The following is a 57,671-nucleotide window of genomic DNA, read 5'->3' on the forward strand; positions in this document are numbered from 1 at the left end:
GGTGACATTACTCGCCCGATGTTTAGGGTCTGATTGTATAGGACGGAGAAAAGACGGGTGGCATTGATACCCACAATCCAATCGGCTTTTGCCCTGCACAGGGCAGCTTCGTAAAGGTTATCGTATTCTTTACCGTCCTTTAGATTTTCAAAACCCTTTTGAATGGCGGTATCCTCAAGAGAGGAAATCCAAAGCCTTTTGATAGGCTTTTTACACTTTGCTTTTTCATAGACAAGACGGAAGATAAGCTCGCCCTCACGCCCTGCATCGGTGGCACATATCACGGTGTCCACTCGGCTGTCGTTTAACAGCTTTTTCAGCACATCAAACTGCTTTTTGGTACTGCTCGAAACTTGATATTGCCAAAGGGCAGGAAGTATGGGTAAATCCCCATACCTCCACTTGGCATATTTTTCATCGTAGCTGTCGGCAGGGGCAAGCTCCACCAAATGCCCTACACACCACGAAACAATGTAATTGTTGCCCTCGGTATAGCCGTCCTTGCGGCTTGTCGCTCCTAAAATCTTTGCAATGCTCTGTGCAACGCTTGGTTTTTCTGCTATGACTAATTGCATATCGTTATCCCTCCTTATGCGGTTTTGGGGTTTCGGTTTTTTCATGTACAATGATGAGCTTACGGATTTTCTGCTCCTTTTTCGGCGGTCTGTCTGTAACAGGTGGCAGCGAACACTGTGGCTTTTGCATCATCATTCTTTCATAGGCACTGTCGGTAAAATATTTCACTGGGTATCGTCCTCACTTTCTTCGGGAGTGTCCTCCTGTTCCTCAGAGGTCGGCGCATATTCGTCCTCGTCATCATCATCGCTGTAATCATATTCGTTCATATTGGGGTTGCTCTGCGGCTTTGCCTTGTTTTTTACCACCTTGAAATAGTAGAAAGCACCGCCGCCGATTAAGCCGAACACAATAAGAAGTGCCACAATCCCCATCGGGTTGCCTTTTTCGGGCTGTGGCTCGGCAGGCTCGGTCAACTCGGGGGCTTTGCCTGTGCAATCGGCTCTGCTATTGCTACACAGGGTACAATCTGCATTTACTGCACCCGTTTCGCATTTTTCCTTGCAAGGGCAAACTTTAGGCTCGGTTGGAGCATCTTCCATGAGGGCAAGCAAATCGGCTTCATCTACCATGTTCAAAAGGTAAACATTGTCCTCGTTGCCTGCACGGTCGATGACGAGATAAAAATAGTTGACGTTTTTGGATACAGCGGTAATAAACTGCTTATCAATCTCGTCTGTTCGCTCCACATCGTCCACAAGGGTTAAATTGCCCTCGGGGGTAAGAGGAACAGAGGGGGTGGGTGTTTCGGTCACTTCGGGTGTAGGCTCGGTAGTATGCTCACCACCGCTTGCAAAGGCAGTGGTGGAAAAGGCGGTCATGCAAAGCACCGTCATGAGCATAACGGCAATAATACGGATTTTAGTTTTCTTCATTCTTTATTTTCCTCCTGTTTTTCAGATGAAAAAGGCACACCGCTTTTACTGCGGTATGCCGTGACAACATCGGTTAAATTTTCTGTGCTGATTTTTGCACCTCGGATAAGTCCGATAATTTCAAGGTTTTCAAACTCGGTTTTTTGCTTGTTCAGTTCTTCCCATTTCCCTTGCAAAAGCTCGATTTTATCCTCGATTTTCTTCATATCGGAAAGTACCTTTTTTAGTTTTGCGTTCAAATAGTTTCCTCCTTAATTCATAAGCCCGTAGCCCATAATCACACTGCTGTTAAGGTCATAATCTCTGATTTTGCAGGCATCGCCGCTATTGCCCTCAACGGTGTAAACACGGTTTCCGTCTGTGCCGATAACAATACCCACATGGTCGGAGCTGCCATCGCTCTCCCAATCGAAAAAGATAACATCGCCGGGGGCAATGTCTTTGTATCCTCTGTTTGCCCATCGCCCTTTGGACGAGAAGTAAGGGATACCTTGACTTTGGCAGGCGGCAAACTTAGGCTCGGAATATCCTGCTTGATTAAGCACCCATGACACAAAGCAGGCACACCATTCCACACGGCTGTTAAAGCCGTACCATGACCAATAGGGCTGACCGCCCACGTTGCCTACCTGTGATTTTGCAATGTCTACGCTATTTTGATTGCCCTGTCTTTCGCCATTGACAAAATCAACACCGCTTAAATCAGTGGAGGGGCTACCGTCAATAGAGCCGCCGCCGAAGAGTAGCGGTTTATTTCCCTTTGTTTGCAGATAAACATTGTACATTTCAAGCTGTTTTGCAGTAAGCAGGCTGTTTGCAACGGTGTTTATGGACTTGTTTGTGAGCTTCACATTTAAAATGTAATAGTCATAAGGTACTTCCACCTCATAGGTGTCAGTGTGGGTGTTACCGTCCGCATCTGTCCATGTGTCCGTCCTCGTTTCGGTGCGATAGCGTACCTCTACGGTTTCGGTCAGCGTGAGCTTGTATTGCTTTTCAAACACCCTCTGTAATTCGCCCTGCACCTCGCTTGCATTGAAATATTGCAGTAAGGCGGTAAGGTAAGATGTAAGCTGATGAGGGTCGTGTGCTATGGTGTCTAAGTCATAGCGGTACTCATCATAATCGGGATAATCCCTTTCGGTGTTGTTAATCTGTGCCTGCAACGCTGTTTCAAGTGCTGTGTAGTTGTTGTTGGCAGCAATAAGTTCCTCGTTTTCGGAAGTGTAAGAGGTTGATACCACATTGGTTATTGCCCCTTGAAACATGACCGAGCAGGAGGAAACCGCCCCGGCAATTAAGGCAATCATCAAAAATAGGGCAAGTAGAATGAGCAATACTTTTGGGTTTTTAGCAACTGCCGATACTGCCTTTGGTGCCGTGTCTGCCCCTTTTTTGACCGCCAATTTTGTGGTCTTGGCGGTGGTCTGTGCCGCCTTTGTACCTTTCCTGTATCGTTTGGCAATGTACTCTTTTTTAATAGCTCTTTTTTGTTGAAAGCGAGAAATAGGGTTACTTGCCGCCTGTGGGTTATCCAGAATACTTTTCTTGTAAAGGACATTCACATCGGATTGTATGCTCTTTTTCTCTGCCTTTGCCAGTGTGCGGTAGGGCTTCAGCTTGTGGGAGTGATAGGCACTTTGAACACGGTGTATAGCAAATTCACCTGCCTTTTCGGTGCCGTGTGCGGCTTCAAGCCCCACATTGTCCTGCTCATCTTCGCTGATTTTCTTATGCACAGCAGACAGGATAGCCCTCTCGGGAGCTTTTTTAATGCCATGAGAAAGTTTAGAGGGTGGCTTTGGCTTATCCACTTCCTCGAAATGCAAACGCACCTTTGTTTTGCCAGTGTCGGCATCAAAGGTGCGTTCTTTGGTTTTTACTGTTTTCTTCGGTATATTGGTCTGTGCCTTTTCCAGTTTATTAGCCGCTTTTTCTGATTTTGCTATGGGCTTTTCTAAGGTCGGGTCGGCTCGTTCTTCTTCTGTAAATTGAAGTCTTGATTGTTTTTTCATAGAACCTCCTTTCTTGATTTTGGGCATAAGAAAACCCACCGCCAAGGATGGGTTAAATTTGTTATTTAGCTGATTTTGCTTTGTTCCATTCGATTTTCAAATAAGTTCTGATAATATTCCTTAAGAATATCAAATCATTTTGCAGATTAGTTATTTCATTTACCCTATCTTTCTTTTTTTCTTCTAATCGCTTCACATTAAGAATATCTCCTGTTTGATAGTACGGCTCTTCCATATCCATCATTTCCTCAGCTTCCTCGTGGTAATATTCTCCGACTTTAACCATTTCAACATTATGGTACATCTCTTGCTGAGCTTTATTGATAGATTTTTGAAGTTCGCTTAATCCTCCATCTTGGATAAAAACATTGTATTTATTGAATTTTTGAGATAATGATATTGCAAAACGCACAATCAATTCGTTTTTACCGATATTGCTTTCTTTATTAAGAAGAATATCTAAATCCTCGTTTTTTGCTTTATCATCTTCATGCCCAAAATACAAAACCAGTAATTCCGTCTTTTCTATTGAATGGTTAAAAGCTGTTTGGATTTTCTCAGTATCTTTTGAATTAAGCATTGAGAAATATAACGATAATAACTCGGCTGAAAGATTTCGCACTTTTTGTATCCATTCAATTCTTGCACTTGCAATCAAATTAGCATCAATATTGGCTTTATTTATCTTCTCTTGAAATTGTAGTGTTTCACTATTCCATTTTTCTTGCAAAGCAATGTTTTCATCATTTATTTTCTTTTGAATTTCATTGTTGCTTTTGCTTATTTCTCGAGAATTTTTCTCGCTTCTCCACGCAACAAATATTGACCCTAAAATAGAAATTAGGGCAACAACAATTGCAATAATATTACCACTTGTCCAAAAGCCTTCTGCTGAATTAGAAATAAGTTCAATCGTTCCTTCTATATTCATTGCAACACCCTCCATTTATATCATTATACCACCTCCTTTCGCCAAAATATAGCAATATCTATGGATTTACTCCTGTTTGGTTTCGTCCAACTTTGTAGTCATAATGCTGTAAAGCTCAGTGTTTCTCGGGAATTTATCCACGAAAGGCAAAATGACATTACCATAGAACAACAAGCCCTCGCCAACACCGCTGCCTGTCACATAAGAGAGCTGATGAGGGGAGATATTAAGCTGCTTGGCAAGTATCTGTCTATCGCCTGCCGCTTGGTTGAGCATATACACAAAGTCTGAGTTTTCAAAGATGTTCTCCACTTCTCGAGAGGATAACAGGTCTTTGATGTTCTGCGTAATCGCTGTGGGAATACCGCCCCATTTACGAAAGCGTTTCCAAATCTCCACCGAGTAGGCGGCGGTTTGTTCCTCTTTGAGCAGCAAATGAAACTCGTCCATATAGTAGCGAGTGGAGCGTTTCTCCGCACGGTTTATGGTTACTCTGTTCCACACTTGGTCTTGCACGATGAGCATACCGAGCTTTTTAAGCTGTTTACCCAATTCCTTAATATCGTAGCAGACAGTACGGTTTGTAATATCCACATTTGTCCTGTGGTTGAACACGCTAAGACTACCTGTGACATAGATTTCAAGAGCAGAACGGATATGCTTTGCTTCTTTTTCCTCCTGTCTGCCTAAAGCATCGTAAAGGTCACCCAAAATCGGCATTTTGGCAGGGGCGGGGTCGGCAAGGTATTCTGCATAAACGAGAGTAACACAGCGGTCAATAATGGATTTTTCCACAGGGGTCAATCCCTCTTTACCGCCGACAATCAGCTCACACAAGGAGAGGATAAAATCGCTCTTTAGTGCAAGAGGGCTATCGTCCTCAGAGTAGTTGAGGTTGATGTCCATAGGATTGATATACTGGCTGCTTGTGGGAGATATCTTGATAACCTGTCCTTTGAGCCTTTGCACAAGGGAAAAATATTCGCCCTCAGGGTCGCACACGATGATGTCATCGGTGGTAATCAGAAATACATTGGTGATTTCTCGCTTTGCGGCAAAGGATTTACCACTGCCGGGTGTACCGAGGATAAGCCCGTTGGGGTTTTTGAGCTGCTTGCGGTCTACCATGATGAGGTTGCTTGACAGGGCATTTAAGCCATAATACAAGGCTTCGCCGCCTGATTGGAAAAGCTCCTGTGTGGTAAAAGGCACAAAAATAGCGGTGCTTGAGGTAGTCAAGCTCCGCTGTATGGGTACAAGATTTTTGCCGAGGGGCAGTGATGCCATAAAGCCCTGCTCCTGCTGATAATCAAGCCTTATGAGGGTGCAGTTGTGCTTGTTGGCAATACCGCTTGCTTGGAGCAGGATATTGTCCAATTCCTTTTTGCTGTCGGCGGTATTTAGCACAAGAAATGTAATTAAAAACATTCGCTCATTGCGGCTTTGCAGGTCGGCAAGGAGCTTCGTTGCTTCACCGCCATAGGTAGCAAGGTCTGACGGAATGATGTCCATGTCATACCCTGCACGGACAGCCTTTTTCTGTTCCTCAATCTTCATTTTATCGAGGTCGGTAATCTTACGCTTGATAGTTTTGATTGCTTTCATTTGGTCTACCGACTGAATGTGCATGGTGACAATGAGGTTGCTCTCCATTTCCAAAAAGTCGGACAGTACACGGTCATTCAGCTCGGGGGCGAGTATCTGCAAAAAGGATACCGCACCGTATTTATCGCCTGTTCTGAATGTGCCTTTCTCCTTAAACTCAAAAGAGGACGGGGCGATAAAGTCCTTTGTACTAAGCCCCGAGGGAGCAAGCCAGTTCCACTCAAAGGCAAAGGGGGCATTGCCACTCATACGAAGAATATTGTGCATGAGCTTTAATCGCTGTTTACCGTCAAGAGAGGTAAGCTGCACACCCAATCGCTTAAATGCGTTCCACAGGTCATTTTCAATGCGTTCAAGACGGGGCTTGGCGATTTTGATATTCTCGGCTTCAATGCCAAAGGTAAGGTATTTTGTTTTCACAAGTCCGTTGTTGCCCCTTGCAAGCTGATTGTGCAGCATCTCACTGTACTCTGTTCGGATACTGTCGAAATCATCTGCCTGCGGAGCGATGAACACGCTTTTTTCAAAGTCCTTTGTATTCGCTGTGGTGTTTAAGAATGTGAGCTGAAATTTGATTGTGCTGTCAAAGTAATTGAGGAAGTCGCACCAACTTTCAAAGATGGCGGTCTTGTCCTCGTTCTGTGCAATCTGATAATTGATGTCATCAAATTGCAGGGTTTTGGTGTAGAGCTTATCACCCACATGACAGATACCATCGGGGAAGATATGACGGTAAGGGATACTGTCCTGTGCAGACTTTACACCTTTGGGTTTATTGTTCGCCCTTTGCACCGCACTTGCGATGCTTTGCTTTTCCACTCGGGTGAGCTTTATGGGCTTCTTTTCGATTTTTGACAATTTGATTTACCTCCATGTCTAAGTAATATTGCCTTTCCAATAACGGATAGAAATTGTCCGTCCTGTAAGGTCTTTGTTTTGGGTTGAGAAAACGCACCGCCGCATAGTTTTTGAGGATTACCTCAAGGGGCTGACCGTGCTTTTCATACATGGCAAACATGAACAGCGGCAGCATGAGAAACATCATTACAAGCACCGCCGGGCTTGTGCCGATATAGTCTTTGAGAATGAAAAAAGGCGGTAATCCTACCGCCAGTGCCGCCGAAAAGCAGATAATTTGCCGCTTCGTAAGGTTTAGAGCAACCTTTGTTTTTACATTGCTTAAATCTTTGGGGATTGGTACATAAGCCATAAAATCCTCCTTTCTGCCTTGCTGTGCAAGGTCTTTAGTGTGCAAGCCCATTTATCAATGGGCTGAGAATATGCTCTTTGCCAATGTACCCGTCTTAAAGAGGGAGAAGCAGAGCAGTACCGTGTACATCATGCAAGTCCAAATCGCTTTTATGGGGTCATCACCTGTTGCAATGGACTGAATAAGCACCGCATAAATGCCAACGCACACCATAATGAGGAAACCTTGAAATGCGAGGGCAAGCAGAGCTTTGAGGTAGTTGTTTCCCATGTTCCACTCCTTGCTTGACATTGTAGCAATGGGAATTGCTCCAAGAGAGGTCATGAGATAGATTTCAAGCATTCTTCCGTACACGATAATGAAAATGCAAACGGATAATGCCCACATGATAATGCCCATCATAATGGGAAATGTGTTTGTCACAAGCACCACAGCAATAAAGGTTTTCATCATCCACTTGAAAATATCCGAGGGTGGGAAGTCGTGCATATTGTTTCTGTCAATGACCATTTGTATCAGCTCGTAGCACATCACAAAGGTCAAAATTATTCCGGCTATGGGCATGATAACGGTGTCCGATAAGTTCTCAATCATGGAGAAAACACCGCCATTCCATTGTGACGGTGTTTTTCCCACATCTCCGGCAATCCTTGATACTTCTGAATTGATGTTATCGAACAAGCCCGTTAGATTACCCATAATGCCGTCAACGAGCAGTTTGGTTATCCACTCGTTGATTGCATCAAGGATAAAATCCATCGGCTGTTATCTTAAAACAATCCGCTGAGAAGTGGTACAAGAGTCATGCCAATCAGTGCTACGCCACCGCCTGCCATGAGCTGCTTCATACCCTGTGATTTAGCACCGGGGTTATCGTTGCCGTACCCCTCAAGGAGATTGATAACTCCCCAAATGCCAAGTCCTGCTCCAAGAGCGATAACGAGTGTCTGCAATGCTGTTACTGCCTGATTAAAAAATTCCATAGTTTTTTTCTCCTTTAATTTTGGTTTTGTTGGTTTGTGTTTTGGCAATAAAAAACGCTGTTCACTGACAGCGTTAAAAGACCACAATCATAGGCAACACCTCCTTTCTATGTGGCTTGTATATATAAAAAACACCACCTTGAACGGTAGTGTTTATTGCCCGTCTGAGGGCGGTGGCTCGGTTGTTTCTTCCTCTTTGCTTAAATCGTAAACCTCGTACACATCACTCCCTTTGAGCTTTAGTTTGGTGGATAAGAATTTCTCAATGTCAAAGGCATTTTTCTTATCAAAGTCCGAGAGGTACTTGTATTTCGGGTGCTTAGTAATATCGTACTTATCGCTGAAAAAGGGGCGAACACCTCTAAGCTGTAAAATACATTTTCCACCATCCATGACAGACAGCTCGTCCATGCTCATCAGCTCTTTTCCAAGCCGCTGATAGTTGATACCATAACTGCGTTGGCTACCTCGGGTGTCGGAAGTATTAAACATATCAATGGTTTCTTTGCCGAGGGTTTCAGTTAAGTCCTTGAGGGTGGTTTTTTCCTTGCCACCGAGGAAAATCATGCTGTCACAGTTGCCGATTATGGTGTCGGAGTTGTCTTTGTAGAGTGCTTTTAACTGGCTCTGTGCCTGCAAAACAAGGCAAGCGGAGATTTCACGGCTGCGAATGGTTGCCATGAGCTTTTCAAGGTTGGGTATCTGCCCGATATTGGCACACTCATCAATTAAGCACCGCACATGAACAGGTAAGCGACCGCCATACACATCATCGGCTTTGTCACAAAGCAAGTTAAAAAGCTGTGTGTAGCACATGGATACAAGAAAATTGAATGTGGCATCGGTATCGCTAATGATGATAAAGAGTGCTGTTTTCCTATCTCCAAGGATATCAAGCTCCAGTTCATCATAGGCGGTCAGCTCTCTAAGCTCTTTAATATCAAAGGGAGCAAGCCTTGCACCACAGCTAATTAAAATCGACTTCGCTGTTTTGCCTGCGGCTAATTTGTACTTCTTATATTGCCGCACTGCAAAGTGCTGAGGGTCTTTTTCCTCCAGCCTGTCAAACATCAAATCTACATTGTTCTTAAATTCCTCATCGTCCTCACGGACTTCACTGGCATTGATAAACTCAATCAGCGTTGTGAAGTTCTGCTCATCTTCAGGGGCTTCATAGTAGATATAGGCGATAAGGGCGGTATAGAGCAGGGTTTCCGCTTTCACCCAAAAATCATCGCCTGCCTTGCCCTCGCCTTTGGTATTGGCAATGAGGGTAGTAACGAGCTTTAAAATGTCTTTTTCACTTCTGATATAGGCGAAAGGGTTGTAGTGCATGGATTTCTTGAAATTGATAGTGTTAAGGATTTTCACCTTGTAGCCCTCACGGAGCAGCAGTTTTCCGCACTCAATGACGATACTGCCTTTTGGGTCAGTTACTACATAGGAACTGTGGCACTGCATGAGGTTTGGTTTGAGCCAAAATCTCGTTTTACCACTGCCCGAGCCGCCCACAATCAGCACATTTTTATTTCGTGCTGTCTTTGGGTCTTTGGGGCGGTTGTTCATGGTCAGTCGTTCAGTTTGAGTAAGCAGTACATTGTTTTGGAATGTGGGGTCTACATACGGCTCAATGTCTTTTGCGTTGCCCCACCGGGCAGAGCCATACTCCACACCCTTACGGTACTTTTTTGCGTTTTTACTGCGGACATAGATTATCAGCCTTAGTAATGCACCGATGACAAGCCCAATGAGCAAATCGGCAGGGTAAAAGGACGGAAATGGTACTGCAAAGGCTCTCGATAATCCCTCGCCCAAATTCAGTATCTTTTGCCCTAAATCAGCACCGCTTGTGTACAGCCATGCTTCGGGCAGCTTTGTAAACAGCAGCCCCAACACAAGGTAGGGAATGTTAAGGATAAGGAGCTTTTTCATCTTTTTACTCATAGGCTCTGCTCCTTATTTTTATGCTTCACCTTGTCTACAACGGTGTTTTTCACAATCTGAGCCAATTTTCTAAGCTCTGCAAGCACAGACGGTCGAGCCGCCTTTTTCACCATATCTGCGGTATATTCCTTAAAGGCATTGGTGATGGCATCGGCATCTTTACCTTTGAAAAAAACTACATATTTCGGCGGTACTTCGTGCTTATCTTTCATAACAGCAAAGTCCACACCATACTTTTTTGCCACTCGCTCAAAATCTTTGATGTTTTGGTCAGTGATTTCAATACTGGTCATGCCTTGACCTTGCTTTGCAAGCTGTTTTACCGACTGTTTCCCCTGTGGGATATTGGGGTGATTTTTCTTATCTTTCAAATGTGCAAGTAGCTTTAGCATTGCCTTTTTCAGCTCTCTGCCTGTGAGCTTGCCTGCACTGATGACAAGAGCAACGGTTTTTTGTTCCACTTCTTCTTGCATGAAAAATCCCTCCTTTCACGGTTTTTTCTATGGCCATTGTTCCTCTCTGCCTTGCCCATTGACGGTTAAAATACCCTCAAGGGTAGTGGCGGTGATATTCAGCCTTTGGGCGATGGCAATATCGTTTTTCACATTTTCATCTACGATACTGCCGCATACCACAAGCACTCTCGCACGGCGTAACATATCTCTCGCCATATCAATTCCGTCCTTATGCTCCTGCGGTACTTTGTCGCACAGGAACAGGGGAAGATACAGCGGTGGGCAAACAGGTGTGTAGCCTGCTTCATAGAGTTTTCTGCAATAGTTAGCCGCTGTTTCGGTTACTTCAAACTCGTTGTTGCTCCAAGCGGCGGTAATATAAGCCATTGGTTTTCTCATATTCAAAATCTCCTTTCATTTTCTTGCATGAAAAAAGGCACTCTGCAAATTTCTTTACAAAGTGCCTTAACGGTTAGGACTGTATAAATCGTGATTGACTAAAGCGGAGTAGTAGTTGTCTATGGTAGACGGGGCATTAAAAAGGGTTGCAAGCAAATATCGCTTGATATTTCGCACATAGGTGGTGTTTTTATTTAAGCAGTCAAACACATACTCAATGTGCGACGAGGTAATTCTCAGCATCTTGTCTTTCACAAGCCTTGCAGGGTAATCATCACCGGCAATGTTTATGGTGTCCTTTGTGGAACACAGGGTTTCGATGATAATGTCGGCTATTTCGTCTAAACGCTCACGCATACCGATACCGCCGTGCTGCTTAAAATGCCTGTATTCAATGTTTTCATAGACCAATTCTTTTACTTCTTCGTAAGTTTCACATCCTATCTCATCATATCCCGTTTTCTTGCCACTGTAAGGATTTGATTGATAAGGATTTGATTGATAAGGATTTGATGTTTCTGTATTAAATAAATCTTTTTTTGATTTATCAATAGTTTGTAGATAAGTATTTAATTGGTGGGGTTCTTCCTGTATAGGCATAGCCTGTGTTGGATTTCCCAGTATAGGGCTTTCCTGTGCAGGCAAGACCTCGGCAGGGAATGTGTCACCGCCCATGTTTTGCGGATACTCACGGATTGCATATTCCGTAGTTGTGAGCTGTCCTCGGTCATTTCTGACACGCTGACGGTGCATATATCCTATGGTTTCCAGTTCTTTTATCGCTCCGTTAATGCTGTCTATACCATCTTTGCAGATATAGGCAAGCCCCTTTACGGTGTAGTCCCAATCTTCGGGAAGAGACAGCATAAGGGATAACAAGCCTTTTGCTTTGAGCGACAGGGCTTTATTGCGTAAATGGTGGTTTGCCATAACGGTGTAGTCTTTTGTTTTTTCTATTCTGCACACAGCCATTTTCTCACTTCCTTTTGGTGCTGTTTTTACCTTATCGTTCTTGGCTTTGAGTGCGTTTCTTGTGCCATGTCTCCAGTAGTTTAAGTATGGTTTCTTCCATTTTCTGCGGTGTATAGGACTTGGGAAAATACTTTCTGAGCTTATCACTTGTAAGAGTTACCTTGTCGAGTTCCCCTTTCTTTTCCTCGCTCATAATGGCACACATGGCTTCAAGGGTACATTTTCCCTCTGCACTAAACTTTTTAAGCCGCTGTGCCTGTGAAAGAGAGGGGGTTGCCTGTTCCATATCCATAGCTTCAAGCAAGTTGGTTTGTTCCTCGGGCTTTAGGTAGGACAGCTCTACAGCAGGGTTAAAGGCGATTTTCTTATCATCTACCATGTCTAAAAGCTCGGGGATAAGCTCGGTAAGACGGATATAGCGGTGTATTTGCCGCTGACTGTCGGGAGCATTTTTTGCAAGTTCTTCCACACTCCACAACTTCTCGCCAACTTGGCGAGAAGTTAAATCAGAACGCTCACCCTGCCTTTTAATTGCATCTAATTTCAGCTTATATGCAAAGGCTCGCTCACTCGGCAAGATGTTTTCCCTTTGCAGATTGCTGTCCACCATAATGATAGTGGCGGCATCATCGTCAAGATTACGGACAAGGACGGGCATGGTTTCAAGCCCTGCAAGTTCGCTTGCTCTGTACCTGCGGTGTCCTGCAACAAGCTCATAACCGCCCTCATCACGAGGTCGGGCGATAGCAGGAACAAGCACACCATATTCCTTTATGCTCTCGGCGGTTTCTGCCATTGCTTCATCGTCTTTTACCTTAAATGGATGGTCTTTGAACGGAAACAGCTCTGCTAAAGCTATTTCCATAACCTTTTCTCTGCCTGCATCGGCTCGGCTTTCCTCGGTGGAGAATAAATCATCTACCGATGTCAGATTTATGTTTTTGGCGGAGCTTTTCAATTTTCAACACCTCCTTTGTGAGTTCTCTGTAAGCGTCTGCAACCTTGCCTTTGGGGTCATGTGCGAAAATGCTTTTGCCCTCGGCACTAATCTCGGCTGCTCTTACCGAATGGGGAATGTCCGTGCCGAATACCTTGACTTTACTGCCATAGGTATCACGAAGTGCAGGGTACTGATGTCCTTTGCAAAGTTCGTGCGGTTATCCACCATTGTCAGCAAGATACCGTCTATTTGCAGTTTGGGATTAATCTGCTTGCGTACCTTGTTAATGGTTTGGAAAAGCTGTTCTAAGCCCTTTGCAGGGAGATACTGAGCCTGCACAGGGATAATTACGCTGTCTGCCGCTGCCAGTGCATTGACGGTCAGCATACCAAGTGAAGGCTGTGTATCAAGCAGGATATATTGATAGTCTTTTTTCACCGTGTCAAGATACTGCTTCAAAATGGTTTCTCTGCTCATAGCGTTGATGAGGGATGCCTCCATACCCGATAGCTCAATATTGGCAGGGAGCAAATCCACACCCTCGGGGTGAGAAATAATGCCTTCCTTGTGTTCTAATGGGCTGTCGGTGATTACCTTGCCCATAACCGTTGCAAGGGTAGTAGGGATATTGTCGGGCTGTGCGTGTCCTAAACTGATAGACAATGAGCCTTGTGGGTCACTGTCTACGATTAAAATCTTTTTGCCCTCCTGTGCAAGCCCTATGCCTAAGTTGGCACAGGTTGTTGTTTTGCCGACACCGCCTTTTTGCATGGCAATGGCGATTACTTTTGCGTTCAACTTTTGTTCCTCCTTTCGATTTTGGGCATGAAAAATTGCCCTCTACAAAATGTAAAGAGCAATTCCCATATCTGTATTTAGTTTTCTATATTACTTGAAAATAAGTAAGAGCATCTTTAATAGCATCTACTTGAATAGGAGTGGGGTGTTTTCTCGGCTGTTTTAATGTTTCTACTGCATTAGGGGCATCGTACATGGGTAAACCCAAATCTCTCTTGACCTCGGCAATGTATGCTGTGTGTACTTTAAAGCTGTATTTTTCAAGGATATATTCCTTTATCAGCTTGTAAGTAGTTCTCTGTTTTGGCTTGTATGCCTCTGCTTTTTCAACTATACTATTAAGTGGTATCATACCTACGCTGTTTCCAAAGTCCACAGATACGTTGATATAGCTGTCTGGAGCTTTGTGGGTCTTTGGTAATACCGTTGAGACGGTTGTATTGATGTCAAGGGTGGAAAAGTAGAAACTTGAAAAGTGTAGAAATATGGAGTTCTTCGAGTTTTGATGATTTGCAGAATGGCAGAACCTCTCGTAAAATAGCTACTATACGGAAATTTATCTACTGTGAAAAAACCGCATAGTTGAGTAGACAGAATTGCGCTTTTGGGTAGGTTGTGTAGATAGAAATGTTGTAGAAATAGGCTAATTAACATTGCTGAAATGAAACCCAATGATGATTAGTCTGGCAACAATTATAGCCTGTGTGCCAGTGAATGTTATATGTTTTATCGCCTGTTTTTAATGGAGTAAATGATAACTAGCAACAAATTCTCTGTTTTGGTATTTAGATTTTTCTCATATAATCGGTTTATGGTGAAATCTGACAACACTTTTCTAAGCACCTTTTTTATTTGTAAACCATATTGACAATAAATGGAAATGTGTAATATTGGTTTGTTGTTATTCATGACGATACCTCCTTTGGTAGTATCATATATTAACTCTAAAGATCGATATTATCAAGTTGTAAGTTGAACAATAAATAAGAATTTGAAAGGTGGTTGAAAGGGATATGTTAATAATCGAAGCAACTATTTTATGTGCTTTATTTTTGGGAATATGCTATTTTAATACAGGTACCGACGAGAAAAATATGAAAAGCTTTTCCTCTTATCCTGATGAGGTACAATGCATCATAAAAGAAAATCCTATGCTAAAATCAAAAATCAAGTCTACCGCAGCCCTCACATCTTTTGTGGTTAATATTTTGATTTTCAGTGTTGTCCTTTTTATTTTCGGCTTATTCACCAGGCAGGAAAGTTTTGTGGCTAATTTCTTAAACACTTTGATTTTAGGTCAATTCTTAAATGCCTTTGATTTTTTTATCATAGATATGTTATGGTGGAGAAATTCTAAGCGAATAAGATTTACAGGGACAGAGAACAATCAAAGCATATATCGAAATCCCAAAAAACATTTTATTTCATTTTTAAAAGGAATTTTTGTTTTTTTGATTGTTGCTATGATTGATGGATTGCTATTATCATGCTTTTAACAAATTTCAATTTGTCAATGAACATGAAATTATGGAGTTTTTGTCATGGCTGAAAATTTAAGAATACATTTCATATCAGCTGCACCAAAGCGGGAGAAAAGAGTAGCTGCTTACGCTCGGGTAAGTACAAACGATGCAGAACAATTAAAAAGCCTGGCTGCACAAGTATCAGCATTTACAAGATTAGTAGCATCTACACCAGGGTGACTATTGGCTGATGTTTACATGGATACAGCGTCTGGTAAAGCTGGCACAGCAAGAAAAGAATTTAGTCGTATGCTTGAAGACTGTAAGGCCCATAAAATGTTGGCAGGCAGTTATAAAAAAGAATACCTTATAGCGAACTCTTGAGGGTGTGCGCTGTAAGGTGTTTTTTATGCTTTTAGGTGTGCAAACAGTGGTATTTAGAAAGTTTAGAAAGTATACAGAGAATTGTTGTAGATTACTGTTGAAAACGATCTAATAAAAGGATATACTAAATATGGATAATTATGCCTGTAAATCAAAGAAAAATCATTGAATATTCTTGTTTTCCAGAGCAATGAGTCCGGTTGATTGTGAGACAGTCTACCGGTTAGCATATGCCACCTTACTTTTGCTTAAATACCATTTACTTATTCGGATTGCATTCGTCAAGGGCTTGCTGCGTCAGCAGCGCTTGCATCTTTGATAAATTCAATTTGATTAAGTATTCTATCTAGGGCAAAAGAATAAGAAATAATGTATGGCTCACCTTTGCCGATATAGTGGCTCATTTTAACTGGACAGGATAAAGAGGATTTTGCGAGAGCGTTATCGTTTATGTATGCCTTCTTAGAGGAAATCAGCAACGCACTAGGAATCGAGCGAAATGAAATTGATGGTATTTTGGAACTTAACCTAGAACAGCACAGCTATGATATTTTGATTTATGATAATGTGCCAGGTGGGGGCAGGTCATGTTAAGCGATTGGTATATCGACAGGCAATTATTAATGCATTAAGAGCTGCTCACAATAAGGCTTCTCAGCAATGCTGTGATGAGAATGCATCATGTTATAGCTGCTTGAGAAATTATTACAATCAGTCTCACCATAGTAAGCTGCAGCGTAAATATGCAAGAGATTTTATAGAATTATTACTTCGGGAGATTGGAGTATGAAGATATGTTGAAGGAAGCTTGTGGGATAGAATAGTTCTTATATTAAAACAATTTGATAGAAAGAGTATCTCAATATACACTTCTTCTTTCTAAGGTATGATTGATGTAAAACGTGTAATAGGCGAGATGCTGGATGATTGCAATTGGTAATGGGGGTTCAATAATAAAGGAAATAAAAAGTACTTATGACGAGGAGTGAGTAACATTTTGGAATTTTTTGAATTGTTTTTTAAATACAGATAGATATATTGCAAAAAGTGAGTATTGCAATAAAATTTCACAATATGAATCTATTGTTTCTTTTTTTAAAGTATTAAGCAGTAGTGGTATGATGTCGTCTTATTGTTTAAAGAATGGAATGAATGCATCTGAAGTAGAATCGGATGTGAAAAAGTATTTAAATTTTGAAAAATATGTTGATCAACATAATGATGATTACATTAATAGAACTTTGAATGTAGAAAAAGACTATTTAGATAATATATTAAAGACGATGGATCCAAAGATTTTACTTGATGATGATCAGCGCCGAGTTATATTAACAGATGAAGATTATTGTTTGGTTATTGCCGGTGCTGGTGCAGGGAAAACAACAACGGTAGCAGCGAAAGTAAAATACCTTGTAGAAAAAAGAAATATTGATCCTGCTCAGATTTTGGTTGTATCGTTTACAAATAAGGCAGTCAATGAATTAAAAGAAAAAATAAATGATGACTTGGAGATAAAGTGTCCTATTGCGACATTTCATTCAACAGGAAATGCAATTATACATAAGAATGCTCCGGATGAGAAGCTAAATATCGCTGAAAATTCGAAATTATATTTTGTTATCAGAGATTATTTCAGAGGCTCTATTATGCAGAATGAAAATGTAGTCAATAAATTGATTATGTTTTTTGCATCATACTTTGACGCCCCATATGAAGGTGATGATTTGAATGTGTTCTTCAATCAGATCGCAAAAGCAAACTATTCGACATTGCGCAGTGATTTGGAGGACTTCAAACGAGAAGTAATTGATACCAGATCTAAGAAATCGGTGACTATACAGAACGAAGTGTTGCGGTCACACCAGGAAGTGGAAATTGCTAATTTTCTTTATTTGAATAACATTGATTATGAGTATGAACCAATTTATCAATATAATATTATGTATGCACGAAAACCATATACGCCAGATTTTGTAATTAAGCAGGATGGAAAAGTGGCATTTATTGAGCATTTTGGAATAACAGAAGACGGTAAAAATGATAGATTTAGTGACAAAGAAGTTGAAGCTTACAAAAAAGCAGTAAATGATAAAGTTTTATTACATCGTCAGCATGGAACAGCTTTGATATACACTTTTTCAAAATATAAGGATGGAAAACCTCTGCTGAAGCATTTGCAAGAAAAATTGGAAAATCAAGGTTTTAAATTAAAGCAACGTTCTAACACAGAAGTAATGGAAATGCTGGTTGCTGGAGAAGAAAACAGATATGTTAGAAAGCTAATTAATCTTATTTGTAGATTTATCTCTAATTTTAAGGTGAATGGATATACAGCAGATGATTTTAATCGCATGCATCACTCTACGCAAAATGTCCGAACAAGATTATTTTTGGAAATTTGTAATGATTGTTTCTTGGAATACGAGAAGTATTTGAAAGAAAACAATGCGGTAGATTTTCAAGATATGATAAATGAATCAGCCAGAATATTACAGGAAGTAAAAGAAATGAAGCAAAAGCTTGATTTCAAATATGTGATTGTAGATGAATACCAGGATATTTCTCGTCAGCGATTTAATTTGACGAAAGCTTTATCAGAGGTAACGGATGCAAAAATTATAGCAGTAGGAGATGATTGGCAGTCAATATATGCTTTCAGCGGTTCTGATATTACACTTTTTACAAAATTTGAAGAGAATATGGGGTATGCCAAACTACTTAAAATTGTAAAGACTTACCGTAACTCACAGGAAGTAATTGATATAGCTGGCAACTTTATTCAGAAAAATACAGAGCAAATAACAAAAAGATTGGAATCGCCGAAGCAAATTAGTGAACCGGTTATTATATATACTTATGACGGTACATACAAAGGCAAAAGCGGCAATCGAAAGAGTGGAGTAAATTATGCTACTGCTCACGCGGTTGAAGTAGCATTGGGACAGATTGTAGATTATAGTAAGCTGGAAGGTAGAAAATCAGAATCAATATTGTTGCTTGGTCGATTCGGTTTTGATGGAGAACAGCTGGAAAGATCAGGATTGTTTGAATATATTAATAGGGGAAGCAAAATCAAGAGCGTTAAATATCCGGGGCTTGATATTACATTTATGACAGCTCATTCATCGAAAGGGCTTGGGTATGATGAAGTTATTATTGTAAATGGAAAGAATGAAACCTATGGTTTTCCATCAAAAATTGAAGATGATCCGGTTCTAGCGTTCGTAATTAAAGGGGATCGATCTATTGATTATGCTGAAGAACGAAGACTTTTTTATGTTGCCATGACAAGAACGAAGAACCGTGTCTATTTTATTGCGCCTGAACAGAATCCTTCAGAATTTTTATTAGAGCTGAAAAGGGATTATAAGAATATTGTAATTCATGGAAATTGGAATGAGGATGAACCCAAAACAATTGGACGGAGAACATGTCCGATTTGTGGTTATCCGCTACAGTTTAAATATAAGAATGCATATGGGTTAAGATTATATATTTGTACAAATGAACCAGAAATATGTGGCTTTATGACGAATGAATATAAAGCTGGAAAACTTTCCATATTGAAATGTGATCAATGTAGGGATGGATATTTAATTGTAAAGCCAGCGAAATCAAAAGATTATTTTTTGGGTTGTACAAATTATAAGAAAGATGGAATCGGCTGCAACAATGTAATAAGTAAAAAACAGTTTTACGATTTGATGGGATATGGGCCGGATCCAATTCAGCCAGTTAAAGAAAAATCCAATTTAGTAGGACAACAGAATGATAATGCGAAAAGAACCTGCAATAACGATAAGGCAAAGAAAAAAATGAAAGAGTGTGTTGAACAGAAGCATATTGAAGAGGATAATATTTCAATAAAAAAGGCCGATTTTGAGCCTGTTCTTTACAATGGAATGGATTTGAATGATATTGTTCACATTGTACTTAGTGCGCTGCAGAATGTTAGTAATGTCCGTTATTATGGAGTAACTATGCTTGCTGATGCATTGACTGGCACAATAACAAAGAAACTGTTTGAGGCTAAATTGAATGCAATACCAGAGTTTGGAAAGTTGAATGCAGTTTCAAAAGATGAATTACATGCTGTTATTGATTGGTTGATTATGAATAATTTTATACTACAAACAAAAGGTCAATATCCGTTTTTGCATCCAACATATAATGGATTGCACTATGATGAAAAGATGACTTTAAAACAATTGAAGCAGCTAAAAAGATACCTTGAACAGTAGCTTGCCATTGAAACTGGAGATAAAAGGAGTAGTTGATGGATAAAACAAAGAGTAGTGCAGAAATAATGAGCATAGATGAATTACTAAATATTGATCTATCGGTGCCTAATTACCAGAAACCATAAAGTGGTCACTTCCAGATGTTAAGGGGCTAAAGATGGACGAAGAGACTTATTTAAAAGGAATATATAGCAATAATATGGCATTAACTAAAGAGGATAAAGCTAAACTGAATAGTAATTATGATAATTTTGTAAGATTTATGGAAAAACAAGGCGTGATAGTATTTCAAGAAGGTGTTGCAGATATATTAAAAGAGGAATTATTTCGTGAAATAATGAAGGTACTTCAAAATTAAATAGTATGTGTTATGAACTAAATTTAAAATTAAGGCTTGCACTCCATATATCGCTATGATTTGCAAGCCTGTTTTTTGTTTGAATAAAGCTTATTAAAGATAGTTTTTGACAAAATTACTTTTACAAGAACGCCCGATAAAACATGTGTTCCCAAGATGGAAGAATACCCAAATTTTCTCACTTGCCCCTTAGCTACGAATAAATCAAGTACAGCTTTTTTCCAGCTATCACTTGTGAAAATCTTTGTTATGGTTCTAATTTATATTTATACGGGACTGTCATAGTCAGCATATTTTTAATCGTAACATTCTGTAACCTTTTTCAACTCTCTTAATAGTGTAATCTGGGAAAAAATCCGATACTTTATGGTCTATTATTGTGTTCCAATAGTGGTACCGCCACCTGACATTAGAAAATTTTATAGCACGAAACCATGGAAATTAAGACAGTTCTATGGGACGTAGTAAGAAATAAATATCTGTATTTATAAAACCATGAATTTTTTAATAATAAAAAATGTTGACAAGAGAATAAAATGGTATTAAAATGATATTATCAATAAAGTACTAACTACAAATAATAATAAATAGTAAACAACAATTATCAAATCGAGGACAATCCAATGCCAAATAATTTATTAAAAAACAAACAAAATCTCACCGAAGAACAATTCCTAGCAACATATAATCCAAACAAATACGAGAGACCTTCCGTAACCGTAGACATGCTAATATTCACAGTAACCGATGAAGAAAAGGAAAACTACCGGAAGCTTCCCGAAAAAGTCTTAAGGCTTCTAATGATTAAAAGAGGCGACCACCCATACATTGGACAATGGGCTCTTCCGGGCGGATTTGTACACATGGACGAAAGCTTGGATGAAGCCGCTTTAAGGGAATTAAAAGAGGAAACCAACATTGATAATATATATATGGAGCAGCTTTATACATGGGGAGATGTGGGCAGAGATCCACGTACAAGAGTAATAAGTGCCTCCTATATGTCCTTGGTTGACAGTTCCACCCTTAATATCAAGGCAAGTGATGATGCAGATGATGCAAAATGGTTCACGGTTTCCTGTAGGTTATATCAAGAGCAAAAGACAGTAACTGAACAAGGATATATCCTGCAAAAATTGTTCAAATTGAATTTGTCAAACGATGAAAATAACCTTTCAGCAATTGTAAAAACTATAAAGACTGTCGAAGGTAAAGTGACAAAAGTAGAAAGAGAAGTAGTTGAATCAAATGGAATTGCTTTTGACCATGCAAAAATTATTGAATATGGGATTGAAAGGTTACGAAGCAAAATTGAGTACACGGATATAGCATTTAATCTAATGCCGGAATTGTTTACTCTTACGGAATTTCAGAAAGTGTACGAAGTTATACTTGATACGGAATTGTTAAAAGCAAATTTCAGAAGGAAAACTGCTAACATGGTAATTGAGTCGAATGAATATACCAAGAACGCAGGACATAGGCCTTCCAAGTTATTCAGGTTTAATCCCAACTGGACTAATATTTCTGAGTAATAAAAAAGATTTGAAAACCCAAAGTGCTGGAATTCATATGGAATGAAAATGTTCAAAAGATTTAAGGTATGAAATTTTAACGGCATCAGGGAAACCACTCCGCTTCTGTAAGGAGTGGAGATAGGGATTTGCCTGTTTCAGCAGGAGTTCAAGCACTTCAAGAACCTGCTGAAATGCCACGTAGTGGCAATTAGGTTATGAGCAAGTAGCGTAAGCGGATTGTGAATATCCGCTTTGACTTTATTAACAAGTGAGGTAAACACAAATGAAACTTTTTAGACCTGTAGGAATAAAAGAACTTGAATTTATAAAACAGTCTGGAATGAAAAAGTTTCCACCAAGACTGCCTGGACAGCCATTTTTTAATCCGGTATTTAATGTTGGGCATGCCCGCCAAATTGCAAAGGAATGGAATTCAAAAAGTGCTCCAGAGTTTGTCGGTTTCGTAATGGAATTTGATGTTAATGATGATTATATATCAACATTGGAAGTTAAAACTGCAGTCAGTGGCATGCATAAGGAAGTAGGGGTGACCGACGAAGAACTAGATGAGCTTAATAGTTATATTATTGGAAACATCAAAGTGATTGAAGAATATTATGATGGAAACTATTATGATGAAAGTTATTATGACGAAAGCTATCAAGACTCAAAAGGTTAGGCACTTACATTGAAATCTTTAACCGCTATAGAAAGAACTAAAAGCGGTGATTTACAGGTACTAAAAAGCGAAAAATGGCTCAAGTATCTGGCACTAACATCAGAGCGCAGTGTTAATCTTGAGCGTCTTAACTCCCTTGAGGAAATTAGGGATAATTATGTACTGAACTATGTGGAAAAAACACTGAAAGCTCTTACAACCCTTCAATTAAGTGAATATCAAATATACATAATCGAAGAGACCCTAAAATGGTCTGAAGTTGCAAAGTCCGGGATTATACATCAAAGAAATCAATGGATAAAAAGAGGTTACAACCTTTTTGCACATAATGTTGGATCTGCAGAAATCTATCTGGAGGAAGTTTCAGAATTAAAGCCTGAAATCAAAAGGATAGTTCACAACCTTATACTGACTCATGGCTTGATAGGACAATACATAAGGGGAGAGATACCACTTTCTGATAATAAACCGTTATATCAGCTTGTTGAAGATGGGATTATACCGGCTGACGAACTAAAAGAAATACTAAAGGCACTTAACTATTGTATTGTGATCGCAGTGGATAAAGACATATGGAAAGACATTAGCAAACAGATAGATGAAATAATTGAAATTATTATTGCCGGAGAATTTGATAAACAGCACGATTTTAAGGCTAAATTAAGACATTTAAGGGCTATTTCTATTAAAAATGGTGAGGATTTTGAAGCAGAATACGAAAAAGTTCTTTCTGATTCAAAGATAATTGATAAAATATCTTGCCTTTTTAAGGTGGCAGATTTATGGTATGTGGAATCGGCACTTTTTGATTTTTCATTTGAAGAGTTCATAAAGATATTTTTACTAATTGCACAAGAAGTGGATTTATGCAAAGTGAAACATATCAGCTTTGAATGGCTAATGAAGTCTATTTACTACCAGCATGAAGGAAAGAAGCGCATTAATATTTATAAAAAACGAATTATTGAAAAGTATCTTTCAGAAATCTCAATACAAGATATATTGGAAGGCGACTGTAAAGAAAACCTACATGTTGCTCATGCAGTGATTCACCATGAAAGCTTGGATGATACAGTATTTTTTACCTTCCGATTTTCGGCAGCTGGCAGTAAACTTATCGAATTCTGTATTGAGGCGGAAAAATCCGATGTGCTGTATGAAAAAGCTATTATCCTGCTATTTGACCTGTTTGGACTAAGAAGGGACAAATATGACCGCTTTTATGAAGAAGAGAAATACCTGGAAACTATGAACCAGACGGTGGACTACAAAAAGATAATTCTTGATTACATTACCGGAGATAAGGTCATTGACATAGGTCCTGGAGGCGGAGCCTTGATGGATCTTATTGAAGAAAGGTATCCAGAAAAAAAGGTGTTAGGTGTTGATATAGCACAGAATGTACTGGATAGTTTAAAAAAGAAAAAACAGCTGGAAAACAGGAAATGGGATGTATTGTATGGTGATGCACTTAATCTGGGACAGTATATTGAGAAAGGCAGTATTGATACAGTAATCTTTTGTTCCATCCTCCATGAACTGTTCTCCTATATCGAATTTAACGGAAGAAAGTTTAACCATGAAACCTTAGCTGCTGCATTTAAAAGTGTATTTGAGATTCTGCCAAGAGGCGGGAGGATTATCATCCGTGATGGTATTATGACAGAGCCTGCCGATGAAAAGAGAATAATAAGGTTTTTATCCGAGGAGGGTATGCAATTCCTGGAAAGGTACGCCAAGGACTTCAAAGGCAGGGAGATTGAGTACGTTGTAGTAGGACAAAACGAAGTATTAATGCCGATAAATGATGCAATGGAATTCCTTTATACCTATACATGGGGAGAAAAGTCATATGTACATGAAGTAAACGAGCAATTTGGGTATTTTACACCAAGCGGCTTTAACGAATTTATTACGATGGTATTAGGTGACAATGCTAAAATTGTTGAGTTTAAGCATTTCCTACAGGAAGGATATACAATAGCATTATCTCAAAAAGTAGAGTTCTTTGATGAAAAAAGAAATCCAACAAGTCTGCCTGACAGTACTTGTATCGTAGTAATTGAGAAGCAATAAATATTTATGAAACATCAGAGGCAAGGAGGATAGGGCACTTAAGGTGATCAGCCTAGAGTATATTTATTTATATTAGGACAGAGAAACCAAAGTGCAATCCGGTATCAAAGTGCAATCCAGTATCAAAGCGCAATCCGGTATCAAAGTGCAATCCAGTATCAAAGTGCAATCCGGTATCAAAGTGCAATCCAGTATCAAAGTGTAATCCAATATCAAAGTGTAATACAGTATCAAAGTGCAGCCCAGTAACCAAGGCTTGCCATGCTTTCAAATTAAAGGAGGGACTATTTATGTTCGGATTCAGATTTATTAAGTTCCAACCAAGTGAGTATGTTTTAAAGTACAGGAATGGCAAAATAGTAAAGGAAGGTGCAGGAATATCCTTTTACTACTATGCTCCTACTACATCAATTGTTGTTGTACCGGTAGGAAGCGTAGATGCTCCTTTTATTTTTGAAGAAGTCACATCAGACTTTCAAACTGTGACAGTTCAAGGACAGATTACATTCAGAATAGTTGATCAAAAGAAGATTTCAGGACTTCACAATTATACCCTTGATATGAAAGGCAAAGGATATGCTTCTGATGATCCTCAAAAGCTGCCACAAAGGGTAATAAACATAGTAAGAGTATTAACAAAGAAAACCCTGGAGGGTTTGCAGCTAAAAGATGCCATTAAATCCAGTGAAGTTCTTGCAAAAGGGATATTGAAGGAAATTAGAGAGAATGAGGAAATAAACCTTATTGGAATAGAAATATTAGGTCTTTCCATACTTGCAATCCTTCCCAATAAGGAAACTTCCAGAGCTCTGGAAGCCCATGCAAGAGAGCAAATCCTTAAGAAAGCGGATGAGGCCATTTATGAAAGACGGAATGCGTCTATTGAGCAGGAAAGGCGTGTAAAAGAAAATGAATTTAACACGGAAGTTGCAATTGAAAATAAGAAAAAACAAGTAAGGGAAGCTCAAATAGAGGCGGAAAGAGCCGTTCAGCAGAAGCAAAATCAACTGAAAGAGGAACAGATGAATTTTGACACTACTTTGGAGGAGAAGAGAAAAGACCTTATTGATCTCACCGTTTTGAATTCTAAAGCAGAAGCGGATGCAAAAGCCTACGAGCTATCTGCAGTTATGAAAGCCATGGAAGGGATAGATCCAAATGTAATACAGTCACTTGCCAGCATAGGTATGCAGCCTAATAAACTTATCGCAATAGCATTCCAGGAATTAGCTGAGAAAGCAGGGCAGATAGGCCAGCTTAATATTTCTCCTGATCTGCTTCAGGAATTGATGAGGGAACCAAAATAATTATGGAAAGATTAACTGAGAATAAGATAGTACTGGTAAAAAGAAAAACCAGGCTTGAAGATTTAGTTGCAAGGTATAATACCATAGCTCAGGCAAAGTTTTATATTGAACATATGGGTAGTGATTTTTCAGATTATATTTCTGAAGATGAGCAGTATAAGAAGGCTATATCGGAAGCTCATAGCCAATTAGAGACACTGGGAAGAGTTCAGGTTGTTGATAGGGAATATGTGCCGAATTTTATATTCGGGGATAATGATATTGTAGTAGTTATTGGCCAGGATGGTCTTGTAGCCAATACCTTAAAGTACCTTTCCAATCAGCAGCTGATCGGAGTAAATCCGGACCCTGCCAGGTGGGATGGCGTATTGCTTCCATTTACAGTTAACGAATTAAAATTGATAATCCAGGATGTTTTCAAGAAGAGAAGACCGATTAAAGAGGTTTCTATGGCTCAGGCTGCTTTAAATGATGGTCAGATTATTTATGCTGTGAATGATCTGTTCATTGGGCAACGGACCCATATATCTTCAAAATATCATATCCAATTGGGGGAACGGCAGGAATATCAGTCTTCAAGCGGAATTATTGTATCAACAGGACTTGGTTCAACGGGTTGGTTGAAGAGTATCCTAACAGGTGCAGCAAACATAGTAAAGGGAATCTCAGATCAGAAAATCAAGGTACCGCAGGAAAGAAGGTTGCCATGGAATAGTGATTACTTATATTTTTCTGTCCGTGAACCTTTTCCAAGCAAAACATCTGGTGCAGATCTTGTCTTTGGAAAAGTCACCAAAGGAAGTCCTTTGAAGATATTATCTCAAATGCCGGAAAACGGAGTAATATTCAGTGATGGTATTGAAAATGACTACCTTCAGTTTAACTCGGGTATACAAGCAACTATTACAATTGCTGAAAAGAGAGGACATTTAGTAATATGAAAGCTAGGACATAATGCTTGTAAAGATAAATATATTTTGAAAACCTGATGGGAAAATAAAATAGCACGAATCATACAAAGATAAACACCCTAATAGTACCCAAGTCTTACCGGATCAGGATTCTCTTCTGATGATAATAATGATTAGCTAACATATGAATTTTTAACTCCTAAACGTATTACTAAATATACAATCGTTACCAGCGAATTAGACGTGCTAAGTGTCAATCGGGCTCCTAGAACCTGGACGAATGAAGCTTGGGATGAAGGTTCAAGTAAATAGATTAAAAGATATGGGATTATGTTACAGCAGCACTTCATAGCGCTTACCATCTTGAGATTGTTTATATGAAAATGATGGAGACGTTTCAGCACCATCTAACTTAACGGCCACTGCAGGAGATTTTTATTATAACTTATCTTAAAGGAAATGTAATTGTACTTTTACGAGAGATTAGATGAATTTATTCTGTTCGGTTACGGATGGAGTAATGCTATGTAAGTTTATGGGAAATAAAAATGGGTTGTGCAAAGGAGGTTGTAATTTGGAAAAAAGGCATACTCTCGATAAAACTCAGCCAGAAAATAGCTTAAGACGAAACGGAAGATGTGCTGGAATATTTATGCTTCTATGATATACTAAAAGGGTATAAAAGATTTTAATAATTAAAAGATGAAATAAAATTATACGACTCACAATGGAGAAAATTGGCAATAAATGTATAATTGGATGGTTTTATTGAATCGATAGAAGTAATTAATTTTGCCTAAAGAATGTTTCATAGAAAAATGAGGAATTTATAACTGATGAGGTAAAAGAAGAATATACCTTTTAACAAAGGTCATTGGATGTAAAAGGAGAGCTTAAAATGAGTGAAAGTACAAAAGATTTAAAAACAGCACTGTGGAATAGTGCCAATGTAATGAGGGGAACAATGGGGGCTGAAGATTATAAAAGTTATCTTTTAGGACTTATCTTCTATAAATATCTATCTGATAAATTGCTTTATAGCTTAGTGGATTTATTGGATGAAAAAGCGAATACACTGGATGAAGCATTAGAGATTTATAGGATCAATTACGAAGATGAAAGCATGAGAGATGACCTTGTCTCTGAATTAAAACATCAAATATCCTATGTTTTAAAACCAGACCTGACTTTTACTGCTTTGATTAATAAGATAAATGATAATACTTTTCAGCTGGAAGAACTATCTCAAGGATTTAGAGATATTGAACAATCAGATGAGACATTTAAAGACTTATTTCAGGATTTAGATATTTATTCAACAAAACTTGGAAATACACCACAGAAAAGAAATCAAATGCTTTCTAATGTAATGAAAGAGTTGTCGAAGATTAATATTGCCGTTCATGAAGGTGATATGTTAGGTGATGCGTATGAGTATTTGATAGGTGAATTTGCAAGCGATACAGGAAAGAAGGCCGGCGAGTTCTATACACCACAACCGGTCTCAAAATTAATGACCCAAATCGTTTTCATTGGTAAAAGAGATGTGTCGGGCTTTACGATATATGATGCTGCCATGGGTTCAGGCTCTCTTATGCTAAATGCCAAGAAGTATTCTAACGAAGCAAATACAGTAACATATTTTGGACAAGAGTTAAACACATCAACTTACAATCTTGCACGAATGAACATGATACTTCATGGAGTACCTGTTGAAAATCAAAATCTTCATAATGGAGATACTCTTGATAAGGATTGGCCGATTGATGAACCTACAAATTTTGACGCAGTTGTAATGAACCCGCCCTACTCCGCGAATTGGAGTGCGGACAAAGGATTTATGACAGATCCTAGATTTAGTATGTATGGAGCACTTCCACCAAAATCCAAAGCTGATTATGCATTTTTGCTGCACGGATTCTACCACCTTAAAAATACTGGTGTAATGGCTATTGTTTTGCCTCATGGTGTTTTGTTTAGAGGAAATGCCGAAGGGAAGATTCGCCAAAAACTTTTAGAAGATGGCGCAATCGATACTGTTATTGGAATGCCAGCAGGCATCTTCTACAATACAAGTATTCCTACTACTGTAATTATTCTTAAGAAGAAAGATCGTGAAAAGCGGGATGTACTATTTATTGATGCTTCAAATGAATTTACAAAGGGTAAAGCGCAAAATACAATGAGTAACGAGCATTTAGATAAGATTCTTGATGCGTATATAAAAAGGGAAAATATTGATAAATTTGCTTCTTTGGCTTCTTTTGATAAAATAAAGGATAACGGCTTCAATCTAAATATTCCTCGCTATGTAGATACTTTTGAGGAAGAAGAACCAATAGATTTAGGTGAAGTTGCGGCAGAGATTTCAAAAATAACAAAAGATATAAAGAGCTCACAAGAATCACTATTATATATGCTTCAAGAACTAGTTGGTAATGATGATGAAGCAAAAGCAGAACTGAAAAGTGCTATTAGCAATTTAATGGACGGAGATTTGGAAAGATAGAAGGGGATGGTGAGAAACATGGATAATGGTATGATACCGAAGATAAGATTTAGGGGGTTTACTGACGCTTGGGAACAGCGTAAGTTGGAGGACTATATTAACGTATCGAGGTCAAAAAATAAAGATGAGCAGTACGACAAAGAAGATGTTTTATCCGTTTCGGGAGATTTTGGAATTATAAATCAGATTGAGCTCCAAGGTAGATCTTTTGCTGGCGAATCAGTTGCAAATTATGGCGTAGTAGAAACTGGTGATATCGTTTATACCAAATCACCACTAAAGTCTAATCCATATGGTATAATCAAGGCAAATAAAGGAGCTACGGGTATTGTATCGACTTTGTATGCTGTATATAAACCCAAAGAATTTACTGATTCAGAATTCGTCCAAGTGTATTTTGAACAAAATACAAGAATAAATAATTATATGAAACCACTTGTAAATAAGGGTGCAAAAAATGATATGAAGGTATCTGATGAGAATGCGTTAAAAGGAGAAGTTATTTTTCCAGGTTTAGAAGAACAGAAGATGATTTCGAAAATTTTTAGAGTGTTGGATAACCTTATCGCTCTTCATCAGCGAAAATTAGATAGGCTAAAGCAGATGAAACAGGGATATTTGCAGAAAATGTTTCCGAGAAATGGGGAAAGTGTACCGAGATTGCGTTTCACTGACTTTGAAGGGAAATGGGAACAGCGTAAGTTGGGAGAAATTTGTAAAGTAAACTCAGGAAGAGATTATAAACATCTAAATGAAGGGAATATTCCTGTTTATGGAACAGGTGGCTACATGTTATCTGTAGATGATAAATTATCAGATATTGATGGTATTGGAATTGGTCGAAAAGGAACAATAGATAACCCCCAATATTTGAAAGCTCCATTTTGGACTGTCGATACTTTATTTTATATGACATCTATGCCTAATAACGACTTAAAGTTTTTATTTTCATTATCTCAAAATATTGGGTGGAAAAAAATGGACGAATCAACCGGTGTTCCAAGTTTATCTAAATCTTCCATTGAAAAAATTAATTGCTCATACCCTTCTATGGAAGAGCAACAAAAAATTGGAGCTTTTTTCGATCTAATAGATAAGACTATAATCTTTCAACAAGCACAATTGGATAAGTTTAAATTACTCAAAAAGGCTTATTTGCAAAAAATGTTTACCTAACCTCTTTTCAATTTAGAAAAAATTCTTAATAATAGATAATTGTGATATATTCGCTAAATATTATTAGGAGGTTTTTTACATGGCAAGAAAGAAAAAAACATCACAATTATTTCATGAATATTTTGGAGAGTGGATTGAACTTTATAAGGTTGGTGCAATTCGGTCTGTTACCTTAAAAAAATATTATATGAGCAAGCAACGGATCATAGAGTTAGCACCTGACTTAAAAGTTCATGATTTAACTCGAAAAACTTATCAAAAGTTACTGAACGACTATGCACTCACTCATGAAAAGCAGACAACTATGGACTTTCATCATCAGTTAAAAGGAGCTATTCTTGATGCAATAGAGGAGGGGATGATCGAACAAGATCCAACTCGAAAAGTGATTGTTAAAGGTAAAATACCTAAAGAGAAAAAGCCAAAATTTTTAAATCAGTTTGAAGTACAAGCTTTGCTCAAGCAATTAAATCTAGCTAATGAGATTAATTGGGATTGGTTCATTTTTTTAATAGTAAAAACAGGTATGCGCTTTTCAGAGGCTTTGGCGCTTACACCTGATGATTTCGATTTTTCAACTCAAAAAATAACAATTGGAAAAACTTGGAACTATAAATCTCTTAAAGGAGGATTTCAACCAACTAAAAACAAATCATCAAAAAGGAAAATTCAGTTAGATTGGCAAACTGCGATGCATTTCTCAGGACTTATAAAACACATGCCAAATGACAAACCCATTTTTGTAAAAGGACGTGTTTTTAACTCGACAGTAAACAATCGATTGCAAACACTTTGTAGCAAAGCAGATATTTCAAATATAACAATTCATGGTTTACGTCATACCCACGCTTCTCTACTTCTTTTTGCAGGTGTTTCCATTGCCAGCGTTGCTAGAAGGTTAGGGCATTCCAGTATGTCTACAACACAAGAAACTTATTTACATATTATTCGTGAACTTGAAAATCAAGATAATGATAAGATTATGCGACACCTATCGGCGCTGATGTATTAGTTAGTACGAAAAAGGCACTTATTTTGTGCCTTTTTCATATTAGTACTATGTGAACATTTTTTGCAAATAGACCTTTTTGAGTGATTTTAGTCTATCTAACATTGATTGATGAAGAGTAATAAGGTGATCCAGATTCATAAATAATAAACCTATTTGTATCTGTTCTTTTTTAATAACTGGTACTTTTATTTCAATATCAGCAAGGTCATTTGAGTTAATTGCAGGGTAGCTTGTTCCTGTACATCTATCAAGAACATTTTTAACAAAACGTTCTTCTTGAAGTCGGCCCAGTAAAAAATTACTGTCTACATATGGCCGCATTTGTGTGTATCCCGTTGAAAAAACATAGTTATTATAAGATAAATTAAATAGATAGTTATTCTTTTGATATGGTCGCACAGTCTGATAGAAAACATCTCCTTTTCTCGCCAAACGTTGAGCTCTTGATGGTGCTGATTCTTTTGTTTCTGTTCTATGGCTAATCAAATTTGTTTCAATAACAGATTCTAAATCGACATACTCAAATTTATCTGGAAGTATTGATTTGGGGTTAAATTCTGCTACTTCCCCCAACTTACGCTGTTCCCATTCACCATAAAAATCAGCGAAACGCAATCTAGGTACACTTTCTCCATTCTTCGGAAACATTTGCTGCAAGTATCCCTGTTTCATCTGCTTTAGCCTATCTAATTTTCGCTGATGAAGGGTGATGAGGGTATCTGAACATTTTAAGAACTCAGCAATCTTAGTTTGTTCTTCAAAGCTAGGTACATTAATCTTAATGGAACCAAGTGCAGAAAATTTTAAATTCCAAGTATCAGATGTTAACCCTTGAGAGTTTCTTTTGAAAGTTTGTATCATGTTATATTGTTTGAATTGATAAGCAAAAAATTCTGAATTAATACCTTCATTTGGAGTAATTACAGTGTACGCAGGACTTAAAATACCGCTATACGGCGAATATCCACTTGCCCCTTGCCACATACGCATAGAGTTATATGCGATGTCACCAATTTCAACTTTTTTATAATTTGATTTGTCATCGCTTGAACTGTCATGCCTATCTAAATCAGCGGATTTTACTACTCCTGAATTAATTGTTACTGATATTAATTCCCCATCTCCTGACCTTTCAGATCGCTCTATAAAAACATCATGTATCTTACGCTGTTCCCAAGCGATAATGATTTCTATAATGCCTAATTTTATAGTTACTCCTATACCAATAAAGGAAGTTTAAGATACTATCCAAGTGATATACCTATATTCTGATTGAGGAAAAGATATGACTATGATAAAATACAGACAGAAGCTGTTGATAGTGTAAGAACCGTTATCAAGAATAGTTTTACTACAAGCAAATCTGATGCGGAAGTTCAGATTGCAAATTCGAAATATGGTATGTAAATTACCTAGCAACTATAGCTGAAAATCATATACGGAGTTAAATAAAATAATAAGTGGGAGGCACTGAATTGGCACGAATGAATTTTGAACAAGAGACGGAAATGGAAAAGTTATTAATTAATCAGCTTGCTACTGGAAATAGTGCATCAGGATATGTGCAATGGGAATATAGAAAAGATTTAAATAGCGAAAACAAATTATGGGATAATTTTCGTAAGATTCTTACGGATAAAAACTTGAGTGCTTTAGATGGTAATCCGATTACAGATCAAGAATTTGAACAAATCAAAAACTTTGTTTCAGGATTTAATACACCTTATGATGCCGGAAAGTGGCTTGCAGGTGAAAATGGTATATATAAAATTATTCTTACTAGGGAGGATGCTAGTCTTGGCAGAATTCCTTTGATTGTGGGAAGGCGTGATGCAGTTGCAGGTGGTGACACGGTATATCAAGTAGTACATCAGGTGAAGCGGGATAAAATAATATTTGAAGACCAAGACCGTAGATTTGATGTAACTTTATTAATAAATGGATTGCCCATGATTCAAATTGAGTTGAAGAGTCGAAAGCACGGCTATATGGAAGCGTTTTATCAAATAGATAAATATATGAAAGAGGATAAATACAAGGGAATATTCTCTACGCTACAGATGTTTGTTATCAGCAATGGAAGTGAGTCTCGATATATAGCTTCAAGTCTTAAAATGAATTCAAGGTTTTTAACAAAATGGGTGGACGAAAACAATAAGCCAGTAACGGAATATTTAGAGTTTGCAGAGGATGTATTATCTATTCCCGCTGCTCATAATATGGTGCTTCAATATTCTGTGCTGGATAGCGATAAAAAGAGTGTAATTTTGCTACGTCCCTACCAAATTCATGCCATAGAAGCTGTGAGAGAAGCCAGTAAAAGGCAAGAGTCAGGATATATATGGCATACAACAGGTTCAGGAAAGACGTTAACATCGTATAAAGTTGCCAGAAACTTACTTCAGATCCCTGCAATTGAAAAAACTATATTTGTGGTGGACAGAACAGACTTAGATCAGCAAACAACAGAAGCATTTACATCATATGCAGAAAATGATGTTATTGACGTTGACGAAACAAATAATACAAATAACTTGATTGAGAGGCTTTATTCACAGGATCAAACTATGATAGTGACTACAAAGCAAAAAATAAATACTATGTTAAATCGGTTTGAAATATGGAGAAAAACAGATAAGAATATAAAGAAAATTGATCGCATAAGTAAGTTGAAAATAGCTTTTGTTGTCGATGAATGTCATCGTGCAGTCTCGCCACAGCAAAAGAGAAAAATTGAGACTTTCTTTAAATCTTCCCTGTGGTATGGCTTTACAGGTACACCAATTTTTGCAGAAAATAAGAAAAAAACATTAGGAGATTTACCAGCTACTACTAAAGGGCAATATGGCAAGGAGCTACATAATTATACTGTGAAGGAAGCTATTGATGACAAAGCAGTTTTAGGTTTTCAAGTCGAGTATAAGCACACTTTAAGTGAAGAAACGTTAGATGATATTGTAAAGCAAGCCGCAGGTAAGAATCCATGTGATTTGGAGTCTGATGAAAAAGAAAAATTAATTCCGTCAAGTGTGTACGAAAATCAAGAACACATGATAGAGGTAATAAAGTCAATTGTAAATAAATCTCGTAAAAAGCTAGGATTTGACAATGGAGTGGGGCGAACCTATAATGCTATACTAACTACATCTTCCATCAAACAAGCACAAAAGTACTATGAATTATTTAAAATGTTAAAGAACGGTGAGCTTGTTGATAAAGACGGAGGGATTGTTCAAATTGATGAAAAAGTAAAAAGGGTATTGCCAGATTTCCCAAAAGTAGCAGTAACATATACTGTTTCAGAAAATGAAGAAGATAGTTCACTAAATCAAGATAAAATGAAAGAATCAATCAAAGATTATAATGCCGAATTCGGTACTAAATGGTCTATAGAGAATATTAAGGCATACAATGCTGATATAACTAAGAGAATGGCAAGAAAAGAGGAGTACTATCAACTTCGCTCAAATCAGTTAGATATTGTAATTGTCAGGGACCGTATGCTTACCGGGTTTGATGCTCCATGCTTATCTACGGTATTTATCGATAGACCGCCGCAGCAACTATATGATATTATTCAAACCTTCTCAAGAACTAATCGACTTTATGATAAGAGGAAGACGTATGGACAGATTGTAACATTCAGAACGCCATCAATCTATAAAAAAGAAGTTGATGCTGCACTATTGCTATATTCAAATGGCGGGGAAGATTTCGTTTTAGCACCAACTTTTGAAGAAGCCAAGGAAGAATTTAAAAAGAGTATTGATAAATTAAGAAACCTTGCAACAGAACCTGAAGATGTATCAAGCTTAAAAACAAAAGAGGAAAAGAAGAGCTTTGCAAAAGCATTTCAAGAACTTGATAAATGGTTTACTTCAATACAGGTTTATTCAGAATATAAGAGTGAAATCCTGTCTGTAGAATTTCAAATTACCGAAAAGGAAATAGAAGAATATTATGGTCATTATATTAATATCCTTGAAGAACTAAAGGAAAATAGAGATGATGAAGACAATAGTATTTTGAATATTGAGTATGAGTTAACATCAATTCGTACTGATGATGTTAATTATGAATATATTATATCTTTGATGCAATCCTTTATACCTATTGCGAGTGAATACATTTCAGTTGATAATGTATATGGCATGCCACCAAGAGATGACACTATTATGTCAAAAGTTGCAGAAGAAGAGAGCTTTAATTATGCTGCACAGCCAATGAAAGAAAAAAGTCGTGAGGAAATTGATAAATACATTAATGATTTAAGTACTCGCAATCCCCAATTAGGCAACGTTATGATGCAGCTGTGGTTTGAGATTCAAATGAATGCAGCGAGGTTTGAAAATAAGAGCGTTCTAGGCGTCTTAAATGATATGATAGAGCAAACTATTGATGATACTATTAGAAAAGTTTCTGATGAATGGTTTGTAGGATATGAAGAATTAAAGTTTTATCTTGAAAACTATAGGGAAAAACGCGATAAGCAAGTAGGGGAGACTCAGCTTACAAGTTCTCAGAATTACGAGGTATATAAAAAGAATTCCTCAAATCCTTTACCGAATAAAATAAAGTATAACAAAAAGCTTCGTGAAGAAATTTATCCACAGATTTTACGTGATGTTATCTTGCCACTAAGACATCGTCGGTAATATCAGAAGCAAACCGGCTAAAGCTCATTCAGGTTTATCGTGGGAAAAGAAGGCATAAAAATCAAATGCGGAGTGTATGATAAATAAATGATTTGAAAGTGATTAAGAGATTGTAATAATATATGGAGTTGGGGGAATCCCTTGCTTCCCTTTTTGATTTATATAAATTGCAATACATTATTAACATTGAATAATATCATATAGAAAAATTATCAATTTTTATAATATGAGTATATGTAGAATACAATTAGATAAAAAATAATACATATTAATTTCTAATATGAAAGGAAAAACTATGGCTGGCTATGACTTAAAAGAAGGGTTCTACATAAAACAACAGCTTAGCGAAGATAAGCTTTGGTCTATCTTCAGCGGTATGTTTTCCAACAAAGTCTCTCATGATACAAGCTATAAATACGGTTTTTTCAAATCTATCTTAGATAGTTTATATAATGCAGATGATAATTTAGTATTGACTTTTGACCAGTTATTTTACAAATTTACTGAAATTTACTGGAATCTGGTTTTGAAACATCATCTTAGGCAGAAAGCAAAAACAAAAGATGGAAGAGAAACAGCTTTAGAGAGAATCCTAAAAGATTCACTACATCGTCAGGAAATAATTGCTGATGTAAGTTTTGAAGCATTAGCGGATGACCTGAAAGTATCCATATGCCATAAGGTAAAGATGAAATGCAAGGAAAATGTGGTAGGGGCACTTTTTCGAGATTCCGATGATACATTATATTCATTCTCAAAAAAGTCTGAGTACATACAGCTAAACCCACTTGTCTATGCATTTATGACAAAACATAAAAAGATTCTTGAGAAGATGAACTATTTTGAATGGGCAAAGTATTTGGAAAAGGTAAATGAGGAATCCTCAACTAAAAATCTGTTAAATAATTTGGATTCTATTACTTTACGAAGTGATTTATCAATTTACCGGAAGATCCTGTTTGAAGAATTTGAGGAACATGAATGTTTTTACTGTGGCAAAGAATTAAAACCGGGAGAAATCCATGTGGATCATTTTATTCCATGGTCATTCATAAAAGATGATAACCTATGGAATATGGTTCTTTCTTGTCCGCAATGTAATTTGAAGAAATCTGATCGGTTAACACCTGGCGTTTACGTAGAAAATCTGATTCAGAGAAATGATATGATAATCGAGCAAAATGCAAGCCAGATTTCTTCATCCTATAAAAATGAAAAATTACGATTAATATATTATTGGGCAAAATGTAATGGTTATCACGAAATATGGACACCGGGAAAGAAGGGGTATACAATTGAAAAAGTATAATAAACTGGTAAGGGATAAAATACCTGAAATAATTGAACAGGACGGAAGAAAAGTCGTTTGTCATGTGCTGTCAGAGGAAGAATATGTTGCTGAACTTGATAAAAAGCTGAGTGAAGAAGTAAATGAATATAAAGAAGACAAAAACTTGGAAGAAATGGCAGATGTACTGGAAGTATTATATTCTATCTGTCAGGCACGAGGCTATACCATTAAAGAATTAGAAGCAAAGCGGAAAGAAAAAGCAGATGCAAGAGGAGGCTTTCAAGAAAAGATATTTCTGGAATATGTGGAGTAATCTACTATAGCATAATCCAGTTTTATATGATAAATGGTAACGGAAGCTGGAAGATAGCATATGATGTCATTGATTTGCCTTAGACAAATAAAGGTGACAAATCTATTGTAGCTGGTACATCCAAGGCATTCTGAAAGTATTTGCCTGCTGCAGAGAAATAAGGTAATATTTATGTTAATGTAAATGAGTGGATCAGAAAAACTTCAAGTATTTAAATTTAGATAGTTGATACATCCCATCGCCTTTCTGCTGTCCATTTGGCAGACCGTATAATGATTCTGCAGGGTGGCATGATTACAGAAGAAAGTACTCATAAAGAGCTAATGGCATTGAATGGTGAATATTCGAGACTGTATCATTTACAGGCGGATAAATATCAGCTAGATATACTCTAAAGAAATAAATGCATATGACGATATACCATATAATATGTAATTGGTTAGGCTAGAAGGGAAATTATAATTATTATTGGGAGAAAACAAGATGAGTATACAAAGTATTGAAGCACTTAACTATTTCAATCTGTTCAATTATGCGCAAGATGTCAACAACATTTTGCCATCGACACTTGACTTTAAAGAGATTTTAGGTTCTGCAGCTGCTCAACAAACAGGAGAAGTAGAAAGATTTGTTAATGCAGAGCAGAGCTTAAAAGAACTATATCCTGGTTTAAAATATCAGGTATTAGATGCATCCCAGTTTACATATTTTAATCGGTTGGATTTTCCTACTTCCAAGTTATATGGTGACAATATAGGTGAAAAGACAATAAATGATCTAAAATCATGGAAACCTAAAACACAATATTCTACGGGGTATGAACCTTGGGTTCAGAGTGAATTGGAAAAAGTACCAAATGGCCAACATGTTGTACTTATTCATCCTGATGTTCAGAAGAAGATGGAACAGGATCCAGACTATGCTAAACAGATAGTTGCAAAAATTAAAAAGTATTTTGATGACGATATACGGGTGAATGCATCCATTGATCCTGAATCGGTTATAAGTATGTCACAATTAGTTTCTATAACAAAAGATGGAGAAATAGGGTTTCATGAAACCGTTTGTGATGGACCATCGTCTAAAACAGCTTATACAGAAAGTGTGAAGAACAAAGTCCATGCAACCAATAAAGAGAAGAATTTGTTAAATGGACTCTTAAATACAGCATCGATCACTTCACTGCCTATGCTGGAGGGAAAACAAAGAATTTCTTTTGTAAATAATTATAACTATGCATATCAAATATATGGTTTAAGTCAAAAACGTAAAACAGAAAATGGGGAAATTATTTAAAAAAGGGGCTGTTGCAAAATAACTGAATAGTAATCAATTATGGAGCAACGGCTCCTTTTTTGTTCTAAAATGTAAAAAGTGGGTGTTAAAGCACCCGCTAGTGGTATAATTAAATTATGACTAGTACTGACAAATCATAATTTTTCAAATAACGTTTGTGCAAAGGTTGTTTATATAACAGGCAGAAAAACAGAAATTTGTCGTTCTTGAATGAGGGAATTTTTATAATGGGAAGAGGGCTGGTTATGAAAAAGAAATGGATAATTGCAATAATTATCGTACTTACATTGTCTTTGCTATTGGTATCCAAGCCTTGGAGGAGCAAACCGTTTAAGGACTTGTCTCCGAAAGAAATATCATCGGTTTCAGTGGAGCTTATGCCTCCCCATAAGACGATTGAGCTTTATGAAAGTCAAATAAATGAATTGACCGAAATATTACGAGCAGTTGTAATCTATAAAAGGGTTATTAAGGAGCCACTTGCTGGAGAGGGTGGAAGGTAAGGTCTTAGTAATGGACATCCTTTTGCTCAAACCAATGCGCACATTTACTAAAACCATTAACGGATGTAGCAAAGAAAATAATACACAATTAATTTGTCTTTCTGGTCTGGGTGGTGAATCCATCTATAACCGTTTTGACAATATCTATGTCTTGAATTTAATGAACTCCGGTCTGCAAAAGGATATACAATATCTGAAGGGAGAACATATTAAGGGAGAAAAATTCATACCTACCATTCACGCTTCCCAAGGTAAGGTGGAAGAGATGGAACAAATGGAACTGCTGTTTTAATCCCATTAGACCAAGACATCATTATTTTTGACCGTTCAAGACATGTGGAATCCATAGTCTTGTTGAGTTAAATTATTGGATAAAAGATTATTGCAGCACATTACAATTGAGGACATGAGAGAGTTATCTTTCACGTCCTCAATTGTAATGTGCGAAAGTCCCGAGTGCGGGCTAGTAGTGCCAAGCACATAGCCAAGAGTAGGGTGTCCCCATTGACAGGGAATCTGAAGAATGATAAGAGCCGTATGAAAGGAGACTTTCACGTACGGTTCTGTCGATATGTCCTTGATGGTTAAGTATCAAGTTAATTTATACTTTTTGATGTGATGAAACGTCCCGTTTTCATAAGAGCGCGCGGAGTTATTCCAAACCTTTTTTGAAACGCGCTTGAGAAGTGACTTATATTTGTGTATCCCACTGCAAAGGCAGTTTGGCTCACATTATAATTTCCTCCCTGAAGCAAAGAAAAAGCTTTTTCCAGCCGTTGCTCCCGAATAAATTCATAGACAGTTTTTCCAAAGTACAGTTTAAAAAAACGTTTCAATTTGTAATCATTCATCTGGACTATGCGTGACAATTCTAGTAGAGTGGGAGGGGTTTCTAATCGGTTTAACAGTACCTCGCGGGCATCAGTCAGTCGTTCCATATCAGATCTAGAAATTTCATTAAAGCGATTCTCAAAAGAATCCTTACAGAGCAGTCTTTCTAAATTTATAGACAACAATTCTAAAATATAGCTTTCCAGTAAAAGCCTATTTAGTTTATCTGGTCCCTTCGCAAAGCATGAATCCAATTTATTGATAATGCTTTCTTCCTGCGCATCGTTTTTAAAATCACAACAATAATAGGCTCCCTTTTGAAATGAACGAAATCCTACGTTGCTTTTTCCATAAACTGCTTCACAAAAATCATCAAACGTACTGGGGCTGACCCAAATTGAATATAACTTGATATCATCTCCTTTGTCGTACTCTGAATGGCATATGGCCTGTCCCAAAAAACCAAGTGATGCATATCCTGGTCGAAGTTCAATCGGTGTCCGATCCACTTCTCCGTACATGGAATTCTTTCGGCTATAACATAATTCAAAGATAGGAGCAGTCGTCTCTGCTTTTCTTTGAATTTTATTTTGCAGTATACCGCCAGATACCATGATATATACATTAGGGCGTACAGCTATACTTTTTTGGGGGAAAATATTTGAATCTTCATACTTTAGCGGTAAGTAAGACATTTTATCATTCACTCCTTAATGTTTCCCGTTCGGCACAAGGACAGGAAAGTATTAACAATATTTTATGCTTTTTATAGTTAGCTAATGTATCTATTTTAGTTAGTTGAGTCTAACTTGTCAATATAAAGTTTCTTTTACGATGTATGGAAGGAATTCTTTACATTTCTAAAAATTATCAGAGCACCGCTATTCTCCGTTTTGGGGCAAAAAAAATCCGTCCAGGGGTAGAAAAGCAATCTTTAATCCATTACACTTATCAAGGTTAGTCAAGGCTAACTAAATGAACATAAATTTTATTACAAAAAGGAGGATCAACGTGAAGAAAAAACTTATTATTCCAATTTGTTTTATACTGGCAGTGTTCATGTCTGCCTGCTCAACCAGCAGTTCGGAAAAAAACGGGCAGCTAACAACACAGTCCACCGAAGTAGTCAGCCCAGTTGATACTACAATAATAGTTGAGGATATGAAGGGGACAATTGAAATTCCAGCCAACCCTCAGCGCGTTGTGGATGTCTCCGGATCAGCGGACAAGCTGATCATTATGGGAATTCCGTTCATTGGATCGGCCAACACCAGCATGTATGATGGTGTGACAGTGCCGGATTACCTACAGGACTACTTTAGTGAAAATAGGGTTGAGGTAGTCGGGAACTATGCCGGAATCATGGATTTAAACCTTGAAAAGATTGCCGGATTAAAACCTGATCTTATCATTATGAACATTCGGCATGAAAAGGTGTACGAGCAGCTTCAGGGAATTGCACCTACGGTCATGTTAGACGACGATATCAACTTTGTAAATTGGCGTGGACGTTTCCAACAGCTGGGTGAATGGTTTGGCAAGGAAGATATCGTATCCAAGTGGCTTGAGGACTATGATGCAAAGGCAGCTGCATTTGCCGCACAGATAAAGGAAGCTGTCGGCAATGAATCTTTTGCGGTCATTGAGGCAAATTCGGTGCACTTTGGTTCCTATTATGTTTACCGGACAGCAGGTCCCGGCGATCTTGTTTTTAGCGAATTGAAGCTGAAGCCGTCAGCAGGTGTACCTAAGGATGTTTGGGGCGAAGTTGTGGATGCTGAGTATTTATCAAAGATTGACGCAGATCATGTTTTCTACTTTAGTGATGACGGAAAACTTGGCGATACAGCGAACAATCCCATCTGGCAGAACCTGAACGCAGTACAAAACGGCAATGTATACTATGGACTGAATAACGCACAGTACAATATGTCATACACACCCAGCGGGAAATTGCTTTACATGGAGAAAATGGCGAATGCCATTATTAACCACACAAATGTCGATGAAGAATAAATTGTTTAAAGAGTGGACTTCCTTTAAAACCACAACCAGATTCCGGCAGTGGGTTCACACAAAAGAGGGATATGCGTTTTCAATCCTTTTGATGCTCATTGTATTGTTGTTGTCCATCCTACTTTCCGTAAGCATAGGCGTTGCCGGAGGGAACTTTAAAACATTACTTCAAACACTTGCTCATCCGCATAACCCTTCCGAGATAGGAAGGATTATGCTGGAAATGCGTATGCCAAGAGCATTGGCTGCCTGCTTTACCGGGACAGCCTTTGCCCTTGCAGGGGCTATTATGCAGGGTGTTACGGGAAATCCTTTGGCCGATGCTGGGCTTTTGGGAATTAATGCCGGGGCGGGATTCTTTGTTGCACTTACTGCCGTTCTTTTACCGTCTATATCGGTTTTTGGCACGATGTTTTCGGCATTTCTCGGTGCGGCCTTGGCCGTTCTGATGGTATATGGCTTAGGCATAGGCAATCATAAGTCTGGGGCCATCCGGCTGGTTTTAGCCGGCTCCGCTGTTTCAGCGCTATTAACCGCCCTTAGTCAGGGAATCTCGCTTACCTTTGGTATATCCAAAGACCTCTCTTTTTGGACAGCGGGCAGCCTGTCCGGCATTTCGTGGACACAGCTGATCGTAACCACTCCCTGGATTATGGGAGCAGCGTTTGCAGGCGTGCTTCTTTCTGAAAAGTTGTCGGTATTGGCGCTGGGCGAAGAAAGCGCCGCAGGACTTGGGTTGAATTTATGGGCAGTCCGTCTGACCGGGATAGCGGTTGTCCTGATTTTAGCAGGCGCAAGCGTATCGCTGGTGGGCGGGATTTCGTTCTTGGGACTGATTGTGCCGCACTCGGCCCGTCTGCTGGTGGGAGCGGATTACCGCAGGGTTTTGCCGGCATCAGCACTTTTGGGGGCGATATTGCTGGTGCTTGCCGATGTGGCAGCCCGCACCATCCATGCGCCTTTTGACACTCCTGTAGGCGCACTGGTATCGGCAATCGGTGTTCCGGTATTTCTAGCGCTGACCTATCGAAAAAAAGGAGCCGCCATATGAACAAACAAAACAAGCAGCGGCTGCTGCCATGGCTACTTCTGACAGTCGTTTGCGCAGAGGTTCTGTTCTCTATAAACTGTGGGTATCTGAAAATACCATATGCTGATGTTTTGACAAGTCTTGTGAACCCAGACAGCCCCGAATCATCGGTTGTGCTGCTGCAAATTCGGCTGCCACGCATCGTTCTGGCTGTCTTGTGTGGGATAGGCTTGGCTCTGTCCGGATGTACGCTGCAGGCAGTAACAGAAAACCCGCTGGCCGATCCGGGCATTCTGGGCATCAACGCCGGTGCCGGATTTTCGGTAATGCTGTTCCTGTCACTTTTTCCATCCCTGCATGTTAGCACGATGATCTATCAACCGTTGTTTGCTATGGCGGGAGGGCTTTTCGTTGCGGCGCTGTTATATGGTTTTTCCAAAAGGAATGGCAAGGTAAGACCTGATTACATGTTATTGGGGGGGATTGGTCTTACCGCCGGTTTTTCTGCTTTGATGCTGATTATGGGTGCAGATATGGATAATAGCAGCTATCAGTTGGTGGCCAGATGGCTGGCGGGGAACATCTGGGGCAGCAGCTGGCATCAGGTCAAGGCGCTGATCCCGTACCTATTGATACTGATGCCCCTGCTGTTTGGAAGGATGAATGTTCTGGATCTGCTTCTCCTTGGCGAGGAAGCCTCATTGGCGCTGGGGGTTCAAGTAGAAAAGGAACGCAGAACCCTTCTGATTATCGCAGTTGCACTGGCAGCCAGCTGTATTTCAGTCAGTGGAGGAATTGGATTTGTTGGTCTTGTAGCGCCTCATATGGCGAGAAGGCTTGTAGGCGCTCGCCATCGCTATCTTCTTCCGGCTTCTATGCTGATGGGAGGGCTTTTCCTGCTACTGGCTGATACTATGGGACGCTCCTTATTTCAGCACATTGAAATACCTGTGGGCATCATGATTTCTGTTCTGGCTGCACCTTATTTTCTGTACCTGCTTCGCAAACAGCCCTAAGGAGGTGAAACGTTATGCAAGCTTGTATAATAGCAAACAAACTGTCCGCGGGTTATAGCAGTATCCCTGTTTTTCATAATTTCGACCTTGAAATCCCGTCAGGACAAATTACAACGTTGATTGGCTCAAATGGCTCCGGTAAATCTACGATTCTCAAAACCATATCAAGGATAATCGCTCCATCAGGTGGTGCTGTGTATCTGGAGGGAGAATCCATTCACAGCATGCCGACAAAGCTGGTAGCGCAAAAGCTGGCGCTGTTGCCTCAAAGTGCACAGATCCCCGCGGGGATAACCGTTCGGGATTTGGTGGAATACGGGCGCTTCCCCTATCGTTCGAAGATGTCCGGAATGACACAAAAAGACATGGAAGTGATTCACTGGGCTTTGTCGTGTACCAATATGACAGAACTGGCAAACAGGGAAATGGATCAGCTTTCTGGGGGACAACGGCAGCGCGGTTGGATCGCCATGGCACTGGCGCAAAAGACGGATATTCTGTTTCTGGATGAGCCTACTACCTATCTGGATATTTCCCATCAACTGGAGATACTCCAGCTGCTAAGGAAGTTGAATGTTGAGCAGAGCGTAACGATTGTCATGGTTCTGCATGACCTGAACCACGCTGTTATGTTCTCTGATTATCTTGTAGCCATCAAGGATGGAAACAAGCACTGTGCTGGTACACCAGAAGAGGTCATAACACCGGAAACGCTCAGGGAGGTTTTTGACGTGGAGGCGGAAGTGATCCGGCATCCGGTGCTGGAGGTGCCGGTGTGTCTTCCCTATGGCGTGTGCAGACAAATATTTTAAAATATAAAGGTAAATAACTTGTTTAAAAAGTATTGGAATATGCCGGCGAGTATCGCAAAACAACTTATGCAGCCATTGCAGTCTGCGTACTGCTTTATGCTGTGTTTTATGGAAGAGGAACATTCGAACTTACATAAGTATGGTAAAGAAGCAATATCTAAAGTAAAAATAGGGGATATTGAGAGTATATATTATTTTTTGTAAACTCCTTGGATTAATGACGCTGTTTTATATAATTTGTTTAGAATGAGTTTACAAAAATATGTTATAATAAACTCGAGGTGATGACCATGGTTCATATTCTTGTTGTAGAGGATGACAAAAATACGAGAAGATTTATGAAAGCAGTATTAGAAGAAGAACAGTATATCGTATTTACCGCTTCCAATGGAGTGGAAGCTTTGGAAGTTTTAGATACAACTCACATTGATTTAATCGTGTTAGATATTATGATGCCGAAGATGGATGGCTACGAATTAACAGAGATTTTACGCAGCGTACAAAGTGAACTTCCCATATTAATGGTTTCGGCGAAGCAGCTTCCTGTTGATCGAAAAAAAGGATTTCAGGTGGGAACCGATGATTTTATGACAAAGCCAGTGGATGCAGAGGAAATGGTACTACACATAAAAGCCCTGTTACGTCGTGCTAAAATTACAAGTGAACGAAAAATAATGATAGGAAATGTAGTACTGGATGAAGATTCACTGTCTGTAACACGAGAGGGAGAAACACAAGTGCTTCCGCAAAAGGAATTTCAGCTTCTATTTAAATTGTTATCTTATCCGGGTAAGATATTTACAAGGATTCAGCTTATGGATGAAATCTGGGGGACAGAAAGTGACTCGGGCTGGGAAACTGTAACTGTACATGTTGGCCGGTTACGAAGGAGATTTGAAGGTTGGCCGGAATTTAGAATTGAATCGGTACGGGGACTAGGGTATAAGGCGGTGAATCTGGTATGATAAAGTTCATAAGGAAGCATAAAAGGCTGAAAAATCCACCACCAGTGATATTGACGTTAGTATTTGCTATTTTGGTTTTTGTGATATTGGTGATTACTATGATAATTGTAGGTGTTTTTGTGGTAGTGTTAAATAAACTACAATTCATTAATAGCCTTAACGCGCCAAATATTTGGATCCCAACTATATGGTTTGCATCTGCCAGTATATTAACCGGGACCGTAGTTGCTATTATTTTAAGCCGTATACCCTTAAAGCCAATCAATACAATCATTCATGGTATGAATCAATTAGCCAATGGAAAGTATCAAACACGAATTGATTTAGGACATGTATCCGTTGCCAAGGGTATATCCAATAGCTTTAATACACTTGCAGAAGAACTGGAAAATACAGAGATGCTTCGTTCTGATTTTGTCAATAATTTTTCCCATGAATTTAAAACACCAATTGTGTCAATCTGTGGGTTTGCTAAGTTATTACAAAGAGATACCATCTCGAAAGAAAAGCAAAAGGAGTATTTAAATATTATTGTGGAGGAATCTACCAGACTTTCTGAGATGGCAACCAATGTACTTAATTTGACCAAAGTGGAGTATCAAAGTATTCTAACGGATATTTCGAGGTTTAATCTCTCGGAGCAATTGCGAAACAGTGTGTTAATGTTGGAGAATAAATGGATGCAAAAAGGAATCTCCATTACAGTGGAATTTAATGAATATTATATTGAAGCATGTGAAGAATTATTAAAGCAAGTTTGGATTAATATTTTGGATAATTCCATTAAGTTTTCACCAAGGCATAGTGAGATTGAGATTGAATTGATAGAAGAACATGATTTGTTTACTGTATCCGTCATTAACCATGGACCAGAGATGAGTCAGGAGGAAATTAAGCGTGTTTATGATAAGTTTTGGCAAGGGGATACCTCTCATGCCTCGGAAGGTACGGGAATTGGTTTGTCCATTGCAAAACGGATTGTAGAACTTCATAAAGGGAAAATTGATGTATATAGCTCAAAGGAGCAAACAAAATTTTCTGTTATTTTACCAAATAGAGTGTCATAATTTATTGATTAGGGTAATTGTTTTAGGACAGTTGCTCTTTTTTTATGTCCTAATATAAATGTTTGATTAGTTTAGTTTCAGTTTCTCTTTATGGGATATGATATCCCTTGCTTACAGAAAGGGGAATCATATGATTAAATTATTTAAAAATTTAACAAAAAAAGAATGGTCATTTATTGGAATCAGCCTTGTCTTTATTATAGCGCAGGTATGGTTGGATCTTAAATTACCAGATTATATGAGTGAAATTACAATGTTGGTGCAGACTGAAGGCAGCACAATGGCTGAAATCTTAACTGCGGGAGGAAAGATGTTACTATGTGCGCTGGGAAGCCTTGTTGGATCCGTCATTGTTGCTGCGTTAGCCGCAAAAGTTGCTTCTAACTTCGGTGCCAGATTAAGAGGGAATTTATTTGATAAGGTACAGTCCTTTACCATGGAAGAAATCAATAGATTTTCTACATCCAGTCTGATTACAAGATCCACCAACGATATTACACAGGTGCAAATGGTTGTGGTAATGGGCTTACAGGCTATGATTAAAGCACCTATTCTAGCAGTATGGGCAATAATGAAAATTCGTGGTAAGAGCTGGCAATGGACATTGACAACAGCACTTGCGGTATTGTCCCTGGTAGTAATTGTTGGCTGTTGTGTCATTTTAGCAATGCCTAAGTTTAAGCGGCTTCAAAGTTTAACGGATGATCTAAACCGGGTAACCAGAGAGAATCTTACTGGTCTTCGGGTTGTTCGTGCATATAACGCAGAAGAATATCAGGGCCGTAAATTTGAAAAGGCAAATACAGAATTAACTGGAACCAATTTATATGCCAACCATGTAATGGCTATGATGCTGCCTAGTATCCAGTTAATAATGAGCGGTTTATCCTTAGCAATTTACTGGGTGGGAGCGATTCTGATTCAAGAAGCCAGTATGATGGAGAGAATGACTTTATTTTCAGATATGATTGTCTTCTCCTCTTATGCAATGCAGGTAGTTATGGCATTTATGATGCTGATTATGATTTTTATTATGTTACCCCGTGCTTCTGTTTCCGGAAAACGTATTCTGGAAGTATTAGATACAGAACCAACTATCCTGGATGGGCAGATTACATCTTCAAAAACAAAATGTAAAGGCGAAGTGGAATTCAAAAATGTAAGTTTTAAATATCCGGATGCAGAAGGATATGTGATACGTAATATAAATTTTACTGCAAAAAAGGGGGAAACGGTGGCATTTATCGGTTCCACTGGATGTGGTAAAAGTACGGTAGTGAATTTAATACCACGTTTTTATGATGTAACAGAAGGGGAAGTTTTAGTAGACGGAATTAATGTGAAGGAATACAGCCAATACGCACTTCGTAATAAAATCGGGTATGTATCCCAAAAAGCAACGTTATTTGGAGGAACCATCAAATCCAATGTTGCCTTTGGAGATAATGGGAAAGACGGATTTCTTGCCACTGATATTATAGAGGCAGTTAGCACTGCCCAGGCAGCTGAATTTGTAGAAGCAAAAGAAGATAGCTATGATAGCTTTGTAGCCCAAGGTGGTGCTAATTTATCTGGTGGACAAAAACAAAGAGTATCCATTGCCCGGGCCATTTGCAGACATCCGGAGATATTTATCTTTGATGATTCCTTCTCAGCACTGGATTATAAGACAGACCGTAAATTACGTGATGCATTAAAACGTGAGTGCCCGGATGCTACCAAACTGGTTGTAGCACAGCGTATTGGAACCGTTCGTGATGCAGATAAGATTGTGGTACTTGATGAAGGAGGGGTAGTGGGAATTGGTACACATGAACTATTGATGAAAACATGTGAAGTGTATCAACAAATTGCGTATTCACAATTATCGAAGGAGGAGTTAGCGTGAGTCAAAAGGAAGAATATAAATTAGGGCAATCTAATCATAAAAAACAAATGGGACCACCGGGGCCAGGCATGGGCGGCGGTGGTGAGAAAGCCAAAGAATTTAAAACGACATGGGTAAAGTTAATTCAATATTGTAAAAAATATTGGTCAGTTATGATAATTGCATTGCTTTGCGTAGTCATGGGTACTGTGTTAACCCTAATTGGTCCTGACAAATTATCAGAACTTACCGATTTGATTACAAAAGGAATTGTGACAGGAATTGATTTAGATGGTGTTGCCAGAATTGGTTTGACATTAGTTACATTTTATGGACTTAGTTTTCTGCTGTCATTAATACAAGGTATGGTGATGGCGACTATTACACAAAATGTATCGAAACAGTTACGTGGAGATATTTCTGTTAAGATTAATCGTTTGCCCATGTGGTTCTATAATAATACAACAACAGGAGATGTGCTGTCTCGTGTGACCAATGATGTAGATACTATTGGGCAGTCTCTAAATCAAAGTGTGGGGACATTGGTTTCTGCAATTACTCTATTAGTGGGGTCTTTGGTTATGATGTTAAAGACTAATGTAATCATGACAATTACAGCAATTGTTGCAACTTTTATTGGATTTGTACTGATGATGCTTATAATGGGAAAATCACAAAAATACTTTGTACGCCAGCAGCAGCATCTAGGTGAAATCAATGGACATATTGAAGAAATTTATGCTGGACATACTATTGTAAAAGCTTATAATGGTGAAGCAAAGGCACGAAAAAAATTTGTTTCTTTAAATAATGAACTTCGGGAAAGTAATTTTATGGCACAATGTTTATCCGGATTAATGATGCCTCTGATGTCCTTTATCGGTAACTTCGGTTATGTGGCAGTTTGCGTAGTTGGTGCTGTTCTTGTAATGAATAAAACCATTTCCTTTGGAGTAATCGTGGCTTTTATATTATATGTAAGATATTTTACACAACCATTAAGTCAGCTTGCCCAAGCTGCCCAGTCTTTACAAACGGCTGCAGCAGCAGGAGAGCGTGTGTTTGAATTCCTTGAAGCAGAAGAAATGGAAGATGAGTCAGCAAAGACAAGAAAGCTTGACAATGTACAAGGTAAGGTTGATTTTGAACATGTACTTTTTGCCTATGAAGGGTCAGATAAAACAATTATTAATAATTTCTCGATTTCTACCAAGCCAGGTCAAAAAGTTGCGATTGTTGGTCCAACTGGAGCAGGGAAAACTACCATTGTAAATCTTTTAATGCGTTTTCATGAAATACAAAGTGGTACAATAAAGATTGATAATATTCCAATTCATCAGTTACCACGTGAGGAGGTTCATGAACAATTCTGTATGGTACTTCAAGATACCTGGGTTTTTGAAGGCACAGTACGTGAAAATCTGGTATATTGTACAGAAAATGTTTCTGAGCAAAGGTTAGAAGAAGCATGTAAAGCAGTTGGGCTGCATCATTTTATACGTACCCTTCCACATGGATATGATACGGTGTTAAATGATCAATTGAGTCTATCGGCAGGACAAAAGCAACAACTTACAATAGCGAGAGCTATGATTGCGGACCGGCCAATGTTAATTCTTGATGAGGCCACAAGTTCTGTAGATACCCGTACAGAGTTAATTATTCAAAATGCCATGGATGAGTTAATGAAAGGACGCACTTCATTTATTATTGCCCATAGGCTGTCAACAATTAAAAATGCGGATTTGATTCTTGTTATGAAAGATGGGGATATCATAGAGAGCGGAAGCCATAATGAATTAATGGAACAAGGCGGATTCTATGCAGACCTGTATAATAGTCAATTCGATGCAGCGTAAATAGGAGGGACAGATTATATGTTACAAATTAAAGAAATATCGAAACAGTATATAACTGGTGATTTGGTGCAAACAGCACTTAATAAAGTAAATCTAAATTTTCGTGATAACGAATTTGTTGCCATTCTAGGCCCGAGCGGGTCAGGAAAAACCACATTATTAAACATCATAGGCGGACTGGATCAATATGATTCTGGTGATTTGATAATTAATAATATATCTACACAAAAATACAAGGATAGAGACTGGGATTCATACCGCAATCATACCATTGGATTTGTGTTCCAAAGTTACAACTTAATTCCTCATCAGACTATACTATCTAATGTGGAATTGGCACTTACTATATCGGGAATCTCCAAGAGGGAACGCAAGGAGCGGGCCAAGGAAGCTCTTGAGAAAGTTGGCCTTGGGACACAGCTTCATAAAAAACCAAGCCAGCTTTCTGGTGGACAAATGCAGCGTGTTGCCATCGCAAGAGCCTTAGTAAATAATCCGGAAATTTTACTAGCAGATGAGCCAACCGGGGCATTGGATACTGAAACCAGTGTTCAAGTTATGGATTTACTGAAAGAAGTAGCAAAAGACCGCCTTGTAATCATGGTAACCCATAATCCGGAACTGGCAGAAAAATATGCTACACGAATTGTAAAATTAAAGGATGGGAATATTGTCGGAGATACGAAACCATTTCAGGTCAATCCAGAAGATGCTCCCAAAGCAGTGCATAAAAATATGGGAAAAACCTCAATGAAGATTAAAACATCCTTATCTCTAAGTTTTAACAATTTACGGGCCAAAAAAGGGAGAACTTTCCTAACTGCATTTGCCGGTTCTATTGGTATTATAGGAATTGCCTTGATTTTAGCCTTTTCTAATGGGGTTAATGAGTATATAGAGAATATTCAAAGAGATACGATGGCTTCCTATCCCATAACAATTGAAGCTCAGTCTATAGATTTGAGCAGCATTATGGGTGAGGAGATGATGGGAGGTCGTATAAAAGAAGAAGTCTCACATGATTTAGACTCCGTTTATTCCAATAGTAGTTCTTTAGAAATGGTGAATCGGTTAACATCTAGTTTTACAGAGAATAATCTGACGGAATTTAAAAAGTATTTGGATGATGAAAATAATAAAATTAGAGAGCAGCTTGGTAAAAATGGTGTAAAATATTCATACGATGTGGCATTTGATGTATATGCAAAGAATGCGGATGATACAATAATCGACACCAATACCAATGCGTTTTCTCTAAAACCTGAATCTTCAAGTACACCTGGTGCTCTGGGACAGTTTCAAGATAGTATGAGGAGTATGGTACCTGCTGGAGGTATGGGTTCTTCCGAAACCTTTGGAGAAATGCTTCCAGGAACAGAGGGTGATTTGGTAAGCGGCGTGGTGAAGGATAGTTATGATTTACTATATGGAGCATGGCCTCAAAATTATGATGAGGTAGTACTGGTATTAGATCAAAATAATGAAATTCCAACAACGGCACTTTATGCACTTGGCCTTATTCCAACGGAACAATATGATGCAATTATGAAAAGTATTGAAACTGGAGAAGAGTTTGAAGTGGAGACCTTTCATTATAATTACGATGAGATCAGTCAACAAGAATTTTATCTCATACCGGCCTGTGACTATTATGTGAAAAATGAAGATGGAACATTTCACAGTGTAAAAGGTGATAAACTAAAACTGGAAACCATGTTAAAGGATGCAATCAAATTACATGTTACAGGTGTCATTCGTCCAATGGAAGATGCAAAGAATGCGAATATAACCAGTGCCATTGGATACACCAATGCATTAACAGATTACATCATCGACTATGCCAATAATAGTGAGGTTGTAGCAGCTCAGTTGGCAAATAAAGCAGTGAATGTCTTAAACGGTATGGAGTTTGCACCTGAGGAAGATGCTGCACGAGTAGCAGATGCTAAGAATTATATTGAAAAATTGGGTGTTTCGGATAAGGCTAAATTATGGAGTGAACTTGCCAGCAAGATGTTTGCTGATAATCCGGAGCAATTGCAAGGAATTGCAAGTTTAGGAGAAGTACAATTAGCTGCTATGGCAGATGAATATTTTGCATCGGCAGATGATGAAGTATTTTTAATGCTATATGATAATTATATTTCAGTGGGAAGTTATGACAGTAATATGAGTGCATTTGGCTTTGTTAGTTTAGACGCTCCTTCTTCCATTAGTATCTATGCAGACACTTTTGAAGCAAAGGAGGCTATTGCAGATTTTATTACGGAGTATAACTCCTCAGTGGAAGAAGCATATCAAATTACGTATACAGATTTTGTCGCTATAATGACGTCCTCTATAACAACTATTATTAATGTGATTTCATATGTTTTAATCGCATTCGTGGCAGTATCGTTGATTGTTTCTTCTATTATGATTGGTATTATTACCTATATTTCTGTTCTGGAACGTACAAAGGAAATTGGTATTCTACGTGCAATCGGAGCGTCAAAACACAATATTTCACAGGTGTTCAATGCAGAAACTGGAATCGTAGGATTATTATCTGGTACACTAGGTGTTGGTATATCCTGCTTAATTCTAATTCCCTGTAATGCACTTCTTCGATCTCTTTTAGGTACTTCGGAGGTAAATGCAACATTGCCAGTGATTAGTGCAGTTATTCTAATAGCGTTAAGTGTAATCCTTACATTAATTGGAGGTTTTATTCCTGCGAAAAAAGCGGCTAGAAAAGATCCGGTTTCAGCACTCAGAAGTGAATAAACTCTGTGTTGATGTCTTATCGTCTACACAAATTTTGTCCTTGGCTCACATCTATGAGTTGTAGTACAAAGGCTGGAAAAGCTTAAAGCAGCTACCAGCCTTTGTAATTATTGTATACCAATACATTATCCGACAGAGATTTTTTTCGAACACTTTTTATCAAAATTCTAATTTCTCTATATCATACAGATTATTTATTACAAGCCACATCTGGGCGAAAAAGTACATATTATTCCATACAGATACTCCTTGCAGCCCATATTCTGGTATTAGCCCGGTTATTCTTTCTATGCTTCTGGCATCCTTAAACCATACATTGTGCAGCGTATCATCTACATTGTAATAAAAAAAGTAAGGTGCTGCCGCTATTTCATTATATTGTATAGGCACTCCGTTATCTACAGCAATTTGAATTGCCATGTCAAATGTGATTGCATTTGCTACGGTATGCCCGGGAATATAGGGAAGTTCCCAGTCATAACCAATTACAGGCATTCCAACTACCAATTTATTAGAGGGTACAATCTTTATAATCTGATTAATTATTTCACTTACAATATTAATCGGAGTTGCAGAAGCCGGTGGTCCATAAGAGTATCCCCAATCATAAGATAACAGCAGTATCGCGTCAACATATTCTGATATGACGGAATAATCAATAGTTTCATAAGTTATTTCCGTTCGTTCAATATTCACTCTCGGTGTTACAGTGATTGTATATCGCAAGCCTTCGCTTTTTAATCGTGTGCTCATTTTTATAATAAACTCTTGTATCAGATTTTTTGTTTCAGGAAATATATACTGAAAATATTGATTCAGACCATAATATCCCTTTGCCTTAATAGTAGCTACAATATTATCAATCATACGATCCTGTATATCCGGATTATTCAGAATAGCAAAAGCGGTCTCTTCGCTTCCAACTCCATATTCGGATAAAGTGGATACTAACATCATGGGAAATACACCGTATTCTTTTGCCATGTTTACAATATCCTGATCGTCAAGGTCGTTAAGGTTTCCATTGGCATCCACCCGATAATCAAACACCGTAAGAAATGTTAAGAAAGGTAATGTTTTTCTTAAGATGTCTCTATTAACATAGGAATAAACATATCCCCCTACTGATATTGTGCCAATTTTATTTGTATCATTGGTTATTGTAATGGTTTCGCCAGGATAAAGCCTGCCTCTGTTTGATAAATAAGGATTATTTCTCAAAATCTGCATCAAAGGAACATGATACATTTCTGCAATGCTTTCTAAGGTATCTCCTTCTTGCACGGTATGGTTTAATAAAGGGTATACAATTACAATAGTTTGGCCAATAGCAAGAGTAGAGGGAGTAGATATCTCATTTTCCAGTATCAGCCGATCTACAGAAAGGTCATAAAGCTCTGCAATAGAGGCAATGGTTTCTCCGGGTTGCACAACATGTATTATCATATTTATATCCTTACTTAAGCTTATATTAAGAATATATGTTATCTTCTAAAGAAAATACCTTTGCATTAAAATATACATGCTATTGGTTCCTGCCGTGACGCCGTCCAATCAGCTCATATTTTATTTACAAGATTCATTGGTAATCAGTTTCGCTTGAAACGTAATATGTTGCGGACTTCTTTCACGATTGATAAGACCAATGATTAAGTCATATATACAAATGGTAAGGTCTTTGACCGGTTGAACAAATGTTGTTATGGAAGGTACTAAATAATTAATTTCTTCAAGACCATCAAAGCTAATGATTTCTATATCTTTTCCTGGAACTTTTCCTACATCATGAATAGCCCGAATGGCAGCAATGCATACAATGTCGGCAACACAACAGATGGCGGTAGTTTCTGGATGCTTCTTTAATATATCTACTAAACCATCGTAGGAGCTCTTATAATTGTATTCTCCTTCAACCATATAGGATAAGTTATGTTCCAGATGATTATCCTTTAAGGCATTGGCATATCCTTTTACTCGTATTCCATAAACACTATTATCAATTTTTGAAGATATCAGTGTACATATATTTTTATGACCTTTATTAATCAAATAGGACATCTGGTTATATGCAGTTTCATAATGATTTACCTGAACACTGGAATAATTCGTTTCTTCCATATTATTGGGCAAAACTGTATTTACAAATACAATCGGGCATGTAAGTTCAAGAAAACGGTCGTGGGGTATGGGCTCGAAATTACCACCTATATAAATAATGCCATTTAGATTATTTGAGTTAGTATAAGTAATCAGCTCCTCAAATTTCTCTGATTTATCCTGTGCAAAATAGTTATCATGATATGACATTATAGTGTAATTTCCATTATGCAAACGTATGGATAATATTTCTTCTAATGTATCATATAAAGAATTATCCACGCCTTCGATTATTAGTCCAATAGAAGGTTTTGAACCTAAGCCTTTCTGCTGACGTGTATAGGAATTAGGCTTATATTGATTTTCTTCAATAATTTTAAGAACAAGCTGTCTTGTTGAACTACTGATATCCGGATAATTATTTAAAACTTTAGAAACTGTTCCAGGTGTTACATTGGCTAACTGGGCAATATCTCTTATATTCATTTTTGTAGAAACTCCTCATTCATTATAATCAGAACTATTCATTTCATTTTATCTTAAGTTGATTATAATAATTATAATACAGTGATTGGTAAAATTCCATAATCTTTTAATTTTTTATAAGCATATTCTACGGTACTATCCCAAACTTGATCCGGGTTATGGCAATCAGAGCCAACTATGACAGGGATATCAGTTTGGGAAACTTTTTTCCAGAAGGCCTGATGTGGGTATTGATAGCGGATTCCATCCGGAAATTCTGTTTTCCCGCGCCTGAAACCATTTGCGTTAAATTCCAGGATAGTATTTGTTTCCATAGAGGCACCAATTATTATATCACATGCAGTTTCGCAATTCTTATCCCATGGAAAGGGATTTAATAAAAACAAATCAGGATGTGCCACCATTTTAAAATATTTTGTTTTCATTGCTGAAGCTATGGCCTTGGCATAATCAATGTAGATATCGGTAGAATCTGCATTGTAAATATTAAAGTGTCCCTGAGAAGTTGTAAAAAAATGCTCACCTAAGAGTAAATATTGTAATTTTTCCTTGGTTAAAAGTTCTTCATAGTATTGATTATATTCAGGAAGATATTCTATTTCCAATCCTTTTATCAGTTTAATATCCTTGGAATATTTTACGGCTAGAGTATCAATTGTACTTGTGTAAGCTTTTAGTTGGTCATAAGACATTCGCAGTCCGAAGTCTTTATCTGGAAAAGGTGCATGATCTGAAAAACCTAATACATCTACCTTTGAACGAATGGCTGAAAGGACGTAATCTTCTTCTGAGCCTTGTGCATGTAAACACCGACTTGTGTGGGTATGATAATTAATTCGCATATGTCGCTCTCTTTCTATTTTGGTAATTATATGTTATTGTTTCCGGAAACTATCTAATTGGTCGATATAGTTTCGGAAACATTAATATAGGTATATAGTAACATTATACAAAGGATATTGCAATAACTAAAATTAAATTAGTAAAATAATATAATTAATTGTTGACACAGTATAATCACCGTGATAATATATTATATAGCTTGCGAAATGTTTCGCAAATATAAATTTGGAGGATTTTATATGAGAAAAAGAGGTTTAGCTTTATTGTTGATGGCAATGGTTGGAACTACTTTACTAGGCTGCTCAAAAAAAGCAGAAACAACGAAGGATAATAATGTAACATCGAATGAAACAATAAGTTCAACGGAGAATGTTGAACCTACTAGTGTGAAATTAAGTGTTTGGGGTCCATCAGAGGATCAAGACCCGCAATATGGAGAATGGCTCAATACAATGTGCAATAAGTTTAATGAAGAGCATCCTGAATGGGACATTGCATTTACTTATGGAGTCTGTACGGAGTCCGATGCTAAAAAATTAGTACCTCAAGATATTGATGCTGCTGCAGATGTCTTTTTATTTTCTTCAACCGGACTTGAGAATCTTTGCCAGGCAAATAGCCT

General features: G+C 38.2%; 50 protein-coding genes and 3 pseudogenes (1 of these 53 cut by a window edge). 31 read left to right on the plus strand and 22 right to left on the minus strand.

What is annotated here, in order from left to right:
- The 17 genes and pseudogenes from RT261_RS03725 to RT261_RS03805 form a co-directional block, all read right to left on the minus strand.
- A pseudogene (locus RT261_RS03725) lies at positions 1 to 575 on the minus strand (toprim domain-containing protein); the annotation flags it as partial.
- Between the two features lie 165 nt (positions 576 to 740).
- The gene (locus RT261_RS03730; RefSeq protein ID WP_313129526.1) at positions 741 to 1,451 is read right to left on the minus strand and encodes a DUF4366 domain-containing protein; all 711 of its coding nucleotides are present in this window, start codon (positions 1,449 to 1,451) and stop codon (positions 741 to 743) included.
- Positions 1,448 to 1,690, minus strand: coding sequence for a DUF4315 family protein (locus tag RT261_RS03735; RefSeq protein WP_313129529.1), 243 nt, complete (start codon positions 1,688 to 1,690; stop codon positions 1,448 to 1,450). Before RT261_RS03735 ends, RT261_RS03730 begins: the two co-directional genes overlap by 4 nt.
- A gap of 12 nt (positions 1,691 to 1,702) precedes the next feature.
- Complete coding sequence (locus RT261_RS03740) at positions 1,703 to 3,466, minus strand: C40 family peptidase (RefSeq protein WP_313129532.1); 1,764 nt, start codon at positions 3,464 to 3,466, stop codon at positions 1,703 to 1,705.
- A 61-nt stretch (positions 3,467 to 3,527) separates the two neighbouring features.
- Positions 3,528 to 4,397: a hypothetical protein gene (locus RT261_RS03745; protein WP_313129534.1), complete on the minus strand. Its 870-nt coding sequence runs from the start codon at positions 4,395 to 4,397 to the stop codon at positions 3,528 to 3,530.
- 66 nt (positions 4,398 to 4,463) lie between these two features.
- The gene (locus RT261_RS03750) at positions 4,464 to 6,851 is read right to left on the minus strand and encodes a VirB4-like conjugal transfer ATPase, CD1110 family (RefSeq protein ID WP_442871761.1); all 2,388 of its coding nucleotides are present in this window, start codon (positions 6,849 to 6,851) and stop codon (positions 4,464 to 4,466) included.
- Positions 6,775 to 7,212 (minus strand): PrgI family protein, encoded by a 438-nt coding sequence (locus RT261_RS03755; RefSeq protein WP_313129541.1) that lies wholly within the window; start codon positions 7,210 to 7,212, stop codon positions 6,775 to 6,777. The genes RT261_RS03750 and RT261_RS03755 overlap by 77 nt, the downstream gene beginning before the upstream one ends.
- Before the next feature lie 54 nt (positions 7,213 to 7,266).
- Complete coding sequence (locus RT261_RS03760; protein WP_313129544.1) at positions 7,267 to 7,971, minus strand: VirB6/TrbL-like conjugal transfer protein, CD1112 family; 705 nt, start codon at positions 7,969 to 7,971, stop codon at positions 7,267 to 7,269.
- A gap of 11 nt (positions 7,972 to 7,982) precedes the next feature.
- On the minus strand, positions 7,983 to 8,195 hold the full coding sequence (locus RT261_RS03765) for a Maff2 family mobile element protein (RefSeq protein ID WP_195964608.1): 213 nt from the start codon (positions 8,193 to 8,195) through the stop codon (positions 7,983 to 7,985).
- A 153-nt stretch (positions 8,196 to 8,348) separates the two neighbouring features.
- Complete coding sequence (locus tag RT261_RS03770) at positions 8,349 to 10,139, minus strand: VirD4-like conjugal transfer protein, CD1115 family (RefSeq protein ID WP_313129547.1); 1,791 nt, start codon at positions 10,137 to 10,139, stop codon at positions 8,349 to 8,351.
- On the minus strand, positions 10,136 to 10,612 hold the full coding sequence (locus RT261_RS03775) for a PcfB family protein (protein ID WP_313129549.1): 477 nt from the start codon (positions 10,610 to 10,612) through the stop codon (positions 10,136 to 10,138). The genes RT261_RS03770 and RT261_RS03775 overlap by 4 nt, the downstream gene beginning before the upstream one ends.
- 27 nt (positions 10,613 to 10,639) lie before the next feature.
- Complete coding sequence (locus RT261_RS03780) at positions 10,640 to 10,993, minus strand: DUF7768 domain-containing protein (protein WP_313129551.1); 354 nt, start codon at positions 10,991 to 10,993, stop codon at positions 10,640 to 10,642.
- 66 nt (positions 10,994 to 11,059) lie between these two features.
- Complete coding sequence (locus RT261_RS03785) at positions 11,060 to 11,965, minus strand: DUF6017 domain-containing protein (protein WP_331665385.1); 906 nt, start codon at positions 11,963 to 11,965, stop codon at positions 11,060 to 11,062.
- Positions 11,966 to 11,996: 31 nt separating this feature from the next.
- Positions 11,997 to 12,923, minus strand: a complete 927-nt coding sequence (locus RT261_RS03790; protein ID WP_313129556.1) for a ParB/RepB/Spo0J family partition protein — start codon at positions 12,921 to 12,923, stop codon at positions 11,997 to 11,999.
- Positions 12,880 to 13,703, minus strand: a pseudogene (locus RT261_RS03795) (ParA family protein). The gene RT261_RS03790 and the pseudogene RT261_RS03795 overlap by 44 nt, the downstream one beginning before the upstream one ends.
- A gap of 85 nt (positions 13,704 to 13,788) precedes the next feature.
- Positions 13,789 to 14,136 (minus strand): annotated as a pseudogene (locus tag RT261_RS03800) (23S rRNA (uracil(1939)-C(5))-methyltransferase RlmD); the annotation flags it as partial.
- Between the two features lie 293 nt (positions 14,137 to 14,429).
- Positions 14,430 to 14,612, minus strand: a complete 183-nt coding sequence (locus RT261_RS03805; RefSeq protein ID WP_313129558.1) for a hypothetical protein — start codon at positions 14,610 to 14,612, stop codon at positions 14,430 to 14,432.
- Between the two features lie 185 nt (positions 14,613 to 14,797).
- Here RT261_RS03805 and RT261_RS03810 point away from each other — a divergent pair, with 185 nt between their 5' ends.
- The 13 genes from RT261_RS03810 to RT261_RS03870 all read left to right on the plus strand — a co-directional run bounded on the left by RT261_RS03810 (position 14,798) and on the right by RT261_RS03870 (position 31,336).
- Entirely contained in the window at positions 14,798 to 15,199 is a 402-nt protein-coding gene (locus tag RT261_RS03810) for a hypothetical protein (protein WP_313129560.1), read from the plus strand.
- Between the two features lie 45 nt (positions 15,200 to 15,244).
- Positions 15,245 to 15,406 carry a hypothetical protein gene (locus tag RT261_RS03815; protein ID WP_313129563.1) on the plus strand — a complete coding sequence of 54 codons (162 nt, stop codon included), beginning with the start codon at positions 15,245 to 15,247 and terminating at the stop codon, positions 15,404 to 15,406.
- Between the two features lie 703 nt (positions 15,407 to 16,109).
- A complete protein-coding gene (locus tag RT261_RS03820; protein ID WP_313129566.1) occupies positions 16,110 to 16,340 on the plus strand; it encodes a hypothetical protein in 231 nt (76 codons plus the stop codon).
- Positions 16,341 to 16,557: 217 nt separating this feature from the next.
- On the plus strand, positions 16,558 to 19,791 hold the full coding sequence (locus RT261_RS03825; RefSeq protein ID WP_313129569.1) for a UvrD-helicase domain-containing protein: 3,234 nt from the start codon (positions 16,558 to 16,560) through the stop codon (positions 19,789 to 19,791).
- Between the two features lie 199 nt (positions 19,792 to 19,990).
- Entirely contained in the window at positions 19,991 to 20,149 is a 159-nt protein-coding gene (locus RT261_RS03830; protein WP_313129571.1) for a hypothetical protein, read from the plus strand.
- A gap of 623 nt (positions 20,150 to 20,772) precedes the next feature.
- Entirely contained in the window at positions 20,773 to 21,684 is a 912-nt protein-coding gene (locus tag RT261_RS03835) for an NUDIX hydrolase (protein ID WP_313129573.1), read from the plus strand.
- 265 nt (positions 21,685 to 21,949) lie between these two features.
- Positions 21,950 to 22,345, plus strand: a complete 396-nt coding sequence (locus tag RT261_RS03840) for an ADP-ribosylation/crystallin J1 (protein ID WP_313129575.1) — start codon at positions 21,950 to 21,952, stop codon at positions 22,343 to 22,345.
- A 9-nt stretch (positions 22,346 to 22,354) separates the two neighbouring features.
- Complete coding sequence (locus RT261_RS03845; protein WP_313129578.1) at positions 22,355 to 24,421, plus strand: class I SAM-dependent methyltransferase; 2,067 nt, start codon at positions 22,355 to 22,357, stop codon at positions 24,419 to 24,421.
- A 290-nt stretch (positions 24,422 to 24,711) separates the two neighbouring features.
- Positions 24,712 to 25,728 carry an SPFH domain-containing protein gene (locus RT261_RS03850; protein WP_313129581.1) on the plus strand — a complete coding sequence of 339 codons (1,017 nt, stop codon included), beginning with the start codon at positions 24,712 to 24,714 and terminating at the stop codon, positions 25,726 to 25,728.
- A gap of 2 nt (positions 25,729 to 25,730) precedes the next feature.
- On the plus strand, positions 25,731 to 26,669 hold the full coding sequence (locus RT261_RS03855; RefSeq protein WP_313129583.1) for a sugar kinase: 939 nt from the start codon (positions 25,731 to 25,733) through the stop codon (positions 26,667 to 26,669).
- 868 nt (positions 26,670 to 27,537) lie between these two features.
- The gene (locus RT261_RS03860) at positions 27,538 to 29,148 is read left to right on the plus strand and encodes a type I restriction-modification system subunit M (RefSeq protein WP_313129585.1); all 1,611 of its coding nucleotides are present in this window, start codon (positions 27,538 to 27,540) and stop codon (positions 29,146 to 29,148) included.
- Positions 29,149 to 29,166: 18 nt separating this feature from the next.
- Positions 29,167 to 30,324 (plus strand): restriction endonuclease subunit S, encoded by a 1,158-nt coding sequence (locus RT261_RS03865; RefSeq protein ID WP_313129588.1) that lies wholly within the window; start codon positions 29,167 to 29,169, stop codon positions 30,322 to 30,324.
- Positions 30,325 to 30,403: 79 nt separating this feature from the next.
- Positions 30,404 to 31,336 (plus strand): site-specific integrase, encoded by a 933-nt coding sequence (locus tag RT261_RS03870; protein WP_313129590.1) that lies wholly within the window; start codon positions 30,404 to 30,406, stop codon positions 31,334 to 31,336.
- A gap of 45 nt (positions 31,337 to 31,381) precedes the next feature.
- On the opposite strand, the gene RT261_RS03875 is transcribed toward RT261_RS03870, so the two are convergent.
- Entirely contained in the window at positions 31,382 to 32,563 is a 1,182-nt protein-coding gene (locus tag RT261_RS03875; RefSeq protein WP_313129908.1) for a restriction endonuclease subunit S, read from the minus strand.
- A gap of 45 nt (positions 32,564 to 32,608) precedes the next feature.
- Here RT261_RS03875 and RT261_RS03880 point away from each other — a divergent pair, with 45 nt between their 5' ends.
- The 8 genes from RT261_RS03880 (at position 32,609) to RT261_RS03915 (ending at position 39,686) form a co-directional block, all read left to right on the plus strand.
- Positions 32,609 to 32,743 carry a hypothetical protein gene (locus tag RT261_RS03880; RefSeq protein WP_313129592.1) on the plus strand — a complete coding sequence of 45 codons (135 nt, stop codon included), beginning with the start codon at positions 32,609 to 32,611 and terminating at the stop codon, positions 32,741 to 32,743.
- 77 nt (positions 32,744 to 32,820) lie between these two features.
- Positions 32,821 to 35,991: a type I restriction endonuclease subunit R, EcoR124 family gene (locus tag RT261_RS03885; protein ID WP_313129910.1), complete on the plus strand. Its 3,171-nt coding sequence runs from the start codon at positions 32,821 to 32,823 to the stop codon at positions 35,989 to 35,991.
- 280 nt (positions 35,992 to 36,271) lie between these two features.
- On the plus strand, positions 36,272 to 37,300 hold the full coding sequence (locus RT261_RS03890; RefSeq protein WP_313129594.1) for an HNH endonuclease domain-containing protein: 1,029 nt from the start codon (positions 36,272 to 36,274) through the stop codon (positions 37,298 to 37,300).
- Entirely contained in the window at positions 37,287 to 37,595 is a 309-nt protein-coding gene (locus RT261_RS03895) for a nucleoside triphosphate pyrophosphohydrolase (protein ID WP_313129597.1), read from the plus strand. The genes RT261_RS03890 and RT261_RS03895 overlap by 14 nt, the downstream gene beginning before the upstream one ends.
- A gap of 257 nt (positions 37,596 to 37,852) precedes the next feature.
- Positions 37,853 to 37,990, plus strand: a complete 138-nt coding sequence (locus RT261_RS03900) for a hypothetical protein (RefSeq protein ID WP_313129599.1) — start codon at positions 37,853 to 37,855, stop codon at positions 37,988 to 37,990.
- Positions 37,991 to 38,078: 88 nt separating this feature from the next.
- Positions 38,079 to 38,891: a hypothetical protein gene (locus tag RT261_RS03905; protein ID WP_313129602.1), complete on the plus strand. Its 813-nt coding sequence runs from the start codon at positions 38,079 to 38,081 to the stop codon at positions 38,889 to 38,891.
- Between the two features lie 245 nt (positions 38,892 to 39,136).
- Positions 39,137 to 39,394: a hypothetical protein gene (locus tag RT261_RS03910; protein ID WP_313129604.1), complete on the plus strand. Its 258-nt coding sequence runs from the start codon at positions 39,137 to 39,139 to the stop codon at positions 39,392 to 39,394.
- A 22-nt stretch (positions 39,395 to 39,416) separates the two neighbouring features.
- Positions 39,417 to 39,686: a hypothetical protein gene (locus RT261_RS03915; RefSeq protein ID WP_313129606.1), complete on the plus strand. Its 270-nt coding sequence runs from the start codon at positions 39,417 to 39,419 to the stop codon at positions 39,684 to 39,686.
- 304 nt (positions 39,687 to 39,990) lie between these two features.
- Here RT261_RS03915 and RT261_RS03920 read toward each other — a convergent pair whose 3' ends face one another.
- Complete coding sequence (locus RT261_RS03920) at positions 39,991 to 40,920, minus strand: helix-turn-helix domain-containing protein (RefSeq protein WP_313129607.1); 930 nt, start codon at positions 40,918 to 40,920, stop codon at positions 39,991 to 39,993.
- Between the two features lie 316 nt (positions 40,921 to 41,236).
- Between RT261_RS03920 and RT261_RS03925 the strand changes: the two genes are divergently transcribed.
- The 9 genes from RT261_RS03925 to RT261_RS03965 all read left to right on the plus strand — a co-directional run bounded on the left by RT261_RS03925 (position 41,237) and on the right by RT261_RS03965 (position 53,623).
- On the plus strand, positions 41,237 to 42,241 hold the full coding sequence (locus RT261_RS03925; RefSeq protein ID WP_313129609.1) for an ABC transporter substrate-binding protein: 1,005 nt from the start codon (positions 41,237 to 41,239) through the stop codon (positions 42,239 to 42,241).
- The gene (locus RT261_RS03930) at positions 42,204 to 43,292 is read left to right on the plus strand and encodes a FecCD family ABC transporter permease (RefSeq protein WP_313129611.1); all 1,089 of its coding nucleotides are present in this window, start codon (positions 42,204 to 42,206) and stop codon (positions 43,290 to 43,292) included. The genes RT261_RS03925 and RT261_RS03930 overlap by 38 nt, the downstream gene beginning before the upstream one ends.
- Entirely contained in the window at positions 43,289 to 44,287 is a 999-nt protein-coding gene (locus tag RT261_RS03935; protein WP_313129613.1) for a FecCD family ABC transporter permease, read from the plus strand. The genes RT261_RS03930 and RT261_RS03935 overlap by 4 nt, the downstream gene beginning before the upstream one ends.
- Before the next feature lie 14 nt (positions 44,288 to 44,301).
- Positions 44,302 to 45,099 (plus strand): ABC transporter ATP-binding protein, encoded by a 798-nt coding sequence (locus RT261_RS03940; RefSeq protein WP_313129615.1) that lies wholly within the window; start codon positions 44,302 to 44,304, stop codon positions 45,097 to 45,099.
- Positions 45,100 to 45,389: 290 nt separating this feature from the next.
- On the plus strand, positions 45,390 to 46,064 hold the full coding sequence (locus RT261_RS03945; protein ID WP_313129617.1) for a response regulator transcription factor: 675 nt from the start codon (positions 45,390 to 45,392) through the stop codon (positions 46,062 to 46,064).
- Positions 46,061 to 47,131: a HAMP domain-containing sensor histidine kinase gene (locus RT261_RS03950; protein ID WP_313129619.1), complete on the plus strand. Its 1,071-nt coding sequence runs from the start codon at positions 46,061 to 46,063 to the stop codon at positions 47,129 to 47,131. Before RT261_RS03945 ends, RT261_RS03950 begins: the two co-directional genes overlap by 4 nt.
- A 130-nt stretch (positions 47,132 to 47,261) precedes the next feature.
- Positions 47,262 to 49,019, plus strand: a complete 1,758-nt coding sequence (locus RT261_RS03955; RefSeq protein WP_313129622.1) for an ABC transporter ATP-binding protein — start codon at positions 47,262 to 47,264, stop codon at positions 49,017 to 49,019.
- 47 nt (positions 49,020 to 49,066) lie between these two features.
- Complete coding sequence (locus RT261_RS03960) at positions 49,067 to 50,857, plus strand: ABC transporter ATP-binding protein (RefSeq protein ID WP_313129912.1); 1,791 nt, start codon at positions 49,067 to 49,069, stop codon at positions 50,855 to 50,857.
- 18 nt (positions 50,858 to 50,875) lie between these two features.
- On the plus strand, positions 50,876 to 53,623 hold the full coding sequence (locus RT261_RS03965) for an ABC transporter ATP-binding protein/permease (RefSeq protein WP_313129624.1): 2,748 nt from the start codon (positions 50,876 to 50,878) through the stop codon (positions 53,621 to 53,623).
- Between the two features lie 159 nt (positions 53,624 to 53,782).
- Here the strand turns inward: RT261_RS03965 and RT261_RS03970 are convergent, their stop codons facing one another.
- From RT261_RS03970 to RT261_RS03980, 3 genes are all read right to left on the minus strand, one after another.
- Positions 53,783 to 55,069: a LysM peptidoglycan-binding domain-containing protein gene (locus tag RT261_RS03970; protein ID WP_313129625.1), complete on the minus strand. Its 1,287-nt coding sequence runs from the start codon at positions 55,067 to 55,069 to the stop codon at positions 53,783 to 53,785.
- A gap of 120 nt (positions 55,070 to 55,189) precedes the next feature.
- Complete coding sequence (locus RT261_RS03975) at positions 55,190 to 56,206, minus strand: LacI family DNA-binding transcriptional regulator (protein WP_313129628.1); 1,017 nt, start codon at positions 56,204 to 56,206, stop codon at positions 55,190 to 55,192.
- Positions 56,207 to 56,277: 71 nt separating this feature from the next.
- Positions 56,278 to 57,048 carry a histidinol-phosphatase gene (locus tag RT261_RS03980; protein WP_313129629.1) on the minus strand — a complete coding sequence of 257 codons (771 nt, stop codon included), beginning with the start codon at positions 57,046 to 57,048 and terminating at the stop codon, positions 56,278 to 56,280.
- Positions 57,049 to 57,288: 240 nt separating this feature from the next.
- Between RT261_RS03980 and RT261_RS03985 the strand changes: the two genes are divergently transcribed.
- Positions 57,289 to 57,671: the 5' portion of an extracellular solute-binding protein gene (locus RT261_RS03985; protein ID WP_313129631.1), read on the plus strand. 904 nt of this gene lie beyond the right edge of the window; the window shows 383 of its 1,287 coding nt (coding positions 1-383); its start codon is at positions 57,289 to 57,291; its stop codon lies beyond the right edge, outside the window.

It is taken from the genome of Anaerocolumna sp., assembly GCF_032079385.1.
Lineage (GTDB): Bacteria > Bacillota > Clostridia > Lachnospirales > Lachnospiraceae > Anaerocolumna.

Bases quoted from the DNA above. Each gene is read 5' to 3' on its own strand.
- RT261_RS03970 (WP_313129625.1), bottom strand. From the start codon at position 55,069: ATGATAATACATGTTGTGCAACCCGGAGAAACCATTGCCTCTATTGCA.
- RT261_RS03815 (WP_313129563.1), top strand. From the start codon at position 15,245: ATGGCTGAAAATTTAAGAATACATTTCATATCAGCTGCACCAAAGCGG.
- RT261_RS03860 (WP_313129585.1), top strand. From the start codon at position 27,538: ATGAGTGAAAGTACAAAAGATTTAAAAACAGCACTGTGGAATAGTGCC.
- RT261_RS03930 (WP_313129611.1), top strand. From the start codon at position 42,204: ATGCCATTATTAACCACACAAATGTCGATGAAGAATAAATTGTTTAAA.
- RT261_RS03855 (WP_313129583.1), top strand. From the start codon at position 25,731: ATGGAAAGATTAACTGAGAATAAGATAGTACTGGTAAAAAGAAAAACC.
- RT261_RS03740 (WP_313129532.1), bottom strand. From the start codon at position 3,466: ATGAAAAAACAATCAAGACTTCAATTTACAGAAGAAGAACGAGCCGAC.
- RT261_RS03940 (WP_313129615.1), top strand. From the start codon at position 44,302: ATGCAAGCTTGTATAATAGCAAACAAACTGTCCGCGGGTTATAGCAGT.
- RT261_RS03805 (WP_313129558.1), bottom strand. From the start codon at position 14,612: ATGAATAACAACAAACCAATATTACACATTTCCATTTATTGTCAATAT.
- RT261_RS03905 (WP_313129602.1), top strand. From the start codon at position 38,079: ATGAGTATACAAAGTATTGAAGCACTTAACTATTTCAATCTGTTCAAT.
- RT261_RS03745 (WP_313129534.1), bottom strand. From the start codon at position 4,397: ATGAATATAGAAGGAACGATTGAACTTATTTCTAATTCAGCAGAAGGC.
- RT261_RS03870 (WP_313129590.1), top strand. From the start codon at position 30,404: ATGGCAAGAAAGAAAAAAACATCACAATTATTTCATGAATATTTTGGA.
- RT261_RS03820 (WP_313129566.1), top strand. From the start codon at position 16,110: ATGATAATGTGCCAGGTGGGGGCAGGTCATGTTAAGCGATTGGTATAT.
- RT261_RS03950 (WP_313129619.1), top strand. From the start codon at position 46,061: ATGATAAAGTTCATAAGGAAGCATAAAAGGCTGAAAAATCCACCACCA.
- RT261_RS03955 (WP_313129622.1), top strand. From the start codon at position 47,262: ATGATTAAATTATTTAAAAATTTAACAAAAAAAGAATGGTCATTTATT.
- RT261_RS03785 (WP_331665385.1), bottom strand. From the start codon at position 11,965: ATGGCTGTGTGCAGAATAGAAAAAACAAAAGACTACACCGTTATGGCA.
- RT261_RS03760 (WP_313129544.1), bottom strand. From the start codon at position 7,971: ATGGATTTTATCCTTGATGCAATCAACGAGTGGATAACCAAACTGCTC.
- RT261_RS03945 (WP_313129617.1), top strand. From the start codon at position 45,390: ATGGTTCATATTCTTGTTGTAGAGGATGACAAAAATACGAGAAGATTT.
- RT261_RS03755 (WP_313129541.1), bottom strand. From the start codon at position 7,212: ATGGCTTATGTACCAATCCCCAAAGATTTAAGCAATGTAAAAACAAAG.
- RT261_RS03770 (WP_313129547.1), bottom strand. From the start codon at position 10,139: ATGAGTAAAAAGATGAAAAAGCTCCTTATCCTTAACATTCCCTACCTT.
- RT261_RS03920 (WP_313129607.1), bottom strand. From the start codon at position 40,920: ATGTCTTACTTACCGCTAAAGTATGAAGATTCAAATATTTTCCCCCAA.
- RT261_RS03775 (WP_313129549.1), bottom strand. From the start codon at position 10,612: ATGCAAGAAGAAGTGGAACAAAAAACCGTTGCTCTTGTCATCAGTGCA.
- RT261_RS03965 (WP_313129624.1), top strand. From the start codon at position 50,876: ATGTTACAAATTAAAGAAATATCGAAACAGTATATAACTGGTGATTTG.
- RT261_RS03730 (WP_313129526.1), bottom strand. From the start codon at position 1,451: ATGAAGAAAACTAAAATCCGTATTATTGCCGTTATGCTCATGACGGTG.
- RT261_RS03840 (WP_313129575.1), top strand. From the start codon at position 21,950: ATGAAACTTTTTAGACCTGTAGGAATAAAAGAACTTGAATTTATAAAA.
- RT261_RS03780 (WP_313129551.1), bottom strand. From the start codon at position 10,993: ATGAGAAAACCAATGGCTTATATTACCGCCGCTTGGAGCAACAACGAG.
- RT261_RS03960 (WP_313129912.1), top strand. From the start codon at position 49,067: ATGGGACCACCGGGGCCAGGCATGGGCGGCGGTGGTGAGAAAGCCAAA.
- RT261_RS03850 (WP_313129581.1), top strand. From the start codon at position 24,712: ATGTTCGGATTCAGATTTATTAAGTTCCAACCAAGTGAGTATGTTTTA.
- RT261_RS03980 (WP_313129629.1), bottom strand. From the start codon at position 57,048: ATGCGAATTAATTATCATACCCACACAAGTCGGTGTTTACATGCACAA.
- RT261_RS03885 (WP_313129910.1), top strand. From the start codon at position 32,821: ATGAATTTTGAACAAGAGACGGAAATGGAAAAGTTATTAATTAATCAG.
- RT261_RS03975 (WP_313129628.1), bottom strand. From the start codon at position 56,206: ATGAATATAAGAGATATTGCCCAGTTAGCCAATGTAACACCTGGAACA.
- RT261_RS03830 (WP_313129571.1), top strand. From the start codon at position 19,991: ATGGCATTAACTAAAGAGGATAAAGCTAAACTGAATAGTAATTATGAT.
- RT261_RS03890 (WP_313129594.1), top strand. From the start codon at position 36,272: ATGAAAGGAAAAACTATGGCTGGCTATGACTTAAAAGAAGGGTTCTAC.
- RT261_RS03865 (WP_313129588.1), top strand. From the start codon at position 29,167: ATGGATAATGGTATGATACCGAAGATAAGATTTAGGGGGTTTACTGAC.
- RT261_RS03810 (WP_313129560.1), top strand. From the start codon at position 14,798: ATGAAAAGCTTTTCCTCTTATCCTGATGAGGTACAATGCATCATAAAA.
- RT261_RS03935 (WP_313129613.1), top strand. From the start codon at position 43,289: ATGAACAAACAAAACAAGCAGCGGCTGCTGCCATGGCTACTTCTGACA.
- RT261_RS03910 (WP_313129604.1), top strand. From the start codon at position 39,137: ATGAAAAAGAAATGGATAATTGCAATAATTATCGTACTTACATTGTCT.
- RT261_RS03835 (WP_313129573.1), top strand. From the start codon at position 20,773: ATGCCAAATAATTTATTAAAAAACAAACAAAATCTCACCGAAGAACAA.
- RT261_RS03765 (WP_195964608.1), bottom strand. From the start codon at position 8,195: ATGGAATTTTTTAATCAGGCAGTAACAGCATTGCAGACACTCGTTATC.